The organism is uncultured Ruthenibacterium sp., assembly GCF_963558415.1.
Classification (GTDB): domain Bacteria; phylum Bacillota; class Clostridia; order Oscillospirales; family Ruminococcaceae; genus Ruthenibacterium.
This window is the reverse complement of the sequence record NZ_CAUWGY010000004.1, coordinates 1-57,671: the sequence shown is the minus strand read 5'-3', so window position 1 is coordinate 57,671 and position 57,671 is coordinate 1. Positions and strand designations below refer to the sequence as shown.

General features: G+C 49.2%; 46 protein-coding genes (1 of these 46 running past the window's edge). 14 read left to right on the top strand and 32 right to left on the bottom strand.

Annotation, left to right across the window (positions count from 1 at the left end; genetic code table 11):
* From AB5H98_RS01465 to AB5H98_RS01450, 4 genes are all read left to right on the top strand, one after another.
* Positions 1-280, top strand: partial view of a hypothetical protein gene (locus AB5H98_RS01465; protein ID WP_367924138.1) — the 3' portion only. It extends 920 nt beyond the left edge of the window; 280 of the gene's 1,200 nt are visible here — the last part of the coding sequence; the start codon falls outside the window, past its left edge; its stop codon occupies positions 278-280.
* 23 nt (positions 281-303) lie between these two features.
* A complete protein-coding gene (locus AB5H98_RS01460) occupies positions 304-1,098 on the top strand; it encodes a gluconate 5-dehydrogenase (protein WP_367924137.1) in 795 nt (264 codons plus the stop codon).
* Between the two features lie 160 nt (positions 1,099-1,258).
* Positions 1,259-2,614, top strand: a complete 1,356-nt coding sequence (locus AB5H98_RS01455) for a TrkH family potassium uptake protein (RefSeq protein ID WP_367924136.1) — start codon at positions 1,259-1,261, stop codon at positions 2,612-2,614.
* A gap of 1 nt (position 2,615) precedes the next feature.
* Complete coding sequence (locus AB5H98_RS01450) at positions 2,616-3,263, top strand: TrkA family potassium uptake protein (RefSeq protein ID WP_367924135.1); 648 nt, start codon at positions 2,616-2,618, stop codon at positions 3,261-3,263.
* Between the two features lie 32 nt (positions 3,264-3,295).
* Here the strand turns inward: AB5H98_RS01450 and AB5H98_RS01445 are convergent, their stop codons facing one another.
* From AB5H98_RS01445 to AB5H98_RS01420, 6 genes are all read right to left on the bottom strand, one after another.
* Positions 3,296-3,826 (bottom strand): DUF5662 family protein, encoded by a 531-nt coding sequence (locus tag AB5H98_RS01445; RefSeq protein WP_367924134.1) that lies wholly within the window; start codon positions 3,824-3,826, stop codon positions 3,296-3,298.
* 123 nt (positions 3,827-3,949) lie between these two features.
* Complete coding sequence (locus AB5H98_RS01440) at positions 3,950-4,618, bottom strand: transaldolase family protein (RefSeq protein ID WP_367924133.1); 669 nt, start codon at positions 4,616-4,618, stop codon at positions 3,950-3,952.
* 29 nt (positions 4,619-4,647) lie between these two features.
* Positions 4,648-5,325, bottom strand: a complete 678-nt coding sequence (alsE, locus tag AB5H98_RS01435; RefSeq protein ID WP_367924132.1) for a D-allulose 6-phosphate 3-epimerase — start codon at positions 5,323-5,325, stop codon at positions 4,648-4,650.
* A 3-nt stretch (positions 5,326-5,328) separates the two neighbouring features.
* On the bottom strand, positions 5,329-6,228 hold the full coding sequence (locus AB5H98_RS01430; RefSeq protein WP_367924131.1) for a glycyl-radical enzyme activating protein: 900 nt from the start codon (positions 6,226-6,228) through the stop codon (positions 5,329-5,331).
* A 10-nt stretch (positions 6,229-6,238) separates the two neighbouring features.
* Positions 6,239-8,644 (bottom strand): formate C-acetyltransferase/glycerol dehydratase family glycyl radical enzyme, encoded by a 2,406-nt coding sequence (locus tag AB5H98_RS01425; RefSeq protein WP_367924130.1) that lies wholly within the window; start codon positions 8,642-8,644, stop codon positions 6,239-6,241.
* A gap of 13 nt (positions 8,645-8,657) precedes the next feature.
* Positions 8,658-9,611, bottom strand: coding sequence for an ROK family protein (locus AB5H98_RS01420; RefSeq protein WP_367924129.1), 954 nt, complete (start codon positions 9,609-9,611; stop codon positions 8,658-8,660).
* A gap of 194 nt (positions 9,612-9,805) precedes the next feature.
* Between AB5H98_RS01420 and AB5H98_RS01415 the strand changes: the two genes are divergently transcribed.
* Both AB5H98_RS01415 and AB5H98_RS01410 read left to right on the top strand, forming a co-directional pair.
* Positions 9,806-10,573 carry a DeoR/GlpR family DNA-binding transcription regulator gene (locus AB5H98_RS01415; RefSeq protein WP_367924128.1) on the top strand — a complete coding sequence of 256 codons (768 nt, stop codon included), beginning with the start codon at positions 9,806-9,808 and terminating at the stop codon, positions 10,571-10,573.
* An 84-nt stretch (positions 10,574-10,657) separates the two neighbouring features.
* Complete coding sequence (locus tag AB5H98_RS01410) at positions 10,658-11,284, top strand: flavin reductase (protein WP_367924127.1); 627 nt, start codon at positions 10,658-10,660, stop codon at positions 11,282-11,284.
* 113 nt (positions 11,285-11,397) lie between these two features.
* On the opposite strand, the gene AB5H98_RS01405 is transcribed toward AB5H98_RS01410, so the two are convergent.
* From AB5H98_RS01405 to AB5H98_RS01385, 5 genes are all read right to left on the bottom strand, one after another.
* Positions 11,398-12,435 carry a hypothetical protein gene (locus AB5H98_RS01405; RefSeq protein WP_367924126.1) on the bottom strand — a complete coding sequence of 346 codons (1,038 nt, stop codon included), beginning with the start codon at positions 12,433-12,435 and terminating at the stop codon, positions 11,398-11,400.
* A gap of 82 nt (positions 12,436-12,517) precedes the next feature.
* The gene (mfd, locus tag AB5H98_RS01400) at positions 12,518-15,976 is read right to left on the bottom strand and encodes a transcription-repair coupling factor (RefSeq protein WP_367924125.1); all 3,459 of its coding nucleotides are present in this window, start codon (positions 15,974-15,976) and stop codon (positions 12,518-12,520) included.
* A gap of 10 nt (positions 15,977-15,986) precedes the next feature.
* Positions 15,987-16,529 (bottom strand): hypothetical protein, encoded by a 543-nt coding sequence (locus AB5H98_RS01395; protein ID WP_367924124.1) that lies wholly within the window; start codon positions 16,527-16,529, stop codon positions 15,987-15,989.
* Complete coding sequence (pth, locus tag AB5H98_RS01390; RefSeq protein ID WP_367924123.1) at positions 16,522-17,109, bottom strand: aminoacyl-tRNA hydrolase; 588 nt, start codon at positions 17,107-17,109, stop codon at positions 16,522-16,524. Before pth ends, AB5H98_RS01395 begins: the two co-directional genes overlap by 8 nt.
* A 26-nt stretch (positions 17,110-17,135) precedes the next feature.
* Complete coding sequence (locus AB5H98_RS01385; protein ID WP_367924122.1) at positions 17,136-17,855, bottom strand: UDP-N-acetylglucosamine diphosphorylase; 720 nt, start codon at positions 17,853-17,855, stop codon at positions 17,136-17,138.
* Positions 17,856-18,105: 250 nt separating this feature from the next.
* Here AB5H98_RS01385 and ppdK point away from each other — a divergent pair, with 250 nt between their 5' ends.
* Complete coding sequence (gene ppdK, locus AB5H98_RS01380) at positions 18,106-20,745, top strand: pyruvate, phosphate dikinase (RefSeq protein ID WP_367924121.1); 2,640 nt, start codon at positions 18,106-18,108, stop codon at positions 20,743-20,745.
* Positions 20,746-20,921: 176 nt separating this feature from the next.
* Here the strand turns inward: ppdK and AB5H98_RS01375 are convergent, their stop codons facing one another.
* The 3 genes from AB5H98_RS01375 to AB5H98_RS01365 form a co-directional block, all read right to left on the bottom strand.
* The gene (locus AB5H98_RS01375; protein WP_367924120.1) at positions 20,922-21,686 is read right to left on the bottom strand and encodes a FadR/GntR family transcriptional regulator; all 765 of its coding nucleotides are present in this window, start codon (positions 21,684-21,686) and stop codon (positions 20,922-20,924) included.
* 165 nt (positions 21,687-21,851) lie between these two features.
* Entirely contained in the window at positions 21,852-23,042 is a 1,191-nt protein-coding gene (locus AB5H98_RS01370; RefSeq protein ID WP_367924119.1) for a mandelate racemase/muconate lactonizing enzyme family protein, read from the bottom strand.
* A 236-nt stretch (positions 23,043-23,278) separates the two neighbouring features.
* Positions 23,279-24,160: a hypothetical protein gene (locus tag AB5H98_RS01365; protein WP_367924118.1), complete on the bottom strand. Its 882-nt coding sequence runs from the start codon at positions 24,158-24,160 to the stop codon at positions 23,279-23,281.
* Positions 24,161-24,315: 155 nt separating this feature from the next.
* Between AB5H98_RS01365 and AB5H98_RS01360 the strand changes: the two genes are divergently transcribed.
* From AB5H98_RS01360 to AB5H98_RS01345, 4 genes are all read left to right on the top strand, one after another.
* Positions 24,316-25,494 carry an AI-2E family transporter gene (locus AB5H98_RS01360; RefSeq protein ID WP_367924117.1) on the top strand — a complete coding sequence of 393 codons (1,179 nt, stop codon included), beginning with the start codon at positions 24,316-24,318 and terminating at the stop codon, positions 25,492-25,494.
* A 155-nt stretch (positions 25,495-25,649) separates the two neighbouring features.
* Positions 25,650-26,429 (top strand): TatD family hydrolase, encoded by a 780-nt coding sequence (locus tag AB5H98_RS01355; protein ID WP_367924116.1) that lies wholly within the window; start codon positions 25,650-25,652, stop codon positions 26,427-26,429.
* Between the two features lie 39 nt (positions 26,430-26,468).
* Positions 26,469-27,800 (top strand): NCS2 family permease, encoded by a 1,332-nt coding sequence (locus AB5H98_RS01350; RefSeq protein ID WP_367924115.1) that lies wholly within the window; start codon positions 26,469-26,471, stop codon positions 27,798-27,800.
* 79 nt (positions 27,801-27,879) lie between these two features.
* Positions 27,880-29,055 carry a M20 family metallopeptidase gene (locus AB5H98_RS01345; protein ID WP_367924114.1) on the top strand — a complete coding sequence of 392 codons (1,176 nt, stop codon included), beginning with the start codon at positions 27,880-27,882 and terminating at the stop codon, positions 29,053-29,055.
* Positions 29,056-29,110: 55 nt separating this feature from the next.
* Here AB5H98_RS01345 and AB5H98_RS01340 read toward each other — a convergent pair whose 3' ends face one another.
* The 13 genes from AB5H98_RS01340 to AB5H98_RS01280 all read right to left on the bottom strand — a co-directional run bounded on the left by AB5H98_RS01340 (position 29,111) and on the right by AB5H98_RS01280 (position 43,390).
* The gene (locus AB5H98_RS01340) at positions 29,111-29,617 is read right to left on the bottom strand and encodes a dihydrofolate reductase (RefSeq protein WP_367924113.1); all 507 of its coding nucleotides are present in this window, start codon (positions 29,615-29,617) and stop codon (positions 29,111-29,113) included.
* Between the two features lie 10 nt (positions 29,618-29,627).
* Positions 29,628-30,458, bottom strand: a complete 831-nt coding sequence (gene thyA, locus AB5H98_RS01335; protein ID WP_367924112.1) for a thymidylate synthase — start codon at positions 30,456-30,458, stop codon at positions 29,628-29,630.
* Between the two features lie 99 nt (positions 30,459-30,557).
* Positions 30,558-32,033, bottom strand: coding sequence for a xylulokinase (gene xylB / locus AB5H98_RS01330; protein WP_367924111.1), 1,476 nt, complete (start codon positions 32,031-32,033; stop codon positions 30,558-30,560).
* 195 nt (positions 32,034-32,228) lie between these two features.
* Entirely contained in the window at positions 32,229-33,188 is a 960-nt protein-coding gene (locus tag AB5H98_RS01325) for an ROK family protein (protein WP_367924110.1), read from the bottom strand.
* A 1-nt stretch (position 33,189) separates the two neighbouring features.
* On the bottom strand, positions 33,190-34,512 hold the full coding sequence (locus AB5H98_RS01320) for a sulfatase (protein WP_367924109.1): 1,323 nt from the start codon (positions 34,510-34,512) through the stop codon (positions 33,190-33,192).
* On the bottom strand, positions 34,509-35,543 hold the full coding sequence (locus tag AB5H98_RS01315) for a Gfo/Idh/MocA family protein (RefSeq protein WP_367924108.1): 1,035 nt from the start codon (positions 35,541-35,543) through the stop codon (positions 34,509-34,511). The genes AB5H98_RS01320 and AB5H98_RS01315 overlap by 4 nt, the downstream gene beginning before the upstream one ends.
* Before the next feature lie 86 nt (positions 35,544-35,629).
* Positions 35,630-36,355: a hypothetical protein gene (locus AB5H98_RS01310; RefSeq protein ID WP_367924107.1), complete on the bottom strand. Its 726-nt coding sequence runs from the start codon at positions 36,353-36,355 to the stop codon at positions 35,630-35,632.
* A 17-nt stretch (positions 36,356-36,372) separates the two neighbouring features.
* Positions 36,373-37,845: a DUF3604 domain-containing protein gene (locus AB5H98_RS01305; protein WP_367924106.1), complete on the bottom strand. Its 1,473-nt coding sequence runs from the start codon at positions 37,843-37,845 to the stop codon at positions 36,373-36,375.
* Positions 37,846-37,859: 14 nt separating this feature from the next.
* Positions 37,860-38,675 (bottom strand): sugar phosphate isomerase/epimerase family protein, encoded by an 816-nt coding sequence (locus AB5H98_RS01300; RefSeq protein WP_367924105.1) that lies wholly within the window; start codon positions 38,673-38,675, stop codon positions 37,860-37,862.
* Between the two features lie 14 nt (positions 38,676-38,689).
* The gene (locus AB5H98_RS01295) at positions 38,690-39,730 is read right to left on the bottom strand and encodes a Gfo/Idh/MocA family protein (RefSeq protein ID WP_367924104.1); all 1,041 of its coding nucleotides are present in this window, start codon (positions 39,728-39,730) and stop codon (positions 38,690-38,692) included.
* Positions 39,731-39,789: 59 nt separating this feature from the next.
* A complete protein-coding gene (locus AB5H98_RS01290; RefSeq protein ID WP_367924103.1) occupies positions 39,790-41,424 on the bottom strand; it encodes an extracellular solute-binding protein in 1,635 nt (544 codons plus the stop codon).
* A 47-nt stretch (positions 41,425-41,471) separates the two neighbouring features.
* On the bottom strand, positions 41,472-42,374 hold the full coding sequence (locus AB5H98_RS01285) for a carbohydrate ABC transporter permease (protein ID WP_367924102.1): 903 nt from the start codon (positions 42,372-42,374) through the stop codon (positions 41,472-41,474).
* A gap of 26 nt (positions 42,375-42,400) precedes the next feature.
* A complete protein-coding gene (locus tag AB5H98_RS01280) occupies positions 42,401-43,390 on the bottom strand; it encodes an ABC transporter permease (RefSeq protein ID WP_367924101.1) in 990 nt (329 codons plus the stop codon).
* A 209-nt stretch (positions 43,391-43,599) separates the two neighbouring features.
* On the opposite strand from AB5H98_RS01280, the gene AB5H98_RS01275 reads away from it, so the two are divergent.
* Positions 43,600-45,864, top strand: a complete 2,265-nt coding sequence (locus AB5H98_RS01275) for a helix-turn-helix domain-containing protein (RefSeq protein ID WP_367924100.1) — start codon at positions 43,600-43,602, stop codon at positions 45,862-45,864.
* A 15-nt stretch (positions 45,865-45,879) separates the two neighbouring features.
* On the opposite strand, the gene AB5H98_RS01270 is transcribed toward AB5H98_RS01275, so the two are convergent.
* Positions 45,880-47,229 carry an MATE family efflux transporter gene (locus tag AB5H98_RS01270; protein ID WP_367924099.1) on the bottom strand — a complete coding sequence of 450 codons (1,350 nt, stop codon included), beginning with the start codon at positions 47,227-47,229 and terminating at the stop codon, positions 45,880-45,882.
* 278 nt (positions 47,230-47,507) lie between these two features.
* Between AB5H98_RS01270 and AB5H98_RS01265 the strand changes: the two genes are divergently transcribed.
* Complete coding sequence (locus AB5H98_RS01265; RefSeq protein ID WP_367924098.1) at positions 47,508-49,025, top strand: dynamin family protein; 1,518 nt, start codon at positions 47,508-47,510, stop codon at positions 49,023-49,025.
* Positions 49,015-51,099, top strand: a complete 2,085-nt coding sequence (locus AB5H98_RS01260) for a dynamin family protein (protein ID WP_367924097.1) — start codon at positions 49,015-49,017, stop codon at positions 51,097-51,099. The genes AB5H98_RS01265 and AB5H98_RS01260 overlap by 11 nt, the downstream gene beginning before the upstream one ends.
* A gap of 50 nt (positions 51,100-51,149) precedes the next feature.
* On the opposite strand, the gene AB5H98_RS01255 is transcribed toward AB5H98_RS01260, so the two are convergent.
* The 4 genes from AB5H98_RS01255 to AB5H98_RS01240 all read right to left on the bottom strand — a co-directional run.
* Positions 51,150-53,078 carry an ATP-binding protein gene (locus AB5H98_RS01255; RefSeq protein WP_367924096.1) on the bottom strand — a complete coding sequence of 643 codons (1,929 nt, stop codon included), beginning with the start codon at positions 53,076-53,078 and terminating at the stop codon, positions 51,150-51,152.
* A 40-nt stretch (positions 53,079-53,118) separates the two neighbouring features.
* Positions 53,119-55,302, bottom strand: coding sequence for a hypothetical protein (locus tag AB5H98_RS01250; RefSeq protein WP_367924095.1), 2,184 nt, complete (start codon positions 55,300-55,302; stop codon positions 53,119-53,121).
* Positions 55,303-55,492: 190 nt separating this feature from the next.
* On the bottom strand, positions 55,493-56,593 hold the full coding sequence (locus AB5H98_RS01245) for a phage tail protein (RefSeq protein ID WP_367924094.1): 1,101 nt from the start codon (positions 56,591-56,593) through the stop codon (positions 55,493-55,495).
* A 15-nt stretch (positions 56,594-56,608) separates the two neighbouring features.
* Positions 56,609-57,671, bottom strand: a 1,063-nt coding sequence (locus AB5H98_RS01240; RefSeq protein WP_367924093.1) for a hypothetical protein, incomplete at its 5' end; no start/stop codon positions are given.

Here is a 57,671-nt window from a genome sequence, read left to right as displayed (position 1 = left end):
GGCCAGCCAGCGTCTGCTTGCCCTGTTCACATTTCTAGAAAATCCTCCCAAAGAACAGCTTCCCCATCTTTTGGAGGAAAATCCAGATTATTTTTACAGCGCTCTGCCCTACGCTTACGTGTTTGGGCTGGCCGATGAATGGGCCTGCGCATTTGAATCTCTTTGTAAGCATGCACCTCTCTGGTACACCAATGGATACCAAGATTTTTCTACTTCCTCTTTTGTGTCCTCTTTCCGATATAGTGTAGAAACTGCACTTGCCAAAAACGATGAACAATAATCTTCAATACAGAGGTCTGGACAATGGATGAATTGTTTTCTTTAAAAGGGAAAACGGCTCTTATTACCGGCGGCGCTCATGGCATTGGGTTCGCGATTGCTGTGGCATTGGCCCGGGCCGGAGCAAACATCGCCTTTAACAGCAGCCGAAAAGATCATCTGGAAGAAGGCCTGGCTGCCTACCGGAAAATCGGACTAACTGCTCACGGATACATATGCGATGTAACGGACGAACAGGCTGTGCAAGCTTTGGTGCAGCAGATAGAAGCAGACGTGGGAACGATTGACATTCTTGTCAACAATGCGGGTATTATCAAGCGCATTCCCATGTGCGACATGAGTGCGGAAGATTTCCGAAAAGTCATTGATGTCGATTTGAATGCACCGTTCATTGTGAGCAAAGCTGTTCTTCCGGGCATGCTGCGAAAAGGACATGGAAAAATCATTAACATTTGCAGCATGATGAGCGAGTTGGGAAGAGAAACCGTAAGTGCTTACGCGGCGGCCAAAGGTGGCCTTAAGATGCTGACCCGAAACATTGCCGCGGAATACGGGCAATACAACATTCAATGCAACGGAATCGGTCCCGGGTACATTGCCACTTCGCAGACCGCAGCATTACGCCAGCCGGGTCCTGACGGTGCGCCACATCCTTTTGACCAGTTTATTCGATCCAAAACGCCTGCTGCACGCTGGGGCGTTCCCGAGGATCTGGCCGGACCTGCCGTATTTCTTGCTTCCGATGCTTCCAATTTCGTAAATGGACACATTCTGTATGTGGACGGCGGAATTTTAGCGTACATCGGCAAACAGCCGTAAATTGGCGCAAGTGTTTTTGCCGCTTTCTTTTGGTCCAAAATCCTCCTGGGAATCTTCCCCGGAGGATTTTCAATATAGACGTTTTAAATTGAAAAAACGCACGGATTGTGCTATGCTGTGCACTAGAATGCTTTCGTAGCAAAGACTGTGAGGGAATGTGTTGTTTTCCAAGTTTACCAGCCGGATCACACCGGCTCAAATTATTATTTTAGGATTTTTGTCTTTGATTCTGGCTGGAACACTGTTGTTAATGTTGCCAGTTTCCACCCGCGGAGAAGGCGGCGCCCCTTTTTTGGATGCACTTTTCACAGCCACCTCGGCCACCTGCGTTACTGGATTGATCCTGCACGATACTTATACCTATTGGTCTGAGTTCGGTCAGTTGGTCATTCTGGGACTCATCCAAGTGGGCGGAATGGGTGTTGTAACCATGGCCATTGCCATTGCTATTTTTTCCGGCAAACGCATTGGTCTGCGGCAGCGGTTCATCATGCAGGAATCCATTTCTGCACCGCAGGTGGGTGGAATTGTCCGCATGACGGACTTCATCCTGAAAACCACGTTCGCCATAGAAGGACTCGGTGCACTTATTCTGGCGCTTCGTTTTTGTCCCGAAATGGGAGTGACCAAAGGCATTTGGTACGCGCTTTTTCATGCCATATCCGCTTTTTGCAATGCGGGCTTTGATTTAATGGGATTTCGGGAACCTTCTTCCTCGCTTGTCTACTATGTATCTGACCCTATTGTGAATATTGCGATTATGCTGCTGATTATATGCGGCGGCATCGGATTTTTTGTTTGGAGCGATGTTCAAAAAAACAAATTTCATTTTCACCACTATCGGCTTCAAACAAAGATCGTCCTTACAACAACCTCTCTTCTGTTGCTTTTCCCGGCACTTTTTTTGTTTCTGTTTGAGTTTAGTCAGCCCCAGTGGGCGGATCTTTCGTTGGGGCAAAAGATTTGGGCGTCTATATTTCAATCGGTCACTCCGCGCACTGCCGGATTCAATACAGTAAATTACGCAATCATGAGCGGCCCGGGAATCCTTTTAACGATTCTTTTGATGTTGATTGGCGGCTCCCCCGGATCTACGGCCGGCGGAACCAAAACGACTTCCCTTGCTATGGTCTTTTTATGCATCCGCTCCGTATTTCAGCGTAGGGACAGCATCCAGTGCTTTGGCCGGCGTGTTCCACCGGAGGTATTGCGGAGCACCTGTACCATTCTGACGCTTTACGCAGTTCTATTTTTATCCGGAAGCGTTGCTTTATGTTTAATTGACGATGTAACGATGTCTCAGGCCCTGTTTGAATGTGCCTCTGCCATTGGTACGGTCGGTTTATCTACGGGCATCACCGCCCAATTGAGTGCTCCATCTCAATTGATTCTGATCTTTTTAATGTACTTTGGCCGCGTTGGCGGTTTAACCTTAATTTATGCGGTGGCCAGCGGCCACCTGCCGGCACCTTCTCAGATGCCTCAGGAGAAAATTAAAACACAAAGGAGTCAATGAAATGAAATCGGTTTTATTGATTGGTCTTGGCCGTTTCGGACGGCATATGGCTATGAAGTTTCAGGAAATGCACTGCGAAGTACTTGCCATCGACCATGATGAGCAGCGCGTCAATGACATTTTGCCCTATGTGACCAACGCGCAAATCGGCGACAGCACCAACGAACAATTCATCGCCTCTTTGGGTGTGCGCAATTTTGACGTATGTGTAGTAGCGATTGGTGATAATTTTCAAAGTTCTTTGGAAACGACTTCGCTGCTCAAGGAACAGGGGGCGCAACTTGTAGTAGCTCGTGCCAACCGGGATGTACATGCAAAATTCCTTTTGAGAAACGGTGCGGACCATGTCATCTATCCTGAAAAACAGATGGCCATTCGTGCAGCGGTTCGATACGGCGCAGACAATGTATACGATTACATTCAGCTCACAAAGGAGTACTCCATCTACGAGACGCCGACGCCGGCAGCCTGGGTTGGAAAAACCATCATAGATCTTCAAGTACGCCAGCGGTATCACATCAACATTTTGGCCGTTAAGAAAGACGATCTTTTGGAACCGCTCCCGCCTGCGGACCACACATTCCGTGAAAACGAGAGCCTGTTGATTCTTGGCTCCAACGGAAACATTGAAAAATTCCTTCACTTTTAAAAAAATGCCGGGGAAAACTTCCCCGGCATTTTTTATTTATGCAACACGTTTTTTCGAATGTAAGCAAAGGTTTTCTCCTCGCCCTCATCCTTGAGCATTGTCAATAGTTTTTCCAGCAAGACCTGCGTGTCCGGATGCAACAAATAATGACTTCTGGAATGCATGTAATAGTCATAAGGAGCCCGGTCCGTGTAAGCGTCACGCAGATAGGTTTTACTGGCAGCCATTCGGTCGCACAGCATCTCTACCACATATTTCTCCGGCATGCGTGTGCCATCCATAGCATGATCGCCCTTTGGTTGATAATCGATCCAGTATTCCAGATGATGCCTGTTTCTTCCTTTATGATGAAGCCACGCCGCGCTATATCCTTTATCCTCGCGCTCGGCCTCATTGGGGCTGCGAGTCCCCTGATAATATTTTGCACCTGGCCAAAATTCCACCGGCGAAAACTTTGATAAATCGTGTGTAAGGCCTTGCCAATACAGGCCGACTTGAAAACAATGATGCAGCACCAGCCGTTTGTGGTGGCAAATGGTGCGAAAATGTGCCCATGGATGCAATGTGTCCGCCTCCCATGTTTGCGAATTCTTATTTTCCATTATATCGCAAAGAAACACATTTCGCCATTGGGTTTGCCCAAACAAAAGAAAAGCGGTTTCCGCTAGGTGGAAACCGCTTTGGATTTACATGGTCTTTCCCTGTCCGCACAGACCTTCAAAGTCCTTGCGGAACTGGTCTACAGCCGCATTGACTGCATCCAATTTCAAAAGTGCCTCCATTACGTCCGGAGATACTGTGCTGGCTCCTACACCGTACTTAGCCAGTTCCAAAACCTGCTGACAGTTTTTGAAACTTGCCGCCAACACCTCTGTGGCCAAACCATTGTTTTTAAAGATATCATGAATATCCTTCGCGGCTGCGATGCCGTTAGCGCCCAGATTGTCAATACGATTTACATAAGGTGCCGCATATTTTGCTCCGGCTTCCGCCGCCAAATATGCCTGCATCTGGGTGTAGATAGCCGTAGCGGTCACATTGCATCCCTGTGCGGCCAGCAGCTTGATTGCCTTGAGGCCCTCCCGAGTGACCGGGACCTTCACGTATGTATTCTGACCCAATGCCCCGCGAATGCGCGCAGCCTCCGCCACCATTTCTTCGGCCCGAGTGCTAAGCACCTGTACGTGCAGTTCGCCATCCGGCCCAATAAAATCTCGAATCTCTTTGAGCACTTCATAGGGATCCCGGCCCGCTTTGGCCAGAATAGACGGATTTGTGGTCACACCACTGACCGGATAGTACTCATACAACTCTTTAATTTTGTCCACATGCGCATCGTCGATAATCAGTTTCATAACACAAGGCTCCTTTTTTCTGTTTGGATTCAGCCAATGGCTTGGTCGATCAGTTTTTCAGTAATTTCCAGCGCTTTGGCCGTATCAGGATCTTTTCCGAACAAACCGCTGGTTCCTACAATGAATACCTCAGCACCGGCATCATAAAGCGTTTTATAATAGCGCTCGTTGCAGCATCCGTCTACGGCAATGTCATACGAATAACCAAATTTTTCTTTCCACTGCTTGGCTTGCCGAATTTTCGCCAGACTGTTTTCAATGAAAGGCTGTCCCGCAAAACCCGGGTCCACCGTCATAATGAGCAGCCGGTCGATTTGATCAATGTACGGTTCCACCACATCCAGCCGCGCCGATGGATTAATAAAAAATCCCACTTTCCGGCCTGCTGCTTTTATCTGACGGATCAGCCGATAGGTTTGACGCTCCACCACTTCCGGCGGCATGGTGATGATCTCCGCACCGCTGTCAATGCACAGTTGCACCAATTCTGCATCGATGTTGTCCACATACAAATGCACTTCCTGGGGCACCTTGGAAATGCCGTGAATCGCCTTCACAAAGCAAGGCGCCAAGGACATGTTTTTACAGTAATGCCAATCGATAATGTCTACATGATAAAAATCCGCCTTCGTATCCAGTGTTCGGATCTCCCGTTCGATGTTCAATAGATCCATGCACATAAGAGACGGGGAAAACTTGACTTTCATCCTTTATCCTCCGATCTGGGCCTCGAACCCGGCCTCTACGAACACATCGTACATGGGCCGCACTTCTTCTTGTTTCATATTGGGGTCCTTTGCGTACAAATACTCCAGCCCCAGTGCCTCCCATTTGCCGAGCCCCATCTGATGAAACGGCAACAAATGAACCTTTTTAACTCCAATCCGGCTCAAAAGCTGGGTGTACTGCCGGGCGACCTCTACCGAATGGTTGAAACGAGGAATGACCGGGATTCGGACAACCACATCTTTTCCGCTGTCCACTGCCTGTTTCATATTTGCCAAAATCAATTCATTGGGTACGTCGGTCATCTTGCGATGCATTTCGCTGTCTGGATGTTTGCAGTCCATATACAAAAGATCAATATACTCGATCAGCCGACGGAAATCTTCAGAATCCACATAACCGGTTGTTTCCACCGTAGTGTGGATTCCGTGCGCTTTCAGCGCTTTCAAAAGTTCCAGTGCAAACTCCTTTTGCATCAAAGGCTCACCGCCGGAGAGCGTCACCCCTCCGCCTGAACGATCGTAAAACGCTTTGTCCTGCAAAACTTTTTCCAGAACTTCTTCCACTGTGTAGGCCTCACCCTGCGCTGTAAGAGCGTGAGTGGGACATGCGGCCACGCACGACAGGCATCCCGTACATTTGTCTTTGTCTACCCGCAACTTTCCATCTTCCCAATGAATTCCGCCGTTGGGACAAGCATGTTCGCAACACCGGCAACCCGCACACAATTTGGGAGAATGAAGCAATTCCGTCTGGGTGCTCTTGGATTCCGGATTGGCACACCAGCGACAGTTCAGCGGGCATCCTTTCAGAAAAACCGTTGTGCGGATGCCCGGCCCGTCATGAATGGAGAATTTCTGAATATTGAAAATAATGCCTTTCATAAATCCTCCGTCACAGAACGTGTTCGGTTCGTGCAATAATATCATTTTGTGTCTCGGTAGACAATACGTTGAAGAAAGCGCTGTATCCTGCTACACGCACAATCAAATCCCGGTGTTTTTCCGGATGTTTTTGAGCGTCCAACAAAACGTCTCGGGACACCACATTGTATTGTACATGATAACCATGAAGCACGTCAAAGAATGTGCGCAGCAACAAAATCAGTTTCTGCACATCACGCTCCTGCTCCAATGCAGAAGGCGCCAATTTCTGATTCAGCAATACTCCGCCGTTCAACTTCAACGTGGGCAGTTTTGCCACAGACTTGAACACCGCTGTGGGGCCATTTACGTCCACCGCATGTGAAGGCGAGCATCCCTCGGCCAGAGGTTCCCCTTTTCCACGTCCGTCAGGCGTAGCGCAAAGCTGTGCCCCCTGAGGAACGTTGGCGGAAATGGACGAAGTTCCAGGGAAGTATCCACCACCAATGGGCCCACGGCCATACCGTGTATTGTGATAGTGAGAAATTTCATCGATAAAGACCTGATATGCGTCTCTGGTCAAATTGTCCACATAGTCGTCATCGTTTCCAAACTTGGGTGCATCATGAATGAGCATCTGACGAATACGCCAGCCTTCTTCACCTTCAAAATTGGTTACCAGTGCATGCCAAAGCTGTTTTGTGGTCAGGCGTTTATCCTCAAAGACCAACTTTTTAATTGCGGCAAGAGAATCGCCAATGTTGGCAATTCCAACCTGCAGCGGTCCGATGAAATCGTATACCGCACCGCCTTCTTTGATGTGCTTGCCTCGTGCAATGCAGTCATCCACCAGCGAGGACAACAAAGAATCCGGAACTTCCATCTCCAATGCGTAGTCTGCACAGTTGTCCAGCGCCACACTAATGGGAGTGAAGTATTTTACCACATCCACCCAGGCCTGCCAAACCTGATCGAAACTTGTCATCTCTTCAAAGCAGGCGTCGGTATCGTACACTTTCTCTCCACTGGTCAAGTCTACGCCTTTATTCAGCGCAATCATCAAAATACGCGGGAAGTTCAGGAAGTTCATTCCCGAGCAGCGAACGCCAAATTTTCCGGGAATGGATACCTCGATGCAACCGATCGAGCTGTAATTGTATGCATCCTCACGGCTTACACCTTTATCCAGGAACTGTGGAATGATGATCTCGTCGTTATTGAAGGAAGGCATTCCAAATCCCAGTTTGATGCACTCGATGCAATCTTTCATAAATGCATCGCTGACGCCTTTATGATAGCGCACCGACAGGTTCGGCTGGGTAAGCTTGAGCTGTGCTACCGAACGAAGCACCAAAAACGACAGTTCATTGACTGCATCCGTTCCATCGGTTTTCTGACCGCCAATGCAAACGTTCTGGTACAGCGGGCTGCCCGCAGAAAATTTGGTGTGTGCATTGCTGCGGATTTTATTGATGGTAAAGGTCTTGAGCCACAGATTTTCCAAAAGTTCTACGGCCTGTTCCTGCGTAATACGGCCGGCTTCCACATCCGCCTTATAGTACGGATACATAAACTGATCAAATCTGCCAAAAGACAGCGAGTGACCGCTGGACTCGATTTGAAGAATCAAATGGAGGAACCAAACGCTTTGAACCGCCTCATAAAAAGTGCTGGCCGGATGCTCGGGAACATGGCGGCAGTTTCTTTCGATGCCCAGCAGTTCTTCTTTACGCACTGGGTTTTCTTCTTTTTCTGCCATAGCGTGGGCCAGATCCGCATAACGATGCGCAAAATCCACACAGGCATCCAACAGAATCAGAACTGCGTCGTAAAAAGAGACTTTTTTCAGATCCTCAAAGTTGCTGTAATCCAGTTTTTCCTTTGCTGCCAGGGTTTCACGGCGAATTCCCTCAATGCCAAGTTTCAGAAGTTTTTCATAGCTGGGTGCCAGATGGGCATCGCCCGCAGTGATATTTCCCTCTACCTTGATAATGCCCAAATCGTAGCACTGCCGTTCTTTGGGAGGCATGATAGCAAGCGCTTTGTCCTGGACAGTGATTCCCCGCCAGAACGGAGCCATATCGCGCAAAATTTGTTTGTTCTCTTCCGTGATGGTGAACCGGTCGCCGTCTCGCTTTTCCCACTCGTCCAGCTCATTGATCACCCACTCGATCGCATACTCCGGAAAGATGGGAGCCGCACGGTTTGTGCTTGCCTGGTTGCCCGCCAAAAGCGTTCCATCTTCTAGGAAGATGGTCATGTTTTCCAATGTATTGCGGATGGCATAAGCCCTCTTGAGAATGTTGGGCTGATCGCGGTGCTCTTTATATGCCTGTGTCGTGTAAATTGCACGCTCCACACACACCTGCGGTGTGATATTCAAAAGCGTTTCCTTCATATCCTGGATTCGTTTGCTGGGTTGTCCAAAATAGCTCATTTCCCTTCCCCTTTCACTCAAAAAGCATGGCCGCTCCGATGATGCCATTGTCTCCACCTAGCTGTGCCACACGAATATCGATGTTCTGTCCACTCTGATGGTTAAATCCGGCCACTTTGCGACGAATCTCTTCCATAAAGGGCTCGCCCATGTTGGTCAGGCCTCCGCCGCACACGTAACATCCGATGTTGAAAGACATGAATAAGTTGTATATGTACACAGCAATGTAATGGGTCATCTGATCCATCATTTTTACTGCTAGTGCATCTCCCATAGCCCACGCCTTTGCCAGATGATGACTATTCAATTCTTCTAGGTCCTGTGTCATCTCACGCATCACCGACGGTTCACCGGATTCAATGGCTCGGCGCACGTGTTTCATAATCATCACACCGCTGGCATAGCTCATGATACAGCCTTTGTTGCCGCATCCGCACATTACGCCTTCTCCCGGTGTGACCAGCATATGACCTGACTCACCAGCACCGCCGTAACTTCCCCGGAACAGTTCACCATTGATGATGAATCCGCTTCCGATTCCAGTACTAAGCGCGGTGTAAACCATGTGCCGACTTCCGCGGCCTGCGCCCATTCGATGTTCTGCCAAAGCTGCCAGGTTGGTGTCATTATCCACCAGCACTTCCACGCCGGGAAAACGTTCCCGGAATAAATCTCTGGCCGGGTAGTTCTGAATTCGATCAATGCTACCGCTCGAAACCACAATTCCCCGCTCGAAATCCACATAAGAGGGCATGCCTATGCCTATGCCGCGAAGCTGAGAAGGGTCTACCCCATTCTCTTGCAGAAAAGACCGCGCCTCTGTATCGATTTTATCGGTCAGTTGCTCGGGTGTAACATCCTTGGGCATTTGTGTGCGCATTCTCGCTTTCACATTGCATTCGCTGTCCAACAACCCATATAAAATCTTGGTTCCGCCCACATCAATTCCAAGTCGATCGCCTTCCATGAACAATCCCCCTTTCTTCTGGCTTAAGTGTAACACCAAAACTTGGAATTGTCAATTTAATCCCAAGTTAAATCAAAGTATTTCAAAGAAAAAATCTTCAAATTTAAAAAGAAACCCAAATTTTTTCGTAAAAAACTTGTTTTTATCTTGGAAAAGGATATAATAAAATCAAATCTGTTTTGGGAGGACCCATCATGACGTCAGCCAACATCATAGAGCGCCGCAACCGACTTGTGGAACTCGTGCGAAAAAACGGCCGCATTTCAACAGAAGAGGCAAGCAGTTTGTTTGGGGTTTCAAGCGAAACCATCCGACAGGATTTCTTGTTTCTGGAAGAGCGGCATATTCTAAAAAAAGTTCACGGCGGAGCGGTGGCATATGAACGTGCTGTCATCGAGCCTTTGCGTAAGCGGCAAGCCGAAAACGGAGAAATCAAACGAATCATTGCTCAAAAGGCGATGGAATACATCACACCCGGCATCACCATCGGCATGGACATGGGCAGTACGGTGGCCGCTGTGGCGGATCTTCTTGCGCCCGGCGCAGGAGATCTTGTCATCACCAACTCTCTGCTGGTCCTTCAAAAAATGGCGGATAGCCGTCACCGGGTTTACTGTCTCGGTGGCGAATACAACGCTCATGATATGGCCTATCAGGGCGATCAAGCGGTAAATGCCTTGCGTAAACTCCACCTGGATCTCTGTTTTTTGGGTACAAGTGGCGTTCAGGGGCGTAACGGTATTTGTTCTACAGACTTCCATGACATTTGTGTCAAACAGGAATTTATGCAGCGCAGCCGAAAAACCATTGTTTTAGCCGATAGCAGCAAATTTAATACCACTTCACTGGTAGAAGTGGCAGACTGGCAGGAAGTGGATGTTCTGATCACCGACCGAGGCATTGATGCCGGACAGGCACAGTTGCTGCGCGAAAAGTTGGAATTGGTGATTGCCGACGAATAACGCATTTGTTCATAAAAAAGACTTGTATTTTTTTCCAGTATTGGGTATGCTGAAGAAAACATTCCGTGCAAAGGAGGATGACCAATGGATTTAACCGCATTTTTCAAACTAAACTATGGTTTGTATGTGATCCCCGCCATGGATGGCGGCCGTGCTTCGGGCTGCGTAGTAAACACGCTTGTACAAGTCACAGCAGAACCTGCCCGAGTGACGGTCGCTGTAAACAAAGAAAACGCCACTGCGCAGGCCATCCAAAACACTGGTTTCTTTGCGGCATCGGTTTTGACAGAGGACGTTCCTATGGACGTAATCAGTCTGTTCGGGTTCCGCACCAGCCGCGAAGTAGACAAATTTTCCGAAGTCCCCTACCAAATCGATGACCATGGAGTTCCCTATCTGTGTGAAGGAACAAACGCCCGATTTGCCTGCAAGGTACTGGAGTGCTGGGATGTGGGAACACATCTTTTGTTCCTAGCCGAAGTCACTGACTGTGAGGTGTTGGGCACAGGACATTCCATGAGCTATGCCTATTACCACACGGTAAAGAAGGGCCTTACGCCGCCCAAAGCATCCAGCTATCAAAAGTCCACACCTAAGACCACTGGATGGCGCTGCACCATCTGTGGATACATTTATGAAGGCGAGGAACTTCCGCCGGATTTTGTATGTCCGGTGTGCAAACAACCCGCCAGTGTTTTTGAAAAAATTTGATTTAACACAAAAGCCGGAACAGTTTTATTGTTCCGGCTTTTGTTTATTTTTTACCGGTACGCTAAGCGCGAAAAAGGCCGCACAGTTTTCACTGTGCGGCCTTTCCAATACCATTATTTTTCTTTGATGTTATTGATTGAATATGCTCTCACGGCGGAAGAATCCTCTTCCACTGCATACTCGCTGCTCTCCTGAGTAGCTTTATCTTGATATGCTTGCTGTCTCATAAGGCTGACGATCTGATCGTAATACAAAGACTCAAATTCCTCGTCATCCTCATAGTTTGGCAGTCTCTGGCAAATCATAGGAACAGACATGTCCTCTCTGAGCACTGCCTTTCCAACCTCTTGACCGCGCATCTGTTCTACGGTCTCCTCGGAGAAATAACCAGTGGACAAATCGCTGGCAAAACCGTCCAGCATCAAAGAAGACAGTGTATCCTCCGTATATTCACGGCCACAGGCCTCCATTGCCTTTTTCACGGTTTCTTCCGCCAAATCGGTCAAGATTCCGCCTGCGTTCAACTGATCCACCAAATCTTGGGCGTAACCATTGATTTCCTCAAGCACTTCCTCTGTCACCGCATTGCCTTCTCCATCGCTGACCGGAAGCGCCACGGAAGAGATATGTATATAGTTTTCATCCATATAGGCTTCTGCATCCGCCACACTGATTTCGGCGTCATTTTCCTCATAAGCCTCATACAGCTTCTGATACTTGACTTCGGCCAAGTAGAACTTCTCATAAGATTCACTGCCGATGCCGTTCTCGCTGTACCACTCTTCGTTGGATTCATAAGCGGACTTTGCCTGACTTTGTGCATCAGACAACTCATCGCCCTCCAACGTCATACCCTGTGCTTCAAACTCCCGATCAATCCACACCCAGCGCCGTAAGTCTTCCACTGTTTTATTATGGACCCAATCGGAAGCCTTTTCACCGTCAATTTCGCCATTTTTCATAGTGGCGTCTTCATCCAACTGCGACTCAGCATCCGAATAAGCATTCAATTGATAAATCAGGTATACGCCTGCGGGTACTTCCACCCCATCCACCGTCATGACTGTTTCCGGCGTTTTCAAGGTACAGCCCGTCAAAGCGACTGTCAGCGCTGCGGCAGTTGCAGCAGCAATCCATCGTTTCAGTTTCAAATTCATTCCCTCCATGCGGCAGCGCCGCAGTTTTGCGATAGTAAATACATTATATTCCCTGTGTCGAATCTTTGCAAGATACCTATTCTGAGGATGCACTCTCCATTTTGTCCAGCACTGCACTCAGCACATCCAACGGTTTTTCACCGGACAGCACTCGAACCGACAAATAAGGTTTTCCAGAAGCGTTCACCAGAAGCCGCTGACCCATCTCTTTTAAAAGCGGCTTAAGTTTTGCCAGATCCAGCTTGTCAGAGTACAGAATAAGCGCATCTCGGTTTTGAGCGATCTCATAAATTCCCAGATTTGCCGCCACTACACGAATCAAACTGATATCTACCAATCCCGATACGCTTCTGGGCACATCTCCGTAACGATCGATCAACTCGTCCAATACATCGCTGGCATCTTCTTTGTTCTGAATCGCCGCGATTCGTTTGTATGCTTCGATCCTTCCGGCCGGATCCTCAATATAATTTTCAGGAATATACGCATCTACTGTGATGTCAATCAGGCAGTCACTTTTATCCACCTGTGCCACCTGTCCCTTTTCCTGCGCAATGGCCTGATTCAAAAGTTTTACATACATGTCATAACCCACAGACTCCATATGTCCGTGCTGGCTCTGCCCCAAAAGGCTGCCAGCACCACGAATCTGAAGGTCGCGCATGGCGATGCGGAACCCAGAGCCAAAGCTCGTGAACTCCCGAATCGCAGACAAACGTTTGGAAGCTACATCGGTGAGGACTTTACTCCGACGGAACGTAAAATAGGCATAAGCTTTGCGGCCTGACCGACCGACTCTTCCCCGGAGCTGGTAAAGCTGCGCAAGCCCCATATGATCCGCGTCCTCAATTACCAGGGTGTTACAGTTGCGCACATCCACGCCGGTTTCAATCAGCGTTGTGCACACCAAAATATCGATTTCGCCGTCCAAAAGCTGCTGCCATACTCTGGACAAAGCTGCCTCATCCATACGACCATGTGCAGTGGCAATGCGCGCGCCCGGCAAAAGTTCCGCCAAATGGGCCGCACATCGCTCCAACGAATCGATTCGATTATGGATGTAATAAGCCTGACCGCCCCGATCCAGTTCTCTGCGCAGCGCCTCGGCGATCACACCGTCATCGTACTCCATCACATAAGTTTCAACCGGACGGCGCTCTACAGGTGGCTCCTCAATGGTGCTCATGTCCCGCAGTCCGCTCATCGCCATATTCAATGTCCGAGGAATCGGCGTTGCCGACAAGGTAAGCATATCCACTCCGATAAAACTCTCCTTGAGTTTTTCTTTGTGCTTGACGCCAAAGCGTTGTTCTTCGTCAATGATTACAAGACCTAAGTCGTGAAACTTCACATCTTTTTGCAACAGTCGATGGGTACCAACCACGATATCCACCGTTCCCGCTGCCAAACCCTTCAATGTATCCTTGATCTGTTTGGGTGTTGCAAACCGGCTCAAAAGCCCTGCTTTGACCGGGAACGCTTCCATGCGGGATAAAATCCCCGTATAATGCTGCCAAGCTAGAATCGTAGTAGGCACAAGGATCGCTACCTGCTTGCCGCCCATGATGCACTTGAATGCAGCACGCAGCGCCACCTCGGTTTTACCCACACCTACATCGCCGCACAACAGGCGGTCCATCGGATGGGGCTTCTCCATATCTTTTTTGATTTCTGCCGCACATGTGAGCTGATCCGCTGTTTCGTCGTACTCGAACCGCGTCTCAAAATCCCGCTGCCATTCCCCATCTTCGGGAAATGCAAATCCTTTGGCCTGCTGCCGCTTGGCATACAGAGCGATCAACTCTTTGGCCATCTCTTGGGTGGCCTTGCGAACCCGACCCTTGGTCTTATTCCAAGTGTCGCCGCCCAGTTTTGACAATTTGACCTTCTCATTGTCTCCCGGAGCAGTATACCGACTGAGCAAATCCAACTGCGTTACAGGCACATACAGCGTATCGCCCTTTTCATAACGAATTTTCAGATAGTCCTTGACTACGCCCTGTAAATCCAATCGTTGAATGCCCACATACAATCCGATTCCGTGGTTTTGATGCACCACGTAATCTCCGGGCTGAATATCCGACAAACTGGACAAGCCTTTGTTTTTGGATTTTGTCTTTTTCTGAGTTACCGTGTTGTGCCGACGGCTGGTAAACACTGCAAAACGCGCAAAAGGATAATCCGCGCCTGCATTCAAATGTCCTTCTAAAACAGCTACCGTGCCTGGAACGACCTCATCTACGGGCGCATGGTAGGCAGTCGCCGAAAAGCCTGCTTTTTCCAAATCGCGAGCCAATGCATCGGCCGCTCGCTGGGTTCCCGCCAGCACCGCCACTGCATATTTTTGAGCAATCAGTGGTTCCAGCTCCTCCAAAAGACCGCTGACCTCTCCACTCCAAGGCGGAAGCGCATGGGCAGGCGCGCTGACCGTATCGCTCAGCCGCAAATCCGGCAATGTCCGCGCAAAATTTTCGCACGCCACAGTATGGCTTTTCTGAGCTACATGCCATAAAAAGGCTGATTCCTCATAAAACCGATCCATCCCCGGCGCCAGAATCCCCTGCTCGAACAGCCCTTTCATTTCTTCGCCAAAACGCAATTCCAAAACTCTGGTCGTCTCACGAATCGCGCTGGGTTCATTCAAAAATAAAATTGGATCATCCAAATAATCTAAAAGGGTCGCCGGTTTTTCATAACGAACCGCAAGATATTTGTCCATGGCTGTAGGCATGGTGCCCGCATCCAATGTTTTCAAATCCTCTTCCATAACGGCGGACAGGCGCTTTGCAGCCGGCCCCTTAGCATTCGCCAATGCCTGACGCAGACGATCTGCCGCCTGTGCGGTATCCCCGAACAACACTTCCCTTGCCGGAGAAAGATAAATCTTTTTCACCGCATCTTCCCGGCGCTGGCTGATCAAATCAAACGCATGAATGGTATCTATCTCGTCGCCCCAAAACTCCAGACGACAAGGCTTCACCATATCCGGTGCATAGATGTCCACAATTCCACCACGCACCGAAAACTGCCCTGGCCCTTCCACTTGAAAACGCCGCTGATAACCCGCACTGTACAGCTTCTCTATAAGCTGCTCCATGGGAATCTGCATTCCGGGACGAATCGTCATTGTATTGCCACAAAATTCGCCTCGCGGCATCGTGAACTGTAAAAGCGCTTCTACGCCCGCACAAACGACCCGTGTACGACCGCCCACCACATTGCCAAGTACAGAGAGCCTGCGGTACTCGTATTCATGATTCAACCCTTCCACAGGGCGCAAAACAAAATCTCTGGCCGGAAACACTTCTGCCGCCTGGCCAAAGGTCTGCGCATCTGCCGCCATACGGGTAGCCTCTGCTTCTCCTGCACACACAAACAACGCAGGACGCCCTGTGTCTTCGCACAAAGCAGCTACCAGTTGAGCGCGCGCAGTTGGCGGCATACCAAAAAGGGCCGTCACAGCAGGACCCTCTCCTGCCATGCCAGCCAACAGCCGTTTGTATTCGGATGTATTTTTCAGTGGTTTTGTCAGCATTTTCCTCGCCTCATATCAAGAGATAGAACATCCCTATAATGCACAGCGCCAAAAGGCCAATCAACCAAATCAGCGCCAGCGCAAACGGAGCCTCTCGATAAGCAGGCCCTGCTTCTTGAGCACATTTCATATGCCTTGCTCCGAAAAAAACAGCCGCAACGCTACACACCAAAAACAAAACTGGAATTACCAGCGCACCGCCCAGTCCTAAAAGCGTAGCCAGTGCTGTAACCAAATCCTCTTGTTCTTCGGGTGCCTGTGCAGCTACTGCCAACGCGGCCAATGTGTACAGCACCCAAATCACCGGACCAAAAACCAATTTAAACGGCCTTGTAAAACTTTTTTTCAGCAGCATCGGGCGCCTGCATAAACAAAAACGGGCCAAAGCACACCAGGTTAAAGCCGCTGCCAACACTCCCAAACAAGGAGCCAGCACCATTGCCCACGCACTGGGCTTTGCCACACTCCATATCACACCTGCCACCAAAGGAATCCCCAATGCCAAAAGCGCAATGTCATACCAGCGTTTTGTCTTTTCCATGCAATTATCCATTGTATCGGCTCTGTGCAGTTTCAAACTGCCCTTTCATAATTAATTCCAAAGCGCCGCAAACATCGTCGTATCTTGCCATGATTGCCTTTTTTTCCTCTTGCGTGAACCGACTGAGTACCCAATCTGCCAAATCATAATCCGGTCGAGGTTTCTCGCCCACACCAATCTTGATGCGCGGGAAATCCTGACCCAAATTTGCAATGATGCTTTTTACTCCGTTGTGGCCACCGGCAGACCCTGTTTTCCGCAAACGCAGTTTGCCCGGCGCCAAAGAGATATCATCGAACAGAACAATCACACGCTCAGCAGGGATTTTATAAAAACCGCTTGCTTTACGCACCGCCTCACCGGACAAATTCATAAAGGTCTGCGGCTTGAGCAAAAGCACTTTTTGCCCACCGACGGTCCCGGTGCCGTACAAGGCGTCAAACTTCGATTTGTTAACAGAAATATCCCATCTTCCTGCCACATAATCCAGCGCATCGAACCCCGCATTGTGACGCGTTCCCTCATATTTAGAGCCTGGATTTCCCAATCCAACGATCAGATAATCCATATTGGATGCCTTTTTAAAAAACATATCTGTTCGATTCTTCTCCTATTTTTTTATTTCTGCTGTTTTTTCTTTTGTTTTTCAATAAATTTTTCCAGTTTCTGCTTTGCCCATCCCAGCTTGTTTTGCTGACGTGCACGGGCAATGCCCAAAGCTCCTGCGGGAACATCCTCCGTGATCGTACTGCCTGCTGCCGTATAAGCTCCGTCGCCCACTGTTACTGGGGCAACCAAGTTCGTATTGCAGCCGATAAAGGCATAATCTCCAATGGTATTCCGATGTTTGGCCGCTCCGTCGTAGTTGACCGTTACCACGCCGCAGCCAAAGTTGCAGTATTTGCCCACGTCGGAATCTCCCACATACGTCAGATGAGATACACTGGTTCCTTCGCCCACAGTAGAATTTTTGACTTCTACAAAATCACCGATATGTACATTTTTGCAGATGTGACTGTCCGGACGAATATGAACGAACGGCCCAATGTTGGCCCCATCATCGATCACGCTATTGTAACCCTGGCTGGCATTGAACTTCACAGCGCGTCCCACGGTCACATTTTCCAAAAGAGAATTCGGGCCAATGACACTATCCGCACCGATTCGGGTCTGCCCTCGCAGAATCGTTCCAGGTAAAATCACCGCACCCGGCTCAATTTCTACGGTCTCATCAATCATGATCCCATCGGTCAAATAAAACTCCACTCCAGCTTGCAAATGTTTTTCCAGTGTGGCAGTCAACGCTGCACGCCGCTCTTCCAATTGCTGTTTTGTCATGGCGTATTCCTCGCTTTCGAAAAAAGACTATACGTTTTTATTTTACGTCGAAACGATTGTGATTGCAAGGCAATTACAAAAACCCGACAAAATCTCCCCATTCTCCTGAAAACAAGCATCAAATCTGTCCAAAAATCGGTTAATTCGCGGTAGCCAGACCCCTGTTTTTTTGCTATAATATGGGTGCAAAAGAGCATTGCCTTTTTTGCCTGCGTCTGATGCGCAGATTTTTGTTTGGAGGTAGAGAATCTTGAGTCACAAAAAGTACCTGTACCTGTTTTCCGAGGGAAACAAGGACATGCGTGAGATCCTTGGCGGCAAGGGCGCTAATCTTGCCGAGATGACCAAGGCTGGCATGCCGGTTCCCCAGGGCTTCACCATTTCTACGGAAGCCTGCACGCAGTACTACAAGGATGGCCGTCAAATCAATGAGGAAATCATGGCGGACATTTATGAGTACATCGGAAAACTGGAAGAAATCGCCGGCAAGAAATTCGGCGACGTGAACAATCCCCTGCTCGTGTCCGTGCGCTCTGGCGCCCGCGCTTCCATGCCCGGAATGATGGACACCATTTTGAACCTGGGCCTGAACGATGAGTCCGTAGAAGGCCTGGCGAAATTGACAAACAACCCCCGCTTTGCTTATGACTCCTATCGCCGCTTCGTACAAATGTTCAGCGACGTGGTCATGGAGATGAGCAAATCCGACTTTGAAAAAATCATCGATGAGATGAAAGAAGCCAAAGGTGTCAAAGACGACGTAGATTTGGACGCCGACGACATGAAGGCACTGGTTGTGAAGTTTAAAACCCTTTACAAAGAAAAAATGGGCAAAGACTTCCCTGCGGATCCGAAAGAGCAGTTGATCGAAGCTGTCAAAGCCGTATTCCGCTCCTGGGACAATCCCCGTGCCAACGTGTACCGCCGTATGAACGAAATTCCCTACGACTGGGGCACCGCAGTAAACGTGCAGTGCATGGCCTTTGGAAACTCCGGCAATCGCTCGGGCACAGGTGTTGCCTTCACCCGTAACCCTGCCACCGGTGAGAAAGCGTTGTTTGGTGAATATCTGATCAACGCTCAAGGCGAGGACGTAGTTGCTGGTATCCGCACCCCGTCGCCTATCTCTAAGCTGCATGAGGAAATGCCCGAGGTATATGAGCAGTTTGTGGAGATTGCCCAGCGGTTGGAAAATCACTACAAAGATATGCAGGACATGGAGTTTACCATCGAGAACGGAAAGCTGTTCATGTTGCAGACCCGCAATGGTAAACGCACTGCGGCCGCGGCTCTGAAAATCGCCGTGGATCTGGTGGATGAGGGCATGATCGATGAGAAAGAGGCTGTGCTGCGCGTGGAGCCCAAGCAATTGGACAGCCTTCTGCACCCGCAATTTGACCCGGCTGCGCTGAAATCCGCTCAGGTCATCGGCAAAGGTCTTGCGGCCTCTCCGGGTGCTGCCTGCGGCCAGGTGGTCTTTACTGCCGAGGACGCCAAAGAATATGTGGACAGCGGCAAGATGCCCAAAGTGGTATTGGTTCGTCTGGAAACAAGCCCTGAGGACATCGAGGGCATGCAAGTGGCACAGGGCATTCTGACTGTACGCGGCGGCATGACCAGCCACGCTGCTGTAGTAGCGCGCGGAATGGGCACCTGCTGCGTATCCGGCTGCGGAGAAATCGTAGTAGATTACGATGCAAAATGCTTCACTCTGTCTGGCAAAACTTACAAAGAGGGCGACTGGATCAGCATTGATGGCTCCACCGGCAATATCTACGGCGAGGCCATTCCCACCACAGACGCCACCATCTCTGGCGATTTTGAGCGCTTCATGGAGTGGGCAGACGCGGCTCGTACTTTGCAGGTATACGCCAACGCCGACAACCCCCGCGATGCTCAGCAGGGTGTAGACTTCGGTGCTGAGGGCATTGGTTTGTGCCGCACTGAGCACATGTTCTTCGAAGCTGACCGCATCAAAGCTGTACGCGAAATGATCGTGGCAGAAGATGTGGAAGGCCGTAAAAAAGCTTTGGCAAAGATTCTGCCTTATCAGCAAGGCGACTTTGAGGCTATGTATAAGGTGATGGGAGATCGGCCCATGACCATCCGTTATCTGGATCCTCCTCTCCATGAGTTCCTTCCTACCAAAGAGGCTGAGATCGCAGAACTGGCTGCAGAACTGGATGTCACCGTAGAGCATTTGAACAACGTCATTGCCAGCCTGCACGAGTTTAACCCCATGATGGGCCACCGCGGATGCCGTTTGGCTGTAGCTTATCCGGAAATTGCGGAAATGCAGACCACCGCGGTCATCAACGCTGCCATCAATGTACGCCGTGAGACCGGCCTTGACATTGTTCCCCATATCATGATTCCTCTGGTGGGCGAGGTCAAAGAGCTGAAATTTGTCAAAGATGTGGTTGTTGCCACTGCAGACAAGCTCATCGCTGAAGCCGGTGTGGACATGAAGTACGAAGTGGGCACGATGATTGAAATTCCGCGTGCTGCGCTGACAGCGGATGAAATCGCCACAGAGGCGGAGTTCTTCTCCTTCGGCACCAACGATTTGACTCAAATGACCTTCGGATTCAGCCGTGACGATGCCGGCAAGTTCCTGAACTATTATTATGACAACAAGGTCTACGAGTCCGATCCGTTCGCTCATCTTGATCAGAAGGGCGTAGGCAAACTGGTCGAAATGGCGGCAAAACTGGGCCGTGCTACTCGCCCCGACCTTGGTCTGGGCATTTGTGGTGAGCATGGCGGCGACCCCACCAGCGTGGAGTTCTGCCATCGGGTAGGTTTGGATTATGTGTCCTGCTCTCCCTTCCGTGTTCCCATTGCGCGTTTGGCAGCCGCTCAGGCAGCTATTAAAGAAAGCCGCAAATAAGAAAATTATGCAAAAAGGGTGCAGTCTTAAAGACTGCACCCTTTTTATTCACCTAAGCCGCTTAGCCGACCGGACAAATTTTTACTCTTTCCGCGAAACCTGCTTGAAACGACGGACTGCGCCTTTAGAAAATCACCTGAAAAGCGATTTAAAAAGCAAGATTTATGTCCATTCGGTTATTCAAAAACATCCATACCCGGAACCGGCACAATCGCGAGCATTTCCTCACACAACTGCTGAATGACCTGCGCATTGGATTCCATAATCGCTCGATAAATTTTCTCGTGCGTTTCATTTACCATAGGTGGAAGTCCCGCCTCCATCCGCGCCCGAACCCTGCGGCTGAGCAACTGCTTGATATGGCCTCTGATCAAAACCTGCACCATCTGATAAATATCCCGATACAGGCTGTTGTGACTCATCTGAATGATCTGATAATGAAACAAAAAATCCGCATCTACCATATGTTCCAGACGCTCTTCATCTTCAATGTCTTTGTATAACTCAATCGACATGTCGTTGTAATAGCGGAGTGCGGCCCCCAAACGCTCCTTTTCCTCATCGGTCGCCTTCTGAAGAGCCAAGCGCATACATTCGCTCTCCAACAGATACCGCAGTTGCCGAATATCTGCATACTTGTCCTCTTCATCGTAAAAGACCGCCACTTCCTGTAGGATGGGACTGAGGGAAAAAGACTTTACGTAAGAGCCCTCTCCTACGCGTGTCTCAATGATTCCCAAAGTATTTAGCTTTTGAAGTGCCATGCGCACGCTCAGGCGATTGACCCCAAACAACTCTGCAAATTCTGCCTCGGATGGGATTTTATCTCCTGGTTTCCATAATCCATCTGCAATATCCTGTTTGATTGAAGCACACACCTGCTCCACAATCGTCACCCGAGCAATCTTCGGTTTGCGCCGACCTTTTTGTTCTACGTTCATCGCAATACCACCCAATGATTTTTGTCTATTACAGTGCTTTTATTATAGTGGATTTTGCTTGTTCTGTCATCGCCCTGTATGCATAAAAATCCTTCAACCAACGAAAGGCCTCCTTTGAAGGGGGCCTTTCGTGTAAAATGCACGTTATCCTGTTTTGACAATTGCTTACTCAATGACCACTTTACGGGAATTCTGCATCTCCTGCTCGCTCATTTCCTGGCCAATTCCGGGCAAATCCGGCACCTCGTAAAAACCATTTTTCGGTTCGTAAAAATATTTTCCCGCATTGATAAATTTTGCAAGCAGATTGGCATTGTGCTCCTCATGAATTACAAAATTGGGAATCGCTGCTTCTACTTGAAGAGCCGCGGCTGTGGCTATTGGTCCTCCGCAAACATGAATCTGCACGCCAATGTCATAGACCTGGGCCATATCGCAGATTTTTTTGGTTTCCGTGATGCCGCCGGTGTTGCAAAGATCGGGCTGAGCAATGTCCAGCGTTCTGTCCTCAAAAAATTGGCGGAATCCCCATCGAGTGTAACTGCGCTCTCCGGTGGCCAAAGGAAGATTGCAGCGTTCTTTAATGTGTTTGAACACTCCTGGGTTGCAGGGCATGGTGGGCTCTTCATAATACATAATACGATACTGCTCCAGAGCCTTTCCCAAAATAGCAGCCGTATTGGCGTCCAACAAAGAATGAAGCTCTATGATGATGTCCAAATCAGGTCCCCCGGCCTCGCGGGCGGCCGCAATGCGTTCCACAGAGCGCTTCAGATCATGTTCCCGATAACTGCCACGAATTTGTGTTCCTTGCGTAGCAAAAACCTCTCCAAAAGACTTCGGTTCAGTAGGTGCAAAAACCGGGTCGATTTTTACAGCATCGTATCCCTCTGACATGGCATCCTTCACTACATCGTAATACTCCTGCGGATCGTACAGCATTGTTAGATTTCCAGTGTCTTTGATCACTTTTCTCCATCCGAACTGAAGCTGCGAAGCATACGTGCGAAGTTTCGGGTTTGTCTTACCGCCAAGCAACTTATAAACCGGAACATTCAAGGCCTTGCCCTTGATGTCCCAACAGGCGGTATCAATCGCAGCCATAGCGGAAGTGACCACTACGCCGCCGCCCATTCCCCAAAATGTATGGCGGTGAAGGTGTTCCCAAATTTGTTCTGTATTAAAAGGATCCATGCCAATTACCAGTTTTGCAAAGTCTTGGCATTGACCAAAGGCTGCTTCCCAGCAATTCCCATATGCCAGTCCGGCTTCTCCGAATCCGCTGATTCCTTCGTCTGTGTTTACTTTGACAGTAATAAAATTTCCAAGATAACATTCTACACTTGTAATTTTCAATGCACAGCACTCCTTTTCTTTCCTTCTTTGTCCAAAAATCCAGCTCATTCGCTTTATCACTTGTTGAGTTGTTCGCTATGTTGATTTATAATACACTCTCCTGTAAATGTCAAGGTACTGAGAAAATATTAGGCCAATCTTCTAAAGTAAAAGAGTATCTTTTGTCGGTTGTGCCAAAACCGTTCTTTAAAACAAAAAGATACGCCGTATCAAACAGCGTATCTTTTCCAAAAAGTTTATTTTACACATTTGGGACAAGGATCATATCCCTCATCCTCTGCTTGTCCAAGCGTAATTTGCTCGCCGCCCCAAATTCGTGAACACTCGGGGTCCAAATGATATTTTGAACCTATCCAGGAAATCCACACCGGAGTCGAACGCCGTGCGTTTTCTATGTCTGACTGCGCCTGTTGGGCATCGCTTTGTGCCTGCTGCACATCCGCACTGCCATTGGCGTACCCATCCGAATATCCCGCGTCTTTTCCTTGTTCAAAGCCCTCCTGAAGGCCTTCCCGATAGCCCGCCTGATAACCTTCCTCGTACCCTGCCGCGTGACCATCCTCGTAGGTTCCCTCTGCCACTGCTGCCGAATAACCTTCGTCAAATGTGCCGTTGTCGGTCAGCGAACGTTGATACCCCCATTGATACGTTCCAAAAAGAGCCATCGCCAATACAATCGCTCCAATCGTAACGCCAAAGGCAACAACAAAAATTTTATGATGTTTTTTGTCTTTCGGGTTATCCGGTTCCAACTCCTCTTCGGGCTCATCCGGCTCTTGTGGGACGCCAGTTGGATCCGGAATTTCTTTTCCCTGGGCCTCATATTCTCCTTCGATGGACAAATCCGCGCGCTCCAACCACTGGCGAACGCTCATACCACAGCACGCTGCTAATTGGCATGCCAAAAGGAACACCGGGCATCGGGCAGCTTGGTCCGCATCACAAAGACAGACTCCGTGAGGGTCCTGACCAGCCGGCGGAGTTTCTTGCTTCAATTTTTCCTGCAAAAGCGCAAGAGCACGTTCCATTGAAACGCCCTTGCTGCGCGCATAGGCGCGGATTGGCTGGGCACAAAGGCAGCCTTCACAGCCGTTTTCCCACGGGGGGGATTGTGTCATAACCTTATTCCTCCTGCTCAGAGCTTGTTCTGGGCAGGCGCGTCGCGCCTGCAATGGTTACACTATATCATACTTGTCGAAGAAAGTCATTCCTTGAGAACAAACTACGTAGCTTTTTTTATCATTTTCCGTTATAATCAAAGAGCACGAAATGATTGGATTTAAGAAAGGACTGTGCTGTGAACAAGAACAAATGGCAACTGACGCAACGCGTTGCATCCAATATCATTGTGGTATTTGCGGGCATCGCTTTTTATATGGCTCTTTTGAACTTCGATGCCATCCGCGCACAACTCGCCTCTTGGCTGCAAATCCTCTCACCTTTTGCAGGCGGATTGGCTCTGGCGTATCTTTTGGATGCCCCCGTGCGCTTTTTTGAGAAAAAACTGCGCTGGCCCCGGAGCCTTTGCATTTTGATTTCCTATTCTCTGGCGGTTCTTGTAGTGGGATTCTTATTGCGTATGGTTCTTCCACAAATCGGGGATAGTCTTTTGCTTTTGGGAAACCGCATTCCTTCTTATTTGGACCAGATGAACCAATTGATGCTGAACTCTCAGTTGGACGCTTTGGGACTGGACCAGATTCTGGGTTCGTATCAGGAAATGCTGCAAAAAGCCACGGGACTATTCAGCACGATGATTCCCAAGCTGGTAGATTACGGTGTGGCCATTGGCAATGGATTTATTGGAGCCATCACGGCTGTGATTTCTTCCATTTACATGCTCATGGGCAAGGATCGTCTTTTGCGCCAACTTCGCAAGGCAGTTCTAGCCCTGTTACCTCTCCCTCACGCACAAAGTGTTCTGCGTGTCTGCGCTCATGCCAACGCGGTATTCGGCGGATTCATTATTGGGAAAATTATTGACAGCAGCATTATTGGCGTATTGTGCTTTGTTTGCATGATTCTGTTGCGGTTGCCCTTTGCAGTACTTATCAGCGTCATCGTAGGTGTGACGAACATCATCCCTTTCTTTGGTCCTTTTATCGGTGCTGTTCCGAGCATTCTTATTCTCTTGATTGTAGATCCTTTCAGCGCTTTGAAATTTGCCATTTTTGTTCTTCTTCTCCAGCAATTTGACGGAAATATCCTGGGGCCCAAAATTCTGGGAAATACCACCGGACTGTCTGCGCTTTGGGTCTTGGTCGCCATCATCGTGAGCGGCGGGCTGTTCGGATTTATCGGCATGATTCTGGGCGTTCCGGTATTTGCTGTGTTGTATGCTCTGGCAAGCAGCTTTTTCTCCCGCCGTCTAGAGGAAAAAGGGATTGATGAAACCGGCCAGCCGTTGCATACGGACTCGTCCGCTTCCGATCCACCCTCCCAATCCGATTAACTTAGTCCTCACACATTTTTGTGTGAGGACTTCTTTCTTAAAAAAAGATTGATTTTTGTCAAAAATCCTGCTATTCTTAAAAAAGAAGTGTCCGAAACCACAAGGCCGCAACGTTAACGTTTGCCGCCTTTTTCTATTTTTAGGGGGTTGATTTGATGTCTTATGCGTTGAGCGATGTCCACACCCATTACGATGAGACTGTTTTTGATACCGATCGGGATGCGGTGTTGACTGAAATGCATCGAAAAGGAGTGGAATTGATCATTAACTCCGGTTCGAGCGTCCCCTCTTCCAAACGATCTGTGATTCTGGCGCATCAACATGATTTTGTTTGGGCCTCGGTAGGCGTTTTCCCTTTGGAAGCCTATACGGTGGAAGCGGATTGGCTTGAACAAATCGCCGCTTTGGCGGACGACGAACGAGCGGTCGCCATTGGAGAGATCGGGCTGGACTATTTTCAGCCGGATGCGGACCGGGCAGCTCAGGAACGCGTGTTTATTCCTCAGCTTGAATTGGCCCAAACAATGCAGTTGCCTGTTGTCATTCACGACCGGGACGCGGATGAGGATATGATCCGCACTCTGCGCAACCACCCGGCATCGGGCATGATTCATCGCTTTTTCAGCAAGGCGCGTTATGGCTTTGCCTTCCTTGAAATGGGGCTTTCTTTGGGAATCGGGCCTGCCATCACTTATCCCAATGCGGGGGATTTGATTGAGGTGGTCCGTCAAATGCCTTTGGATCGCCTGCTTTTGGAAACCGACTGCCCATTCTTGCCGCCTCAATCCAAAGAGGGAGCCCGTGCTACCTCGGATATGTTGGACGAGGTGGTGGAAACCATCGCCCAGGTACGCGGCGATATTTCTCCGGAACAGGTTGCTCAAACGGCTTTGACCAACGCGCGGCGCATGTTTAAAATTGGCGAATCCCTCTGATAAAGAGGATTCAGATACATTTGTGGGAGGAATCAATCCATGAAAAATTTTCTTGACCGCCAGTTCCACATCCGGGAACGTGGATCGTCTATCAGCACAGAGCTGATTGGCGGCGCTACCACCTTTGCGACCATGGCGTATATCCTTACGTATATGACTTCCGCCATGTCCGTAGCCCCCGACATCAATCTGACCGGCGTTCTTCTTTGCACTTGTCTTTTAACCGCTTTGTCCACCATTGCCATGGGCCTGATTGCCAATGTACCTATTGTGCTGGCTCCGGTTTTGGTCATCCCCAACCTAGTTGCGGCTATGATTGCAGAGGGCACCGATTATGGTGTTGCCTTTGGCACAGTTGCCATTTCCGGTATTGTTTTCCTGCTGATTTCTATCTTCAAGCTTCGGGAACTCTTTGCGGAAAGTCTTCCCAAGAATATCAAAATCGGCATTGGCGGTGCGGTCGGCCTTCTGATTGCCCGCATCGGCCTGAACTCTTGCGGACTGCTCACCCCGGGTTTGGACAGCTTTGCAGATTTCAGCCAACCCAGCGTTCAGTTGAGCGTAATTGGTCTTGTGATTGCGCTGTTTTTAAGCTATGTGGAATTTGACTACCATGGCCGTCGCGTCAAAATCAAAGGCGCACTGCTGATTTCCATCGTTTTGACCACCATCATCGGCATCTTCATGGGTGTGGTGACACTGCCCGACAGCATCTTCACTTCCGGTGCTCTGAGCTCCATTGGCGATGTGGCCTTTAATGTGGACATCTTGGGAGCTTTGCGTCTGGAGTATTTGCCTTTCATCATTATGCTCCTGATCAATGACTTCTTTGGCACAATGGGAACCGGCTTTGCCATGGCCAACAAGGCAAATCTGCTGGACGAAGACGGCAACTTCCCTGCTTTTGGCAAAGTGTTCCTGGTAGACGCTTCTTCGACCATTGCTGGTTCTCTGTTCGGCATCACAACGATTAGCTGCTTTGCTGAATCCGCCGCTGGTGTAGAATCCGGTAGCCGTACCGGCCTGTCCAACCTGAGCACTGCATTCTTCTTCCTGCTGTGCATGCTGTTTGCACCGTTGTTCCTGATCATTCCTGGTGCCGCCACCGGTTCGGCATTGGTCGTTGTTGGTATCTCCATGCTGGAGACTTTGCGTGGCATTGACTTTGAGCCTGTGGAGTTCTTGCCTGTGGCTGTGATGCTGCTGGTTACCGCTTATATGTCCGACTATGTAGGCGGCATCGCGCTGGGCATGTTCACCTATTTGGTCATCAGCGTACTGCGCGCTCTGCTGCGCAAAGACGCATCTTTCCTGCCCAAGTGGCCCGCTTGGGTTCTGGGCGTTCTGATGGTTCTGTACTTCGTATTCTAATCGTCAGTTTTTGCGGCTGTACGCTCTCCCTTATCATGGGGCGGCGCGCAGCCGAATTTTTATAAAAGGAGGCAATTTTATGAGTGATCTTCACACGCGTGTACTTTTGGAGCGGGAGACATTGATTGAATCCCGACGCTGGCTACATCAGCACGCGGAGCTCTCCTGGAAAGAGTGTGAAACTACAGACTACATTGAGCGACATCTGCAGGACATGGGCGGAAATCTGATTTTATCCCGTCCAACCCCCACCAGCGTAATGGCTGTTTTAAAAACGGGGCGGCCCGGCCGCACGGTGGCCATTCGCGCGGACATAGACGCACTTCCCATTCAGGAGGAAAACGAACTGGAATACAGGTCCATTCACAAAGGCGTCATGCACGCCTGCGGACACGACGGACATACCGCTATTCTTTTATCCGCTGTTCGTCTGTTGACCGAACAACCCGACCTTTTGTGCGGAGAACTTCGGTTTATCTTCCAACACGCCGAAGAGGTTCCACCGGGAGGAGCCGTAGAAGTGATTGCTGCGGGTGTTTTGGACGGCGTTGACGAGGTCTATGGGCTTCATCTGACATCCATTCTTCCCACCGGACAGTTCGGCGTATGTCCCGGTGTGCTGACCTCCAGCACAGACCGTTTTGACGTGTGCATCCAAGGCAAGGGCGGACACTCCTCCATGCCTCAGGAATGTGTGGACCCAATCGTCACTGGTGCAGAATTGATCTGTGCCTTGCAGACCATCGTCTCTCGCAGCATTGCCCCTTCGGACGCGGCCGTTCTGTCGGTTTGCCGTGCGGAAGGCGGCTCTGCCTATAATGTCATTCCCAACTCTTTTACCATCACCGGGTCCGTGCGCACTTACGATGAGAAAGTGCGCACCCGCATTCAGGAGCGCATCGAGACCTTGGCCAAAGGGATTGCCGCAGCCCATGGAGCCAAAGCGGAATTTACTTATTCCCGCGGATATGACTCCATTGTCAACGACACAGCTCTGACGCAAATGGGACGCAATTTGATTGCACAGACCTTTGGCGAAAGCCATGTAACTGATCTTTCTCCCATTGCACCGGGCGATGATTTTTGCTATTACAGCCAAAAATGTCCTGGCTTCTTTGTGGAGCTGGGCGCTGCCAATTCCAAACTTGGAAGCGATGCGCCTCATCACAATCCCCGCTATCGGATGGATGAGGACGCGTTGGTTTACGGATTGGAGTATACCGTGGCTCTTTTACGCGCACGCTGCAGCCAATAAAAGTTCCATTGTATGAAAAGGCGGGCGATCTTTGAAAGATCGCCCGCCTTTTTTCTCATTCTTTTCCAGCCGGTGCGCATCGCACATACGTGCAGAACCGATAGCGCAGCCCTTCGTGTTCCCTTTCCTCGCTCTGGCTCTCCAGCTTCCAATCCGATTTGTCTTCAAGGTTTGGAAAAAAGCTATCCGCAGGAGCCTGTGCAAACACACGGGTCACATAAGCCCGATCGCACAAGGAAAGCATCTGTCGATAGATTTCCGCTCCGCCAATTACCATCACCTGGCTTGGATCCAGCGATTCCACAGCCTTGCATACCTCATCTACTGTGTGACAGACCTGCACACCTTCAGCCGTCCAGTCCTCATTCCGGGTCAACACAATGTTTTGCCGGTTTTTCAGCGGCTTACCGCCGGGCAAACTCTCCAGTGTCTTGCGCCCCATCACCACGGTTTTCCCCTGGGTGGTCTGCCGAAAAAATTTCATGTCTTCCGGGATAGAAAAAAGCAGATTTCCGTCTTTTCCAATTCTCCAATCCTCGCTTACCGCTACGATCAGTTCCATTGTTTCCTCCTCATTCCGCCACAGGAATTTTCTCATCCAGTTTGTGGAACTGGTAATCTTCCAATTTAAAATCATCCACGGTGAAGGCATAGAAATCCGTCACGTCCGGATTGATCCACAATTTCGGCGCAGGATACGGTGTGCGCTCCATCAGTTTTTTCACAGTATCCACATGTCGGTCATAAATATGCGCATCTGCAATTACATGTACCAGTTCTCCTACCTCAAGGCCGCTGGCACGAGCAAACATATGCACCAGCACAGCGTACTGGCACACGTTCCAGTTATTGGCCGTGAGCATATCCTGGGAGCGCTGATTCAAAATGGCATTCAGTGTATGACCTGACACATTTAATGTCAGACTGTACGCACAGGGATACAAATTCATCTCGTGCAGATCCTGGTGCACATAGATATTGGACAGAATTCGCCGGGATGCGGGATTGTGCTTCAAGTCATAAAGCATCCGATCCACCTGGTCAAACATGCCTTCCCTGTACTGATGCTTCACTCCCAGTTGGTAACCATAGGCTTTGCCAATGGTCCCATCTTCACCGGCCCACTGGTCCCAGATATGGCTGTGGAGATCTTCGATTCGGTTTGATTTTTTCTGCCAGATCCAAAGCATCTCATCCACGCAGGATTTGAACGCCGTCCGGCGCACAGTCAATGCGGGAAATTCCTTTCGCAAATCGTATCGATTTACAATTCCAAATTTCTTCACCGTGTGAGCGGGCGTTCCGTCCTCCCACCGGGGCCGCACCGGGAGGTCTGTGTCCCACACACCGTTTTCCAGAATGTCCTTGCAATTGGCAAGGAACAACGTATCTGCATAGCTCATACTCTCTCTCCTGTCTTACGGCCGCTGTGCTGAAATGCTTTTGCCGCCGGAACTTTTCTTATGATACCATTTTCCGGCTCTCCTGACAATTCCGCTTGTTCACTGAATCTTTGGAAACAAATCTTTGCAAGCCGGATAAATTTTTTGAAACTGTTCATACCGCGCATTATATCGTTTTACAAGCTCCGCATCCGGTTCGACCGTGTCCTTTACTCTCACCAGATTTTTCGCGGCATCCCGCACACTGGCAAACCGACCGCAAGCCACCATAGCCAATATGGCAGCGCCATATCCGGGTCCCTGTTCGGTGGCCACGATATCCAACGGAATTCCCAGCACATTGGACAAAATGGTTTTCCATAGCTCTGAGCGTGAACCGCCACCACAAATGTTGGAGCGCGGAATCTCGATTCCCAAGCTTTTTGCCACTTCAAAAGAATCCCGAATGGCAAACGCCACTCCTTCCAACATGGCCTGCGTCATGTCCGCGCGGGAAGTATCCATGGTCATTCCGATAAACAGCGCTCTGGCGTCTGTATCATTGATGGGACTTCTCTCTCCCATCAGATACGGCAGAAAATACACATGATTGCACCCCAGGTGATCCCGTGAAATTTTAGCTTGTTCCGACGCGTAATCTGAATCCTTCAAAATTTCATCCTGCCACCACTTATTGCAGGATGCAGCAGACAACATGCACCCCATCAAATGCCAGCCTCCATCCGCATGGGCAAAAGAATGAAGTGCATTGTGTGGGTCTACTCCAAACTGACTGGAAGAAATAAAAATGGTTCCCGACGTTCCCAAACTGATGTTGCAGCGTCCATCGCCCACGGTGCCTGTTCCCACAGCCGCAGCCGCATTGTCGCCTGCGCCTGCGCACACAACCACCTTGGAAGAAAGACCCAACCTGGCAGCCACATCTGGCAAAAGCGTTCCCACCGGTGCCGCACTTTCGTACAAGCGCGGCATTTGTTCCAGCCGCACATTGCATTCGGCCAGCATTTCCCCGCTCCAGCACTTATGCTCCACGTCCAGTAAAAGCGTTCCGGACGCATCGGAAACATCGGTTGCGTGCACACCGGTCAGTTGATATACAAGATAATCTTTCGGAAGCATAATTTTTGCGATGCGCGCAAACTTCTCCGGCTCATTCTGTTTCATCCACAACAGCTTGGGAGCCGTAAATCCCGCGAAGGCGATATTGGCCGTCCTGCGGCTGATTGTTTGTTTTCCCACGGTTTGATTTAGATAATCCACCTGCTGGGCCGTTCGTCCATCGTTCCAAAGGATGGCCGGACGCAATACGTTGTCCTGCGCATCCAACGCCACCAGACCATGCATCTGTCCGCCAGCGCCGATGCCCTCCACTTGCGCCGAATCCACCCCTTCCAAAAGCTCCAAAATCCCTGCTTGGCACGCATTCCACCAATCTTCCGGATTCTGCTCGCTCCAACCTGGTTTCGGGAACAAAAGCGGATATTCCTTTGTCACGGTCTTTTGCACGATTCCGTCCTGATCTACCAGCAAAAGCTTACAGGCTGATGTTCCCAAATCAATTCCAATGTACAACATCTCTCGTCACGCTCCTTGTACGAAGAATCTCCGCCAACTGTATAAAGAAAGAACGGGCCCATCGGACAGGCCCGTTCTTTCTTATAAAATCCTGACATACTGCGTGCTTCAAAAACAAAACCGCAGGCGGTCAAATCCGTTTCCCATCCATGTGTGTAATATACCGCAAAACGCATTTTCCCGCAAGGACCATTTTCACGGATGCTGCAACTCACGGCCCAACAATGCCGCGCCAATAATACCTACATCCGGCCCAAGATGTGCCGCCGTGATTTGAGTCTGCCGGGTACTGTCCCGGCCGTAACCGTATTTTTCCACATAAGCACGAACTGGATTTAAAAGCACATCTCCTTCTCGGCTGATGCCGCCCCCCAAACACAAGCGCTCTGGCTGAAACACATTGACAATGCTAGCCACACCTACAGACAAATAATAAATATATCGCTGTACTACCTCGCAAGCCGCTGTGTCACCCCGCCGCATAGCGTCAAAGGCCGTGCGTCCATTTACATTTTCCTTTTTCCCTTTGCACTCGTCCCACAGAAGGCTGTTCGGAGCCTGGTCCATTTTCTCTTTTGTTTGTTCCACCAGCGCCGAGACACTGGCATATTGTTCAAAACAGCCCCGAAGGCCGCAATTGCAGGGTTTTCCATTCAAATCAATCACAAAATGCCCCAGTTCTCCGGCGGCGCCGTTGCATCCGGAAAGGATGTGACCTTTTTCCACGATTCCGCCGCCTACGCCTGTCCCCAGCGTTACCATTACAAGGCTCTCGCAAGGATCACCGGTACAATACTCGCCCCAAGCGGCAGCATTGGCATCGTTGTCCATAAACACCGGGAGCTGAAGCTTTTCCTTCAGCATCGCACACAGAGGAACTCGCCTAAAGTTCAAATTGTTGGCATAATCCAAAATACCTGTATCTTTTTCCACACTGCCGGGAACGCCCAGCCCGATCCAGGCCATTTGATTTAAAGGGAGATTCGCCGATGCGGCCAAATCGCAGCACAAATCTGCAATCCGGTCTGTCAGGACCTGCGGTGTACACGGTGCTCCGGTTTTTACCGAACGCGTAACCTGCAAGCGGCCCTCCGGATCTACAATGCCACCGGCAATGTTCGTGCCTCCCAAGTCGATTCCGATACTGTAACTCATCTCAATCGCCTCCCTGCTCCATCCGGAGGGTAACTTCCCGGGCGACTCGCATACCATGCTGACCATTCTGTTGTCCCAAAAGCGCCAATACGTCGGGAGCATCTCCAATTGTTTGTGCCAGCCATTCCTTCTCCGTTTGTTGCATTTGTTTCAGCACATCCGGGAATTCCTCTTTCCGGTCTTTCCCGGACGGACCTTCACTGCGATCATACAACGCGTATTCCGGAAAATCCCACAATCCTGCGCTAAACGTATGCACCATCTTCCAACGGTCCTTCAGCACCGCTCTTTGGCAGGTATACAGGCCGTGTTCACAAACCAAATAATCCCGTGCAGGCACTACACCGTTCAATGTATCCTGAAGGGCAGTACCATTCCACAATGAAGGAGCCTGTACTCCAAAGCAGCGGACTACTGTGGGGGCAACATCCAACCCATATACCGGCGCGTTGCATGCAACGCCGGCCGGCACGCCGGGAGCTTTCAGCAACAACGGAATATGGATACAGCTTTCATCCACCGTTCCATGTTCCAAAATCATTTGTCCTTCTCCGTATTGCTCTCCATGGTCCGCACTCAAAAGAATGACCGCATCCTCGTACCATCCGCGCTCTTTTAAGTAATCAATCATCTGTCCGACCAAATGATCTGCATAGCGGACTTCCGCATCGTATAGCCGCAAAAGCCGCGCAAGATCGTTTCGGTCATGGACCTTCATGTGCTTTCCACCGCGGTACAGCGGCGATGCACTGAGCTGTGCGATCTGTTCGTCGGTGATTTGCGAAGTATCCGGTTCATACTGTTCATCGATCCATTCCGACGGCGGCGTCAATGGGCCATGTGGATCCCAATAATGCAAATGCATAAAAAGATCTGTTCCTTTAAATCCATCCAAAAAATCCTGCGCCGCCCGATTCACTTCCTGACCGTCAAAACGCTGGAAATTTTCTGCTTTGCACAGATAGGACGGGTCCATCACATGGGAAAAGCCATTGTAGAACCATGGCGCCGGATGGCGACCAAAGGAAGAAACCGTAACCGCCTGTACACCGTGCTCCGTCAGAACCCGCGGCAAGGCGGTGTGCTCTGGTGTAGCCACCTCCAGCGCAGAACGGCCGTGCGTCTCCACACCATTGATTACTCCGAAACAGCCTGTAAACAAAGCCGCCCGGGATGGCATACAGGGCGTGTTGGATGCATAGGCCTGTGTAAACCGAACGCCATCCGCCGCCAGTGCATCCATATGAGGAGTAGAACGTTCGTATCCATAGCAAGAAAGATGGTCATACCGAAGTGTATCAATATCAAAATAAAAAACTTTCATACTGTTTCCCTACTGAAATTTTTTCTGCCATGTTCATACAGCGCACAAATCATCTTCTGCGTTAAAAATGCATCTTGTGCAGTGATATAAAGCGGTGCCTTTCCCGCCAGATGTTCGTAAAAATTGTGGACCTGCTTCACATGACTGGTACCCCAGTACTGCTTTACATCTCCATATTCAAACATCTGTCTTGGATCATTGTCCGCCTGGTATACCCGTCCATTATCCAGTTTCACCTCTGCGCGAGGCCCCTGCATCACAGCCTTCCCATGGGTGCAATTCAGTTCCAGACGAACCGGCTCATCTTCACAATAGTGATTCATCACATAAAAGACACCGTACACGCCGCCCTCAAAAGAAATGCGTCCTTCGGCCGTATCCTCTACCAAAATATCCGGATGGGTTCGATTGGCAAGGCTGACTTGAACACCGGTCACAGGTTTGCCGATCAGCCACCGCATCAGATCCAATGTGTGAATCGCCTGATCGATCAGAACTCCGCCACCTTCTTTGTCCCAAGTTCCTTTCCAATCACTCTTGGAATAGTACTCCGGAGAACGGTCCCAAGTCAGAATCATTCGTGCTGCTCGAATCTGTCCCAATTCGCCACGGTCCAAACATTCACGGATCAATTGAGAGCCTGCATTGTATCTGTTCTGAAAAATGACACCCAACGTTTTTCCGGTGCGTTCAGCGGTATCCAGCATGTTCTGCGCGTCCTCAAGACGAATTGCCATCGGCTTCTCCGTAAGTACGTGACATCCATGCTCCATAGCAAGGCACGCAAATGGTGCATGCAGAAAATGCGGTGTGCAAATATGGACCACATCCGGTTTTTCGCAGTTCAGCATTTCTTCGAAGTCCGTATATCCTTTGCATCCAAATCGGTCGCAGGCAGACTGAACACGGTCCGGTTTGGTATCACACACTGCAACCAGATTGGCATGTGCTTCTTTCATTACCGGAATGGCATGCATAGGAAAAATATTTCCGCACCCCACAATTGCCGTTCGAAAAACCTGTTCTTCCATCTTTCTGTTTCCCCCTTTGACACAAATGGGCAGAGCGCGCGAACGTGCTCCACCCATCTGCCATGTCCCTTTGCCGCAGCAGAGGGTCAGTCTTCATCTTTAAATTCTTTTACAAAGCGCTCAAACCAGATGTACGCAACCTCTTTTCCCGGTTCGGCTGTGAGAGAATGGTCCAAACCTGCCGGTACGAAGCTCCAATCGCCTGCATGATGAGGTACGCTCTCATTCTCTATGGTCAGTGTAAAGTCTGCATTGTCCAGACCGTAGTTCCACTGGTCAACGGCGGGATGGCCTTTTTCCACTGTGCCTTCTCCAACTGCTTTTACAACGCCCAAAAGATTGCGGCCTACTTCTTTGCTGCTCAATACCTGCCAGCTACGTGTATGAGGTCCTTTGCAGTCCTGCGTATATTCGCGGCACTCGGAAAAAGCTACGAACAGGGGCAGAGTGGTGTGGCAAGCGTCATGATTTTTGAAATCCACGTCGGTCATGTCCAGCACCAAGCACAAGAACTCCATATCCTCCACTGCGTGAATGGTAAAATCACTGTGGTCAAAATCCGGCACAAAGAAAGACAACTCATCGATGTTGCGCGCAAATTTCTCCGTAGTCACATAGCCTTTTCCCGAAGTGAAGCAGTATACCGCAGATTTGTCGGAATACTTTTCGGGCTGCACATCCTTGCCTGCTTTCAAGAAGCATTTGTAGTTGTGCACACCGGGGAAACTGTCAGGCAGCAACTCCATCCGTGCGAAGCCATTTGCATCATACTCGGGAATCATTTCTTCTTTTCTTACGATTGCAATTGCCATTTTTCATTCCTTCTTTCTTATCTTACTGCATAAATTGGTGATATAAATGCCCATTGTCCATTTTTCTGGGCAAACTCCACATGGTAAATGTCCACTTCATCTTGTGGCTCATCTTTTGTCTCCAAAACCATCTCATATTCGGTCTCGGGAACGGCGGCGTGAATTTTCACAGCCTGCGAATGATAGGGTTTCACGTGCCAAGATACACCGCCATCCAACAATTGCGCGATGGTCGCCTCATGAATATGCCCATTGACATTCACAGTCACCCGGGTATTCAAATCCCCTTCGATCTCTACGACTGCCGCATCGGTCTGGGGATGCAGTGTGCTTTTGTTGCGCACTGTTTCGCACTGCCAGGCAAAAGACTGTTCTGCCCGCTCCAAAACGCGGTTATCAATATCATTCACTTCTACCGGACTTCCATCGTGGTTGGTAGGAGACAACAAACTGCGTCCACGCAAATAGAGATTGGCCTGGAGCATCCGTCCATCCGTTTCGATGCGGCCGTTCCAGCGAGTCAGATCCTCACTATTGCCCCATCCCATCTCAACGCGGATCTTATATTTTCTTGAATGTCCGGGAATCAGTTGTTCTGCGCACAACGCTTTTATCGGCCGGCAGTTTTTGTAAAGAACGATTTTATCCGCCCAATACTCACCACGGACCACACAACGAATCTCTCGGACTGCCCCATGGACCGTTTCACCCGGGCCTTGCCCGTTGATGGAGAAATCACACAGAATGCGATCTCCGGTCACAGCATAGGTTTTACCCGCAAGCAGTGCCTCCCAAATGGCCTGCCGGCTCTTTTCCTTTGCAAAAACAGCCGTTAAGCCGTCACCATAGGATCCCGGGAATCCTGCATGATGGTCCGTAGACCCCAAAAAGCAGAATTTCTTTTTGCGACGCAACCCCTCATACACCGTATTTCGAGAATCGCGAGGACCCATATCATGATAATACGGATAAGGTGCGGTTTCACTCATAGCACATCCGTGTTTGGAATAAACCTCTACGCACGGAGAAATCTCCTGATTATATAAATCCCAGTTGATTCCTCTATAACCTGGCGTATATCCAATGTGATGAGGCACCGCAATGGCAGACACACCGCATTTCTGAACCAATTGTTCCGGACTGCCCGCATAAACCAGCGGAAGTTGATCGTCCGGTGAAATCAGGTGATGGTCGCCATAAAGGGAAGAATGCATCTCATAGCTCTGAAACGTAACCAATTCACCATCGTTTTGACGAGCAATTTCTGCACGCACCTCATCCCAATGGTCAAGCAATTTCTGAAATCCCTGCCGATGAAAATCCACGATAAATTCCGTCTCCGGGTTACGCGGATAAATATCGGGCCACATGGCGTGCCCTGTGATGCAGCAAAAATCCAAATGGCTGCGCGCAATCTTCAGCGCATTCTCCAAACTGCCAAACCCATATGTAATCCCACAATGGTTGTGCAGGTCTCCCCACAACAGCATAGCGGACTCCTTTCTCAGCGTATCATGTATTGTTCCAGATGACGTTTGGAAAGCACAATATGTTTCCAACGATTTTCCGGTTCTGCCCAGACATCGCCGTGGGGTTCGATGATGATATATCCATTATACCCCACATTCCACAACATTCCAAGCATTACATTCCATTTTAATTGGCCCATGCCAACGATCGGTTCAATTTCCCATCCGTCTTCGCCATAGCGGAAAATATCCTTGGCGTGGAAATGCGCCACGCGATGCGCATAACGTTTCAAAATCTCATAGGGGTCATCTTTCATATTGCGCATGATGCCCACCGGATCCAACTTGATATTGAATTCGGGAACTTCCCGCAAAAGTTTATCCAAAATTTCTCGAGAGTGGACAAAGTTACCGCCATGTCCCAGATAGCAGGCAAGGCGAATTCCTTTTTTGTCTGCAATTTCCTTATAATAAAGGTACTCTTTTTTGAACTCTGCAATGTTCTTATCCGGATCGTTGGGATCAAATTCTCCGGTATTGAAAAATGCCATTTTGCATCCAATGGCTTCCACCATATCCAAAAACTCTTCCATGGTTTTGCGCACGTTGGCCCGCTCCACAGGATCCGGGCTAATCGTATTCAACCACCACAGACCGCAAGCTGCGGGCTCTACCGGAGTATTCTCAAAAGCGGGTTTGATTTTTTCCAAGGTAAAGTCCACACCGCATTTGCTGTTAAACAAAAGCTCTACACCGTCGATTCCCTGCTGCTGTGCCAGATCCACCCAGCGACGCAGATCAGAAGCATCTTTACAGTCTTTCATCTCAACGATGAAACCAATTTTTTTCATACTGATCTCCTCCTTTAAATTCCCAGGACATGCTCGATGCGACCCGTTTCAAAAGAACGCCGGGCAGCCTCGACCACCTGCAGGGGAACAAACGCATCCCGCGCGGTTTTGCTGTTATATGTGCCATTCAGCAGATCATCCACAAAGGTCTTGTGGTGAATGTATCCGAAGAAATTCTCTTCAACCGGGGCCGCTTGCCAGTGGATGTCCTTGCGGGGGTGTCCGTCAAGATTCCAACCGTAGTAAACAATATCACTGCGATGCGGATTGTACAGATAGACCACGCCTTTGGTTCCGTAAATTTCCATCTCAAACCGGTTGGTCTGTGCCACCTGCGTCCAGAAGATCTCGTGAAAAACAGTAGCACCATTGGAAAGACGATAGTTAAGAATCGCCGTATTTTCCACACCATTCAAATCTGCTTTCTCTCCAAAAGCCTGCCGCGGTGTATCGTCGCGGGGAGACAGATGCAGGGCGAATACTTCCTCAATATCTGCGCCGGACACGGTGTGAATCAGATCCATGCCGTGACAGCCAATATCCATCATGCATCCGCCGTAGCTAGGAGCGGTATCGAAAGGATTCTTTGTAGCATTGCGCATCCGGATGTGACGCACTTCGCCAATGATTCCCTCTTCCACAATTTTTCGTGCGGCAATAGAGCCATCCATATAGCTGTGCATAAACGAGGGGGTAAGCCGAACACCCGCGGCTTCTACTGCGCGGATAATTTTTCTACCCTCTTCAATGTTATAAGCAAAGGGTTTTTGAGAGAAAATGTGTTTACCAGCAGCGGCCGCCTCAATGCAAAGCGTCGCATGCATTTCAATTTTTGTAAAAATACACACGGCATCGATGCTTTCGTCTTTGAAAATATCGTGATAATCCAATGTATATTTTTCAAAGCCAAAATCTTCTTTTGCCTTTTGGGCACGCTCTTCAATCAAATCACACGCCCAAACAAGCTGTGCGTTTTCCACGCGCTGCAGCGCGGGCAGATGGTATTCATTGGCAATGCTTCCGCAGCCAATCACCCCAAACCGGATTTTTTTCATAACCTGCTCCTTCCGGGAGCGGACCGGCCGCATATGCGGTCGGTCCGTCCGTTGATTAATTAACCCTTCCAGCGGTCATATGCATCCTGATTGATCTGCATATAATCATCGATGGGCATTTTGTTCAGTTCTGCTACATAGTCATCCCACTCGCTGAGACTTCTCTCACCAGTGATGAACTTAACCACATTCTCTGTAGTATAGTTTACAATGTCCTGCGTATAGGTACCCAACTTGATGCTCTCTTCTTCGGTATACTTCACACGAGGTACCGTAGAGAAAGGTACGACATAATCACGTACTACATCGTTGGCTGCTTTTGTCTCGGGGAGCTGCGCTGCGCTCTGGTCTACGTCGTTGGTGATATACTGAGGCAGATAGCCGCCCGGATAAATTGCCCACTGGCCCAGAGCCTGGTCCAGAGTCAAACCGTCAGGATTGTTCTTGATGTTGTCCAAAAGCTGATACTTGCCATCTACAACTTCGTAGCTCTCGCCTTCAATGCCAAGACGGCACAGAACGGTACCTTCTTCGCTGTAGAAATAATCCAGCCAACGCATGGTTGCTTCCGGATACTGGTTGGCGGAGGTGATCACGGCTACGCCGGTCATCTGTACGTTGCTCTCTACGTTAATGAGTGCGCGGTCACCATAGGGGCCTTCCAAAACGGGGCACTGAACAAAGTTTGCACCTGCAGCACCCATCCACTGGGTATTCTGTGCACGGGCCACAAAACCGACCTGGTCAGCATTGACCTTTGCAGCTACCTGAGTCTGATCCTGAGAATAGCTCTCTTTATCGGTCAGGCCTTCGGTCCACAACTTGTTGAGGAATTCGACCATATTCTTGAATTTGTCCTCGCGGCCGATGAAGCGCATTTTGCCTTCGTCGTCCACATCCAGCCAACTGAAGGAATAGTCAGAGTCCATGATACCATTGATACCAAATCCCCAGGAACCCAACAGATCGTAGAACATACGATGCGGATAATCCTTACCGACTACGCAATAGGGGATCTCGTCCTTCTGGCCGTTGCCATTGGGGTCATTGTCACGGAATGCAACCAGAACATCATACAGCTCGTCGATGGTCGTCGGCTCTTCCAGGCCCAAATTGTCCAGCCAAGTTTTGTTGATCCAATAGTGATGAATCAGGTTTCCTTCGGTCTCATTGAGCTGAGGCAGAGAATAGATGTGTCCGTCAGGCATGGTAACGCCTTTGCGAATTGCCTCGTCCCCTTCCATCAGAGCCGAGAAGTTGGGAGCATACTCCAAATACTCATCCAGAGCAATCAACTGTCCGTTTGCCGCATATTTCATCTCTTCCTGCGAGCTAAGTTTTGCACGCATAATGATGTCGGGCAAATCGTCTGACGCAAACGCCAGATTGCGTTTTTCCAGGAATCCTTCGTCGGGAACGCATTCCCATTCGATATGGATCCCGGTGAGCTCCTCCATGCGCTGCAATGCAGGATGCTCATTCCAGTCGGGGGTGTTGGTGTTCAAAGCGACCATACCACGCAGGGTAATGGGCTCTTTGACAATGGGGAAACCTTCCATATTCACGTTGGAATCCCCGGTTGTTCCGGTACCACTTGCACTTGTGCTTGTGTCATCACCGGACGTTCCGCCGCAGCCAGCTAACATACCGCAAAGCATGACAGCCGTCAGGAACATACTGAACCACTTTTTCATCCTTTTGCCTTCTTTCTTTTTTATTATTAGAGGCCCCTGCCTCTTAATTACCCTTTAACCGCGCCAATCATGACGCCTTTTACGAAGAACTTCTGCAAGAACGGATACAATACCAGCATCGGAACACTGGATACGATGATTACCGCGTATTTCAAGCTTTCCGATACCAAATACTTGCTGATGTCCATTCCCATACTATCCATCATGCTGTCTGCCATGTTGTTCAAAAGGATCTCCCTCAAGAACATTTGCAAAGGATAAGCGGAACGGTCACTGAGATAAATCAATCCGTTGAAATAACTGTTCCAGAAGTTTACACCGTAAAACAGAACCAAAACAGCCAGAATCGGTGCAGACAACGGCAGAACCACCCGGAAGAATACACGAATATCTCCGCATCCATCCATTGCGGCCGCTTCATACAGCTCCTCTGCAATGGTATTTTGCATAAAGGTTCTTGCTACGATAATGTTGTACACAGAAACGGTGCCCACCAGAATCACGGCCCACATGGTGTTGTACAGCCCCAGTTGATTTACGATCAAGTATGTAGGGATCATACCACCGGAAAAGAACATGGTGAACATGAAAAATCCCATAATCTTATTGCGGCCATACAGTTTTTTACGCGAAAGCGGATAAGCTGCGCTCAAGGTGATGACGATGGTAACAAATGTACCAACCACTGTGTAAACCAATGTATTGCGGTACCCGATAAAGATGTCCTCGTTGCGGAACACTTCTCGGTACGCATTCAGGTTAAATCCTTTCGGCCACAGCCACACGTTTCCTTGGAAAATCTCCATTGGATCGCTGACGGATGCTGTGAGCACAAAAACCAATGGATACAAAATTACGACTACACAAACAAACGTGAGTACGCCCAGAATGGCGTTGAACATACGGTCTTCCCGGGTCAATTGCTGACGTTTGTGTTTGACTGCTGTCATACCATTTCCTCCTCTCCGGAACATTGTCAGAACAGACTGGTATCGCTGATTTTCCGAGCGATCTTATTCACTGTCAGCAACAGTATGATATTGATCACATTGTTGAACAGACCAATGGCAGTAGAGAAGCCATAATCGCTGTTGATCAAGCCCGCCTCATACACAAAGGTCGAAATCACTTGAGAGGTCTCTACGTTCTGAGCATTCTGCATCAGGAAAACTTTTTCAAAGCCCATGCTCATGACGCTTCCAACGTCCAAAATGAACATAATAATCGCCGTGGGCAGAATTCCCGGAAGATTGATATGTAGGATTCTCTGGAGCCGTGAGGCACCGTCGATTTGAGCCGCTTCATGAAGCTGTGGATCAATGGCAGTCAACGCTGCTATATATATAATGGATGACCAACCTGCGTTCTGCCAAACTCCTGACCATACATACATAGATGGGAAAATCGAAGAACTCGTCAAAAATCCAATGCTTTCCATTCCCATTTTGTTCAAGAGAACATTGACAAGTCCATTGCCTTGATTGAAAAACAGGTTTAAAATACCAACCAAAACTACTACTGAAATGAAGTGCGGCGCGTAAGAGATTGTCTGTACCGCTTTTTTCAGTTTCGGACTCTTCACCTCGTTGAAAATCAAAGCCAACATAATCGGGAAGGGGAACGACACAAGCAAATTGTACAGGCTTAGGCCTATTGTGTTACGCAACAGCCTCCAAAAATAGTAAGAATCGAAAAACCGATTCAGATTTTCCATTCCTGTCCATTCGCTTCCCCAGATTCCCAGACGAGGCGAATAGTACTTAAACGCAATTTGGATGCCGTACATGGGCAAATAACAAAAGATGATAAAATAAATGACTGCTGGAATTAGAAACAGATACAAACCTTTGCTTTCATTCATTCGTGCCAGTATCCGTTTCCTATGCAGTTTTCGAAGCTGCCGTTTTTCCATCGGGCTACTTTCCTGTTTGGATAACCCATTTGTTCGCCGCAGCAGATTTACCATTTCTTTCGCCCTCCATTTCTCTGTTTTCGTTGTCCTTGCAGCCTCATCGTAGCGAGCAATGGTGGTTTTGTGTATTTGCAAAAATTGATATTTGCCTCAAAATTTGCTTATATTAAGTTGCAATTCTTGTTTTTGTTGTCCAAAGTCTCTATAATATCTCTTGCAAGACAATAAAAACAGTAATTTTTGAACAAAAAAGGAGGTCGAATATGAAAGAGGCATTGCCAAAACTGTTTCGTCCTCTGATGCAGTTCAATATCATTGCCATGATGGTCATTGTGATGATGTTCTCCGTATTCAATGTATTTTCGATTGTGAAAACACAACAAAGGCAGAGAAGTCTTCAGGCATTGGCCCTACAACAGGCATCTTCTCAGATGGAGGACTTTCTTTCAAGTGCCGAGCATCTGGGCGTTGTAATTCAAGGGAACTCTTCCTTAATGGCACACAGCCTTTATAAAAATATGGAGTTGCCGCACAATATTGTTCGAGAGCTGGAGATGTTGGCCCCATCTATTAACTCATTGTCCTCTCTCAGCATTGTTTACATCAACTCTTCTTATCCGCAGGTAAATGATATTATTTATTCTAGCTCCGGCAGATACAGCTATAAAGACTATTGCCAGATTGAATTAAATGGAAGTATGGGAGAAACACAGCTAAAGGAGACCATTGTCTCTGCATCCTCCCCCGGCTTTGTATTGCCTCGTTCCGGAAAACCTGGTATTTTGCTGTACATTATGCCAATTCCATCCTCTTATATTGTATCTCCCGGCAGAATCATTCTGCGATTGGATTATACTTCTTTTACTCGCAGTCTTCGCTCTGCCGCTGGAGACAACAGCGATCTTTTTGTTTTTGATCCTGAAGGGAACCTTTTGTTGTATTTCGGCCCAAGTTACGAAAATGACATTGCTGCGGCCCGCGAAGCTCAAATCCGTCCGGATCAGTTCCATGGAAAAACGATTTTTGAATACGAACTGGAAAGCAATGGTCTTCGAGTCGTACAAACCATTGATTTCTGGCAATACTACCAGCCCACTTTCCTGGCAGTATTCAGTCTGTTTGTACTGGCTGGTTTTCTGATTGCTGTGGGAATTCGTTTCTCTTACATGCTTGCCCGCAGCACCGCGAAACCTTTTTATGTTTTGGTTCAGCGTGCTTCACAGCTTAGTGGTGTCAGTTCAAACGATGAGCCGGATGAAATCGCCCGGCTGTCCCATGTGTTCGAAGATTTGGTAGAACAACAAAATACTCTGAATCTGGCTATGGAAAATCGACGCCAACTGGAAGAATCCCAATATCTTCTGTATCTTTTGGGCGCCGGTGAAATCCGCGATTTCTCGCAGACGGTAGTCAACAAATACGATGCTCTTCTAACACGCTGGATGCCCAATGGCATAAGGGTACTCGTATTTCGATTTGATGACACCATCCATTTTGTGGAAACCTACCCGCCTGAACAGCAGTGGACGATCAAGTCTAACCTACGCAAAGAATTTTCGCGCTTGTGCGACGAGAAAGGCGGATTCGGTGCGGCAGTGTCTCTTCCCAATGGGCAGGGAATTGCGGCGATTATCTCTTTTTCTCCTTCGGACGAGTATGCCCGTACCACCGACTCGATTCGCGAAGCGCTTTGCCGTGCTTGCGGACTTTCGCTTTCCTGCGGAATCAGTACGCCTTGTCAAAGCGTGAGTGATTTTCCAGATGCTTTTCAGCAGGCCCGCTCCAATTGCCGATATCGTCTGTTTCATGCCAATTCTACCATTACACCTGAATTTGCTGCAGACATGCGTTCCCAGAGAACACGGCTTTCCTACATGGGCGAGGACGAAATTCTTCAGGCGGTCAAAGCATGCAGTCATCCCGGCATTTCACGTGCTGTTTCTCAATTTTTTGCGGACATTACACAGGCCGCCAATCTTCCGTCATACAAACTTGCCTATTTTAATATGCTCTCGCATTTTAATAAACTCATTCCAGAATGCGGAGAGGCAAAGCAGAACATGCTGGTAAACATGCTGGATCTTCTGTATGAAAATTGTTATGAGAGCACCGATGTTCTCCAGCGAGAGTTATATGAATTTTGTATTCTTTTATCCGATACTTTGTATGCGCAGCGCTCTGTGCAAATAAACGCAGGATTGATGGGTACAATTTACGCATATGTGGAAGAACATTATGCATCGCCCACTCTGTCTTTGTCATCCATTGCAGACGCTCTGTGTTTTTCTCCTTCGTATCTCACACGATATTTCAAGGAAAAAAGCGGCATGTCTTTGATGCAGTACATCGATCGCAAGCGGTTTGAAGAAAGTAAGCGTCTGTTAACCACAACGTCTCTTTCCGTTAAGTCCATTGTGGAAAAGGTCGGCTATACAGACGAAGCCAATTTTTCTCGGAAATTCAAAAAGAACGAAGGAGTTACTCCCACTCAATATCGTTCTATGAAAAAAGAAGGCAGTCTCAAATGACTGCCTTCTTTTTTATCATAATCTTGCTACCCGCGCCACACCCTTGTGCCAGCGCCCGCTGAGGATATACCACACATAAATAGAAACACTGACCAGCGGCCCAATCAAAACCGCTACACCAACGCCCGGGAACCCCATTAAGCGGGCAAATAAAAACGATGCCGGGATGCGGCAACACAGTTGCGCCACTACACCCACCAAAAGACTGGCTTCGAGGTTTCCCGTTCCACGTATAAATCCAATCAGCGGTCCTACCGTTGCAAACAATGGATAGGACCAGACCGTCACCCGCAAAAGTGCTACGGACTGCTCAACTACCTCTGGATTGGAGTCAAAACAAGCTGCAAACTGACGTGCAAATGTAAGTACCAGCATCGCCGTACAGAATGCAATGCTTGCCGACAAAAGAATTGCTCGCCAAAGTCCGGAGAGAGCTCGTTTGTTTTTGCCTGCACCCACATTTTGCGAGGCATAGGCCGACATCGTCTGATGCATGGCAGAATCCGTAAAAATGGCAAGACTGTCAATGCGCGAACTCACGCCATACGCCGCGCTGGAAGCCAATCCAAAGCTGTTGGCCACACCGCTGACCGTCAGCATAGCAGTATTTACCATCACCTCGTTGAGTGCAGTGGGAACTCCGAACAACAAAATATTTTTCAAGTGTTTTCCATGGAAGCGTACCTCCCGCAAGGAAATGCGCAACGCCGTAGCTCCCTTTGCGAACTGTACTGCACCAATCACAAAAGCTGCAACTTGCGATAAAACCGTACCCAAGGCAGCGCCAAATGCACCCATGTCCAAACCGATAATAAACACCGCATCCAAAAGAATATTGGCCACGGACGAAACAATGACAAACGACATGGAGGCCACTGCATTTCCAAGGCCCCTCTGAAGTGCTCCAATCAAATTGTAGCCAAAAGAAAAAACGGTACCTGTGAACATCGTATATAAATAACGTTTTGCTTCCTGCATAGCAGCTTCAGGCGTCTGTACAATCGCAAGAATCTGTGGAACAAATAAAATGCCCAAAACCGTCGTCACAACTGCCATCAACGTATACAGCGCGATACTTGTATGCGCAGCCTCTTGCGCTTGCTTCAAATCCCCTGCACCCAACAGACCACTGACCACTACCAAAACTCCTGCCGACATTCCGGACAGCGTAATAATCATTACATTCATGATTGGTCCGCAAACGGATACCGCCGCCAAACTCTCTGTTCCGGTAAACTGGCCTACAAAGAGCATATCAACCGCATTATAAGTCGACTGGACCAGATTGGATATCATAATGGGGATCGCAAATCGCAGCAAATTTTGCCAAATGGACCCGCTGGTCATATCATGCGAACGCGCCATTTTTGTCTCCTCCATTCCAAAAAACCGTGCAGACTTTTTATGCTCAAACAAAAAAATAGCTTCTTGCTCACCTCATTGTAACCGATTACATTTTTTGAGTCAAGTAGCCATACAATGTCATTAATTTTAGGGATTTTACTTTTGAAACCGATTACATTTCGTTGTAGCTGCTCTGATTCAAAATATTGTACATCACCCAAAAAACGCTGTCAAAATTCGCTTTTCCTTCTCGAATCCTGTATAATAAATACAAACAAATTCCAAGGGTGGTGCCGGGATTGGACAACCTTGTACAGCTTGCTCAAGAGGCCGCTGAGCTATGCAAAAAATACGGTCTTTCTCAGGACGAATTAGAGCACAGCGCTGCTGAAATACAAGATTATCATATTCGTGTTGCCGTATTGGGTGGTTTCAACACAGGAAAAAGTGCGCTGATCAATGCGCTGCTGGGTATTCGTCTGGTAGGTGTTTCTCTAAGTGAAGAAACGCTATTTCCGACGGAAATTTTTTATGGTTCACCGGAAGCTGCCGTTTTTCGTAACGGCCGGTTCTATCGTTCGGATCCATCGATTCTGCGTGAGCAGAACGAGACGCTTAGCAATGTCCAAATGGCACGTGCATCGCTTTCTCTTCCGTTTTTAAAACAAATCCCGGATTTGAGTCTTTTAGACACTCCCGGCATCGGTACTTTTGGAGCAACACACAGTTCTTGTTTTCCTGAACTGGTCCGCCAAGCCGGCGCCTATTTATTGGTATTTGGAGCCGATGCTCCTGTGATTACGGAAACCATGATGGCTTTTTTGTCCACTCTCCCCCTTGCAGACCGTCCTGTTCTGTGTGTGCTGACGAAATGCGATCAATTCAATCCTCGACAGATAGACAAAATTGCCGCCTTTTTGGAAAAAGACCTTTCTTCGCAACTGGGGCTCCCAAATCCGGTGTTGTGCCGCGTGCATGGTTCGGCTTCGTCACAATTCGGAAAAATTCAGAAATTTTTGCAGAATCTTCAGGTTCAGGCGGATGCAATCAAAGAAGAACGCATCAAAAATCGTCTGCTTGTTGGAACAGCTCCCCTGATTCGATATCTCGATGAACGCATACAGAATCATCGCCTTCTGGAGCCGGAATTGGCTCAAAAAGCATCCTCTTTGGACCGTCGACTGGAACAGTTGCGCACCACCGTACAACAACTGAATGATGGCACTCATCATCTTATTGAGGAAGCCGGCGCCCACGCCGCAGTGCACAGCCGAAACACACTTCTTCCTCTCGCTTCACCGCTTGCCGAAATGCTGACTACCGGGCAGGATCCGCTTCCTTTTGCAGACAGTGCTCTTCTCAGCATTTTTCGAGCCGAAGCACGCAGCCGCATATTTCCTATATTAGAGTCCTATGAAAAGGCGATGTTCCGCCTTTCCAGCCTTTATCAATTACATCTTCCTCCCGCAGTGGCAGGCCAGGCAGAAGAATCAATGAATGCATCTTTTGGCGGAACAGAAGAAATATTTTCTTCCCACCCAATGACGCCGGATGCGTTGCTGTCTGCCATGCAAATTTTTGTGGAAAGTCAAATTACTCACAGAGGTCTTCACGCATTTGAAATTCTGCGCGAAGCACTCAATCAGCCCGTGTATGATCAACTTCAGTCTTTGCAGAAAGCACTGGAAGATACACGCCTTCAACAAAGTGCACAAGCGATGGAACATCGTGCCACACTGGACCAATTGCAATGCGATTTGAAACGGTTGCAAGAACTAACCGGCTGCGCAAAGGAGGGGTGTACATATGCATTTTGACCGCACCGACGAAGCCCGTCAGCGTGCGCTGCGGTTTGGTCAGGAATTAGATCGTCTATGCGATCAACTTTCTTCCTGGCCGGAGGAAGAGGCCTCTGTAAAGCAACTTCGAGATTCTTATTTTCGAAAATGTCATGAATTTTTTGACCAGGACCACGTATTTAGCTTGGCAGTCATTGGTCAGGTAAAAGCCGGCAAATCCACTTTTTTAAACACACTTTTGCTGGGTGGAAAGGATTTGCTTCCGCAGGCCGCAGGTCCCAAGACGGCCGTATTGACCCGGCTAGAGTATGCCCCCGAGACTCGTGTAACCGTGGAATATTACTCAGAAGAGGACTGGCAACTTGTGAAAAAGAACGCGGACATCCCTCTGGAGAGCGCCACCGCCCGCGGGGCACGCGATATTTTGCGTGCTGCACAGGGAAGAGAATCCGAAAAGGCGATGTACGCTGCACGCGGTGTAGAAATCTTCACCTGTCCCGATGAGAATTCATTGATTCAACTATTGGAGGACACTGCCGGTGGTCAGAGCACTTTTGCTCCGTTTGTCAAGTGCGTAACACTTGGATTGTGCCGTGAGGAACTGCGGGGCGTTTCAGTAGTGGATACTCCGGGACTGAACGACCCGGTGCCTTCGCGTTCTCAGCGAACAAAACAATTCCTAGAAATTTGTGATGCAGCATTCTTTCTAAGTCATAGTGGTTATTTTCTGGACGAGACGGACCTTACGCTTCTCACCTCTCAACTTCCTCAAAAAGGAATTCAACTCTGTCTAGTAGGCAGCCGCTTTGACGGGGCTCTCTCGGATGCTCGTGCCGATGGCGAAAGCTGTGCTGAAGAGGTTCGCCGCCAGTTGACACAACGTGCTAAGAAAAAAATCGACCACGTTCTTACCTCTTTGGAGCGTAACGGTTCTCCCGATTTGATACTCAATGGAATTCGTAGCTGCCGTGAGCCCATTTTTGTTTCGGCAATGGCCGATCGAATGGCCTCAAAATCTCCCGGGAAGTATACCGCCCGAGAAAAGGTAATTGCACAAAACTTGAACAATCCCAATCCGAACGACCTTGTGTCGCTGGGGAATATGGAGCAGATCCGCCAACGTTTCGAACAGTTTGCTATGGAGAAGGATGTCACTTTGGCACATCGGGCGGACAACTTTGCCGCCATGGCACAAACCGAATTGCAAAGCCTTCTGGCGCATCTTCGTGAACGCCGCGATAAACAGCAAAAGGAACTTGATATAGAGGAAAAGGAAATTTTGGAACACAGCGCTCAATTGGCTGCGGACACGCAGCGGGTGAATGCGCAGGCTGCTCAATTTTTTGATCTCTATTTGGAACCGCTGGAGAGCCTTTTGGATGATGCCCGACGCGCACTGGCAGAGATGGAGCAATCCGCACCTTTGCCCGCAGAGCGGACAGATGTAAAACTGCAAAGTCAGTCTACAACTGTGTCGGATTCTACTTTTTGGAAGCCATGGACTTGGGGACGAAGCCATCGCGAATATACCGTGCGTGAAAACACCTCCTCCTATTGGGAAGCACAGGACACGCTGGACTTTTTAGCCACTTTTCCCCGGGAAATGGCTTTGTTGTGGGACAGAATTTATGCGCCCTTTGCGGATACGCATTCTCTTCACAACCGCCTATTCATGTATGCGCAACGCACTTTAAAGGAAATTGAATGTCCCGCTCAAGGGGAAGAGATTCAGCGGATTGTGCGTGGAGCCCTTTCCCATTTATACACTCCGCGCATGACATTGGGCACTGAAAAATTATGTGCACGGCTACGTAGTCAGTGTCCTGACCGCGCTTACGATGCAAGAACACGTCAAGCGCTGGAAACGGCCTGTTCACAAGCGATACAACAGACAATGGAACTGGCGGAGAATGAACTGAATCAAGGAGCAGCACGCTTTGTTCGTACCGTGCGTGCTGCGCAAAACGAATTTTGCACCCGCCTGCTGGAACCAATCATGGCGCAGCGTCAGCAATTGGAGCAATCGCTTGCCCATATTCAAAGCCAGCGTGCTTTGTGTTCGGAATTTTCAGAAATTTGCCGTCAAATCTAAAATACAAAGGCCCGCATCCAACGATTGGATGCGGGCTTTTGTCGTACGAATTATTCTTTCATTAAAAAGGCATACTCTGCGAAATCCTGAGCAATCATCGGACGTCCCAGTTTAAAGTTTTCACTGCGAATTGCCTCTAAAACATGCCGCATGGTAATGGAACTTTTTTCCCGGGCTGCGTGAAAAGCTGCATTCAGCACCACATTTTTGATACTGCCACCTGCCAGTTCGAATTGCCGCGCCAAGTATTCAAAATCCACGTCTTCAACCGGTGTCTCGGTGGCAAAACAGGCTTTCCACAACTCCAAACGCATCTCTTTTGAAGGAATTTGAAACTCCAACAAATACCGCATTCGACGCATAAACGCCTCGTCGATGTTCCGTTTGTAATTGGTGGCCAAAATCACAATCCCATCATACTGCTCGATGCGCTGTAAAATGTAGCTGACCTCTGTATTGGCATACTTGTCCTTTGCATCATTTACCTCGCTGCGCTTGCCGAAGATGGAATCCGCTTCATCAAAAAACAAAATCACATTGGTCCGCTCGGCAGTATCGAAAATTTGTTCTAGCCGTTTTTCGGTTTCGCCGATGTATTTGTCCACCACTTGAGACAAATCGATTTGATACAGGGGCATACCGATCATACCAGAAAGCACATGTGCAGCCATGGTCTTACCGGTACCCGGTGGCCCCACCATCAACACCGACACACTACGTCCGTATGGATAACGGCTGTCCAGTCCCCACTCATCGTATACACGATGTCGGTAGCGCACATGGGCGCACACATTTAACAAAGTCTGCCTTTGTTCGGGCAGAAGTTTAAGATCATCGAAAGTCAATTGCGTCTCCACTCTGCGGATGGTGCCCTGTGGCGGACGAGGCAAAAGTACGCCGCAAGCCTCCGAGATGGCTCGGGATGTGCGGTCTTCCGGCGCAAGATGTGCCAATCTTCGCGCAGTAGCCGCAATCTGTCCAGCATTCAACCGATAGCGCGATCCTGCGTCGGTACAGTCCACACTAGTGCCCAGACCGTTTTCCTGTGCATATCCTTTCCACAATGCAATGCGCTGCACACGCGTAAAAGGTGGAAGTTCCATTCTTTCAATGTAGCCCCAATTTGGCAGACATGGAATTAACTCCAACCCCGGATCACAACACAGCACCACAGGCAAGCCCAAACGCGGCAAGCGTGACAAAGGTCGAAGACACTGCAAAAGCGGTTCCAACGCACTGGGTGGCTCCTCCGCCCGAGGAGCGCTCAGGCCGGCCAGACATAAGCCGGCGTTATTCAACACTGCCTCACGTCGCAAAAGCAACGACAAACGGTCGTAATCCGAACGGTTTTGCCGCAGCCAAGCAGAAATGTCCGCCAACACCAGATTTCTTTGTGCAACCTGGGCCCCATGGGCGGCTAAAAGCCTTCGGCCTCGGCCCTGGGGACCGGTGAGCTGTACAGGAACACCTTTCGACATCGCTCTTGTGAGAGGTTCTAAAACTGGTTCATCGGTAAACAGCACATGCACCGAATCATCCGGGTGCAAAAGACGCACACTGCCATCTTTCAGACGCTCATCGGGCCGGTCATCGCCGCACAGCCAGCCAATCAGTCTCTGATCCGCCATACATATCCGCCGAAAAAACGGATTGGGATCATTGTGAAGATCGAACACTAATTCCAACCGATCCCAGCAGTCCCGCAGGCAACTGTAAGAAATGGGCTCCGGATAAAAGGCTGCGGCAGTTTCTATGGTCACGTCCTCGGGCGCCACAGGTCCATCTGGCATCAAATATGCGGTCAGAGCCAACAAAACCACGTCACGTCCCACATCGCCACAGAATTCAAACAGTCTTCTTAAACGACCGTTTCCGACTGCATCGATGCGCTGCTCAAAGGCGGAATTTCCATCCGCTGGTATTCGTTTTTCCGCCAGTTCGTCTGCAACAAATTGCGTCAGACGCAGCAACGCCTCCATAACCTATCTCCTTTCGTCGTACGAAGACTACTGAAACAACTCAATCCGACTCATTTGCCTTTTCGAGCAAAAACTCTCTCAGTGCCTTTATCCTGAACTCACGCGTATCTTTATACGCTGTGTTCGCACCCTCATTGAACGCTGCATAATAGTTGCCTGCAAAATATTCATCCCCGAACATTTCAAACGCATCTTCCTCTGTCTCAAAGATCTCATCTATCTTTTGCTCTGGCGTACTCTGATCCCACCTTTCCTGTCTCTGCTTTGGATCACGAATCGTTGGAAAGATGTGCCGATTTTCTTGCAGGATATTGGGATGATCTGCCAGATACTTCTTCAGAGCTTCCGCACGTCGGTTCCATGATCCAGCCGCCATCAATTCCTTGTGGGTGCTTTCGTTCCAGTCGCTATCCTTTTCCAAAAACACCTTGCTGTTCGGATCGGCCATCTCTTTTTTAAATGCGTCCTGCAGCTCATGCAAACGAATCAGTGTCCATTTGATTTCTTCGGGTGTAATCAAATCAGCCAAAGCGTACTGAACAACGGTATCATCCAGTTGAATAATGTTTTGAGCCAATTGCTTATCAATGTGGGGCAACACAATTTTTCCGTGCTGAATCACATCCCGGTTATGCGTACCGCTATTACGGTTCGCCTTCTGTCCGGCCTGTTTTTGGCGGGCGATTTCGGCCTGACGATCTGCTGCGAAACGACCAAAGGAAAAATCGTTGTCAATGCCCATCACGCCCGTGGTATTCCCGTTGGCATCCTGATTGATAAAATAGTTTCCCACATGACGGTCTTGCTGTCCACACAACACGTCCAGTACTTGCAAACTGGTCAGATCCTTTTGTAATTTGGGGTCGTTTTTTCCCTGTCCAAATCCTTTTTTAAAGGTCTCAAATGTTAATTCCTCGCCAGTTGCCTTTTCCTGTTCGACCAATGCCTGGCCAAACCGCCGTTCCTGCAAAGTGATTGCCGCTTTGCCCTTTGCTCCCTCCATCAAGTTTCCTCGAATCTCGCTATTTCCACTTTTGATAACGGCTGTTTGCGAGCGGGCAATCAAATGTCCCACACCCAGCAAATCCGCAATTCGACTGGTGGCTACATTTCGCCGGGATACATTAATCTCTCCAGATTCGCCATTTACGTTCATGTAGGCAGCGCTCAACATGTTCCCTTTCACCAAATCAAAAGTATTTTGATGCACTTTGTTTGCCGCTACAAAACGACGAATCTCATCTTGCACTTTGGGGTCTTTGGTCTCCGAGTTCAGTATTTTGTCCCCACTCAACCTCTGCAAATCGCAATTGTATTTTTTCACAATTTTCAATGCCTGAGCCGAGAGATTTGACCGGTCCAATGCCAACCTAGCTTTGGCATTCTGCGTTTCCTGCAAATCTCGTTTGTTGGCACTGTCCTCATTGTCTCTGTTGCCGACTCTCACACCTTTTGCAAAGGCGACAGTATTTTTTGTAACGACGTTTTCCTCTTCTTTAAAGAAGCTCATATCGCCGTTGCCGCCAGGAATTTTATACACCGTGCTGGCCTGACCTCCGCCGGCAACGGACAAACTTTCAAATCCTTTATCCCCTAAATCGATTACCATCTCACGGCTATGGGCACGAATCTGATCCCAAGTCAAAGCGGTCGCATCGGCCTGCGTCATGGTGCCGCTCTGGTCAATCACACTGCGTACACTTGCTATCTCCTGCTCGGCTGTGTCCCGAATGGATTTCACCTGTTTTTGCCGCATTGCCCCATGATAACTGCGTGCCGTACGCGCAAGATAAAAGTTACACTTTTCAATCATTTCACCGTATAGTGGCAAAACGGCATACATATTCTTGCGCACCTGTTCCGGGCTTCCCCCGACAGAACCACTGGTCTTTGTCAACACAGCTTCGGTTGCCCGCACCACTTCATCAAAGCGCTGCGAATTGGTCTTCCCCATACCGAACAGCTTACGCAACCGTCCCTTGCGGGAATTTTTCAGTGTCTCCAATTTTTTGCCCAGTGGCAAGTTCGCAAAATTCTGTACAGCGGAGTCTGCTTGTTCAGTCGTCGCTTGCTGTTGCTGCACCCCAGTTTCAACCGAAGCAGACGCAGGCTTTGCCGTTTGTTTTTTTGCGGCCAGCTCGCTGATGACCGATCCATATGCATTGTAGGCATCCGGTGAAACACCATAGCCCATACCCGGTCTGCGCTTCTTTTCGTCGCCCATTTTCTTCTTCCTTTCCAGGTACGCGGGTACAAATCCCACTTAATTTCTATCGGCGCTCACAACATCTATGCCTTCTTTTGTGCCGCACATTCTTTGCGGCTGTGAAAATTTGGGTTGTGAAGCCAGTTGGACAATTCTAGGCCGCTGCCATCAATGTAACGTAATCGTTGCCCCATGCTGTTTGTCTTTATTATCCTACCGTAAAGTATCCTCCCAATGTCACACCATCCACGGCTGCTTTCTCCGGCGTTGATAAACAACTGTTGACTTCTAAATAACAGTGATTGTCGGTATAGCTGCATGGACGCAAAAATACAAGTTTGTGCTGAGCACCCAAAGGACTATATGCCCGAATGAGATTTTCCAACTGCGCCTGGTTCACAGGCAAAGGCGTATCGCGGTTTGTCAGGTCCAAAATCACACAAAACGTATTGCTGTCTGTCCCGTACAAGTTTTCATATAACCTGCGCCGAGCTGCGGACATGGGCAATTTTCCCCATTGAAAATATTCCACAATTCGTGGCCGCACACCACAGGCAAGTTCCACTACACCTTCCAGCGCAGACCTTGTTCCCTTTCCTCCTTGATAAAGCGCACTTTCCTTAATCAAAATTCGCATCTGCTCGGGCCCGAATATTCCTCCCGCGGTATCAATACCGAGCCAAGCCGCCAATGCCTCGACTTGTTCATCCGGCGCACATGTGTAATCCAGCATGAGGGGGATTTCCTCCACCCGGTGTTCAAGATCAAGATACAACGACTGAAAGATTGCTATATATCGGCGAAAAAAGTCGTCCTGTTGATAAATTTCGGGGAAGTATTGTGTAAAGCTATATCGCGGAAATTCCAGATGCACTCCTCGAAGGACAGCATTGCCACCATCTTGCGGCACAACCGCCACGCACAAAAAGATCCACCGTCCAACCAGATCATGTAAAAGAATATCCGGCCGATTCACCTCGCGCACATGGGCAAGCGTCATCAACATTGCCATTTTTTCCGTTGGCGCTGCATCGGACTCCAAAAATGTGGTGATTTTTTCTACGCCTAAAGCGGAATCCGCAGGGGCCACGGCCGCCAGTATTTCCAGCTTAACGCCAGAAAAATCTCCGTCCACCACCAGCCGATTATATGTACTCTCTTCATCTTGGGTATCAAAAGCGGCAAACCAGGCACCACCTGCGGGATTCTCCAAGTGCAGACTCAACGCATCATCCGCTTTAAACCCTTGCACACAGCCTTGTACAAGCGCGCGCTTATAAAAATTCACCTGCTTCAGCGGCTGCTTCACGCGGCTCGCCCCCTTTTATAAATATTCGATGCCAATTTCCCGCAAATACGTCAGGCAGTCAGGGCCAACAACAACGTCTCCATGTTCATTTTTCCCGCCGCCGCGGCCAATGTACTCAAGGCTCAATTGCTCCACACCCTGCACACAGGATTCCAGTTCCAACTTTGAAAACAGACGGCCGCAGTCCACTCCTCGTCCGTACTCGCCGCTGTTTAGTGTATCCACTGCCTGACCAATCACTTGGCGTATCCTTTGTATGCCTCCCACTTGTCCCGGACGCAAACGAACACGGCCATATACACTAACTCCTACATAACGGGCGGACACTACGCGGATATCCGTTGTTAAAATACGGCAATGCTCCATATGATTTTCCACTGCCCGGCGATACGTCTCGCTCAATGAGCCAAGCCGTTCGGCCGAATGAGGCTTGACCGCTATGATGACGGTATTGGGTGCAAAGGGTTCATCGTAATATGCACAATAGTTTGCCATAGGAATCACTGCCACACTGTCCAGCAACAGACCTGGGGTAGCAAGAGCAATGGCTCTGTAATCCTCTTGTGTCACCGCACGCGTGGATGCACTCATACGCGCATCCAATTCCTGCTGCATCTGTACAGAAGTCTTTCGGCGGCATCCACCCTGAGCCGGAGCTGGATTATACACACGCTCCACGCCACACAAAACGCCATCTGGAGCATTGATGCTTTCGCAAACCACGTTCCCGCCTTCAAAGCGAGAGGTGCGCAACGACACTGCCAACACATCCCAACCTGCCTGCGGTTGACGACCGTGCAGGCTGTCTCCAAACACGACGCTTCGTTCTCCCTCGTTTAATTGAAAGACACAGTCGTCCCATCCCGCACACATAAGATCTTCACACTGCGTCCACAACTGACAACGCACTGTTCCGTCTGCACCTGTTCGAGTCAATGCCAATGTCAGCTCGCTCACATTTTCGGCATCAATTTCCAACCTCTGCCCGGCGCATCCATCGGTGCGTCCTAAATAGGCCATCTGTGCCGCTTCCGGTGACAACGCCGTCACCAAAATGCGATCTCCCGCAGGGACAGGC

Excerpts from the sequence above, each read along its gene's own strand:
- pth (WP_367924123.1), bottom strand. The coding sequence starts at position 17,109 with ATGTTTTTTAAAAAGGCATCCAATATGGATTATCTGATCGTTGGATTG.
- AB5H98_RS01450 (WP_367924135.1), top strand. The coding sequence starts at position 2,616 with ATGAAATCGGTTTTATTGATTGGTCTTGGCCGTTTCGGACGGCATATG.
- AB5H98_RS01340 (WP_367924113.1), bottom strand. The coding sequence starts at position 29,617 with ATGGAACTGATCGTAGCGGTAAGCGAGGATTGGAGAATTGGAAAAGAC.
- AB5H98_RS01375 (WP_367924120.1), bottom strand. The coding sequence starts at position 21,686 with ATGAACGTAGAACAAAAAGGTCGGCGCAAACCGAAGATTGCTCGGGTG.
- AB5H98_RS01310 (WP_367924107.1), bottom strand. The coding sequence starts at position 36,355 with ATGGCAATTGCAATCGTAAGAAAAGAAGAAATGATTCCCGAGTATGAT.
- thyA (WP_367924112.1), bottom strand. The coding sequence starts at position 30,458 with ATGAGCTATGCAGATACGTTGTTCCTTGCCAATTGCAAGGACATTCTG.
- AB5H98_RS01325 (WP_367924110.1), bottom strand. The coding sequence starts at position 33,188 with ATGAGTTACAGTATCGGAATCGACTTGGGAGGCACGAACATTGCCGGT.
- AB5H98_RS01385 (WP_367924122.1), bottom strand. The coding sequence starts at position 17,855 with ATGACAAAACAGCAATTGGAAGAGCGGCGTGCAGCGTTGACTGCCACA.
- AB5H98_RS01350 (WP_367924115.1), top strand. The coding sequence starts at position 26,469 with ATGAAAAATTTTCTTGACCGCCAGTTCCACATCCGGGAACGTGGATCG.
- AB5H98_RS01425 (WP_367924130.1), bottom strand. The coding sequence starts at position 8,644 with ATGAGCTATTTTGGACAACCCAGCAAACGAATCCAGGATATGAAGGAA.
- AB5H98_RS01365 (WP_367924118.1), bottom strand. The coding sequence starts at position 24,160 with ATGACACAATCCCCCCCGTGGGAAAACGGCTGTGAAGGCTGCCTTTGT.
- AB5H98_RS01290 (WP_367924103.1), bottom strand. The coding sequence starts at position 41,424 with ATGAAAAAGTGGTTCAGTATGTTCCTGACGGCTGTCATGCTTTGCGGT.
- AB5H98_RS01440 (WP_367924133.1), bottom strand. The coding sequence starts at position 4,618 with ATGAAACTGATTATCGACGATGCGCATGTGGACAAAATTAAAGAGTTG.
- xylB (WP_367924111.1), bottom strand. The coding sequence starts at position 32,033 with ATGTTGTACATTGGAATTGATTTGGGAACATCAGCCTGTAAGCTTTTG.
- AB5H98_RS01255 (WP_367924096.1), bottom strand. The coding sequence starts at position 53,078 with ATGGAGGCGTTGCTGCGTCTGACGCAATTTGTTGCAGACGAACTGGCG.
- alsE (WP_367924132.1), bottom strand. The coding sequence starts at position 5,325 with ATGAAAGTCAAGTTTTCCCCGTCTCTTATGTGCATGGATCTATTGAAC.
- AB5H98_RS01430 (WP_367924131.1), bottom strand. The coding sequence starts at position 6,228 with ATGAAAGGCATTATTTTCAATATTCAGAAATTCTCCATTCATGACGGG.
- AB5H98_RS01395 (WP_367924124.1), bottom strand. The coding sequence starts at position 16,529 with ATGGATAATTGCATGGAAAAGACAAAACGCTGGTATGACATTGCGCTT.
- AB5H98_RS01305 (WP_367924106.1), bottom strand. The coding sequence starts at position 37,845 with ATGCTGTTGTGGGGAGACCTGCACAACCATTGTGGGATTACATATGGG.
- AB5H98_RS01345 (WP_367924114.1), top strand. The coding sequence starts at position 27,880 with ATGAGTGATCTTCACACGCGTGTACTTTTGGAGCGGGAGACATTGATT.
- AB5H98_RS01320 (WP_367924109.1), bottom strand. The coding sequence starts at position 34,512 with ATGAAAGTTTTTTATTTTGATATTGATACACTTCGGTATGACCATCTT.
- AB5H98_RS01355 (WP_367924116.1), top strand. The coding sequence starts at position 25,650 with ATGTCTTATGCGTTGAGCGATGTCCACACCCATTACGATGAGACTGTT.
- mfd (WP_367924125.1), bottom strand. The coding sequence starts at position 15,976 with ATGCTGACAAAACCACTGAAAAATACATCCGAATACAAACGGCTGTTG.
- AB5H98_RS01415 (WP_367924128.1), top strand. The coding sequence starts at position 9,806 with ATGACGTCAGCCAACATCATAGAGCGCCGCAACCGACTTGTGGAACTC.
- AB5H98_RS01250 (WP_367924095.1), bottom strand. The coding sequence starts at position 55,302 with ATGGGCGACGAAAAGAAGCGCAGACCGGGTATGGGCTATGGTGTTTCA.
- AB5H98_RS01270 (WP_367924099.1), bottom strand. The coding sequence starts at position 47,229 with ATGGCGCGTTCGCATGATATGACCAGCGGGTCCATTTGGCAAAATTTG.
- AB5H98_RS01295 (WP_367924104.1), bottom strand. The coding sequence starts at position 39,730 with ATGAAAAAAATCCGGTTTGGGGTGATTGGCTGCGGAAGCATTGCCAAT.
- AB5H98_RS01460 (WP_367924137.1), top strand. The coding sequence starts at position 304 with ATGGATGAATTGTTTTCTTTAAAAGGGAAAACGGCTCTTATTACCGGC.
- AB5H98_RS01275 (WP_367924100.1), top strand. The coding sequence starts at position 43,600 with ATGAAAGAGGCATTGCCAAAACTGTTTCGTCCTCTGATGCAGTTCAAT.
- AB5H98_RS01260 (WP_367924097.1), top strand. The coding sequence starts at position 49,015 with ATGCATTTTGACCGCACCGACGAAGCCCGTCAGCGTGCGCTGCGGTTT.
- AB5H98_RS01420 (WP_367924129.1), bottom strand. The coding sequence starts at position 9,611 with ATGGAAGGCGATCGACTTGGAATTGATGTGGGCGGAACCAAGATTTTA.
- AB5H98_RS01285 (WP_367924102.1), bottom strand. The coding sequence starts at position 42,374 with ATGACAGCAGTCAAACACAAACGTCAGCAATTGACCCGGGAAGACCGT.
- AB5H98_RS01410 (WP_367924127.1), top strand. The coding sequence starts at position 10,658 with ATGGATTTAACCGCATTTTTCAAACTAAACTATGGTTTGTATGTGATC.
- AB5H98_RS01300 (WP_367924105.1), bottom strand. The coding sequence starts at position 38,675 with ATGAAAAAAATTGGTTTCATCGTTGAGATGAAAGACTGTAAAGATGCT.
- AB5H98_RS01280 (WP_367924101.1), bottom strand. The coding sequence starts at position 43,390 with ATGGTAAATCTGCTGCGGCGAACAAATGGGTTATCCAAACAGGAAAGT.
- AB5H98_RS01315 (WP_367924108.1), bottom strand. The coding sequence starts at position 35,543 with ATGGAAGAACAGGTTTTTCGAACGGCAATTGTGGGGTGCGGAAATATT.